The 56124-nt window shown below is 60.4% G+C and carries 53 protein-coding genes and 2 riboswitches (2 of these 55 running past the window's edge); of the genes, 24 read left to right on the top strand and 29 right to left on the bottom strand.

The genetic code is table 11. The features are described 5' to 3' along the window. The 4 genes in view from cobM to GE543_RS02630 are tightly spaced (at most 32 nt apart) and all read right to left on the bottom strand, a layout consistent with a single transcriptional unit that may run on beyond the window. Window positions 1-375, bottom strand: partial view of a precorrin-4 C(11)-methyltransferase gene (cobM, locus tag GE543_RS02645; protein WP_371927071.1) — the start only. The gene continues 375 nt to the left of window position 1, outside the view; only the first 375 of its 750 coding nucleotides appear in the window; the start codon lies at window positions 373-375; the stop codon falls past the left edge of the window. A 32-nt stretch (window positions 376-407) separates the two neighbouring features. After that, a complete protein-coding gene (locus GE543_RS02640) occupies window positions 408-857 on the bottom strand; it encodes a cobalamin biosynthesis protein (RefSeq protein WP_003394736.1) in 450 nt (149 codons plus the stop codon). After that, window positions 835-1557: a CbtA family protein gene (locus tag GE543_RS02635; protein ID WP_153220555.1), complete on the bottom strand. Its 723-nt coding sequence runs from the start codon at window positions 1555-1557 to the stop codon at window positions 835-837. Before GE543_RS02635 ends, GE543_RS02640 begins: the two co-directional genes overlap by 23 nt. A gap of 10 nt (window positions 1558-1567) precedes the next feature. Further along, window positions 1568-1750: a CbtB-domain containing protein gene (locus GE543_RS02630; RefSeq protein ID WP_153220553.1), complete on the bottom strand. Its 183-nt coding sequence runs from the start codon at window positions 1748-1750 to the stop codon at window positions 1568-1570. A gap of 98 nt (window positions 1751-1848) precedes the next feature. Beyond that, window positions 1849-2064: riboswitch (cobalamin riboswitch) on the bottom strand. A gap of 58 nt (window positions 2065-2122) precedes the next feature. Then, window positions 2123-2347, top strand: a riboswitch (cobalamin riboswitch). Between the two features lie 118 nt (window positions 2348-2465). On the opposite strand from GE543_RS02630, the gene cobW reads away from it, so the two are divergent. The 4 genes from cobW to GE543_RS02610 are packed head-to-tail and all read left to right on the top strand — an operon-like array spanning window position 2466 to window position 8997. Continuing rightward, on the top strand, window positions 2466-3530 hold the full coding sequence (gene cobW / locus GE543_RS02625) for a cobalamin biosynthesis protein CobW (RefSeq protein WP_046235414.1): 1065 nt from the start codon (window positions 2466-2468) through the stop codon (window positions 3528-3530). 3 nt (window positions 3531-3533) lie between these two features. Then, entirely contained in the window at window positions 3534-7298 is a 3765-nt protein-coding gene (gene cobN / locus GE543_RS02620) for a cobaltochelatase subunit CobN (RefSeq protein ID WP_153220551.1), read from the top strand. Beyond that, window positions 7298-8332 (top strand): ATP-binding protein, encoded by a 1035-nt coding sequence (locus GE543_RS02615; protein WP_153220549.1) that lies wholly within the window; start codon window positions 7298-7300, stop codon window positions 8330-8332. Before cobN ends, GE543_RS02615 begins: the two co-directional genes overlap by 1 nt. A gap of 53 nt (window positions 8333-8385) precedes the next feature. Then, the gene (locus GE543_RS02610) at window positions 8386-8997 is read left to right on the top strand and encodes a VWA domain-containing protein (protein ID WP_153220547.1); all 612 of its coding nucleotides are present in this window, start codon (window positions 8386-8388) and stop codon (window positions 8995-8997) included. Between the two features lie 157 nt (window positions 8998-9154). Here the strand turns inward: GE543_RS02610 and GE543_RS02605 are convergent, their stop codons facing one another. Beyond that, a complete protein-coding gene (locus GE543_RS02605) occupies window positions 9155-9421 on the bottom strand; it encodes a hypothetical protein (RefSeq protein ID WP_003315350.1) in 267 nt (88 codons plus the stop codon). A 328-nt stretch (window positions 9422-9749) separates the two neighbouring features. On the opposite strand from GE543_RS02605, the gene GE543_RS02600 reads away from it, so the two are divergent. After that, a complete protein-coding gene (locus GE543_RS02600) occupies window positions 9750-11075 on the top strand; it encodes a sigma-54 dependent transcriptional regulator (RefSeq protein WP_153220545.1) in 1326 nt (441 codons plus the stop codon). On the opposite strand, the gene GE543_RS02595 is transcribed toward GE543_RS02600, so the two are convergent. Beyond that, window positions 11052-11597, bottom strand: a complete 546-nt coding sequence (locus tag GE543_RS02595; RefSeq protein ID WP_046269438.1) for an AAA family ATPase — start codon at window positions 11595-11597, stop codon at window positions 11052-11054. The genes GE543_RS02600 and GE543_RS02595 overlap by 24 nt on opposite strands. After that, window positions 11594-12157 (bottom strand): nicotinamide riboside transporter PnuC, encoded by a 564-nt coding sequence (pnuC, locus tag GE543_RS02590; protein WP_153220543.1) that lies wholly within the window; start codon window positions 12155-12157, stop codon window positions 11594-11596. Before pnuC ends, GE543_RS02595 begins: the two co-directional genes overlap by 4 nt. A 251-nt stretch (window positions 12158-12408) precedes the next feature. Here pnuC and GE543_RS02585 point away from each other — a divergent pair, with 251 nt between their 5' ends. Together GE543_RS02585 and GE543_RS02580 are read left to right on the top strand one after the other, a co-directional pair. Next, window positions 12409-13239, top strand: a complete 831-nt coding sequence (locus GE543_RS02585) for an undecaprenyl-diphosphate phosphatase (protein WP_003411294.1) — start codon at window positions 12409-12411, stop codon at window positions 13237-13239. After that, the gene (locus GE543_RS02580) at window positions 13236-13670 is read left to right on the top strand and encodes a DUF1294 domain-containing protein (protein WP_153220541.1); all 435 of its coding nucleotides are present in this window, start codon (window positions 13236-13238) and stop codon (window positions 13668-13670) included. Before GE543_RS02585 ends, GE543_RS02580 begins: the two co-directional genes overlap by 4 nt. On the opposite strand, the gene GE543_RS02575 is transcribed toward GE543_RS02580, so the two are convergent. Continuing rightward, complete coding sequence (locus GE543_RS02575) at window positions 13665-14033, bottom strand: MmcQ/YjbR family DNA-binding protein (protein WP_003411291.1); 369 nt, start codon at window positions 14031-14033, stop codon at window positions 13665-13667. The two genes, GE543_RS02580 and GE543_RS02575, sit on opposite strands and share 6 nt — an antisense overlap. A 126-nt stretch (window positions 14034-14159) precedes the next feature. Between GE543_RS02575 and pcaD the strand changes: the two genes are divergently transcribed. The 4 genes from pcaD (at window position 14160) to GE543_RS02555 (ending at window position 18091) form a co-directional block, all read left to right on the top strand. After that, window positions 14160-14951 carry a 3-oxoadipate enol-lactonase gene (gene pcaD, locus GE543_RS02570; protein WP_153220539.1) on the top strand — a complete coding sequence of 264 codons (792 nt, stop codon included), beginning with the start codon at window positions 14160-14162 and terminating at the stop codon, window positions 14949-14951. 80 nt (window positions 14952-15031) lie between these two features. After that, on the top strand, window positions 15032-15991 hold the full coding sequence (locus GE543_RS02565) for a LysR family transcriptional regulator (protein ID WP_003411289.1): 960 nt from the start codon (window positions 15032-15034) through the stop codon (window positions 15989-15991). A gap of 74 nt (window positions 15992-16065) precedes the next feature. Continuing rightward, window positions 16066-16674: an FMN-dependent NADH-azoreductase gene (locus GE543_RS02560; RefSeq protein WP_003411288.1), complete on the top strand. Its 609-nt coding sequence runs from the start codon at window positions 16066-16068 to the stop codon at window positions 16672-16674. A gap of 376 nt (window positions 16675-17050) precedes the next feature. Next, window positions 17051-18091: a dienelactone hydrolase gene (locus GE543_RS02555; RefSeq protein WP_153220537.1), complete on the top strand. Its 1041-nt coding sequence runs from the start codon at window positions 17051-17053 to the stop codon at window positions 18089-18091. A 9-nt stretch (window positions 18092-18100) separates the two neighbouring features. Here GE543_RS02555 and GE543_RS02550 read toward each other — a convergent pair whose 3' ends face one another. The 10 genes from GE543_RS02550 to glgA form a co-directional block, all read right to left on the bottom strand. After that, window positions 18101-18754: a glycosyltransferase family 2 protein gene (locus GE543_RS02550; protein WP_046235294.1), complete on the bottom strand. Its 654-nt coding sequence runs from the start codon at window positions 18752-18754 to the stop codon at window positions 18101-18103. Beyond that, the gene (locus tag GE543_RS02545; protein ID WP_153220535.1) at window positions 18723-19349 is read right to left on the bottom strand and encodes an SAM-dependent methyltransferase; all 627 of its coding nucleotides are present in this window, start codon (window positions 19347-19349) and stop codon (window positions 18723-18725) included. The genes GE543_RS02550 and GE543_RS02545 overlap by 32 nt, the downstream gene beginning before the upstream one ends. After that, window positions 19346-20119, bottom strand: a complete 774-nt coding sequence (locus tag GE543_RS02540) for a PIG-L deacetylase family protein (protein WP_153220532.1) — start codon at window positions 20117-20119, stop codon at window positions 19346-19348. The genes GE543_RS02545 and GE543_RS02540 overlap by 4 nt, the downstream gene beginning before the upstream one ends. 13 nt (window positions 20120-20132) lie before the next feature. Further along, complete coding sequence (locus tag GE543_RS02535; protein WP_153220530.1) at window positions 20133-21146, bottom strand: acyl-CoA dehydrogenase family protein; 1014 nt, start codon at window positions 21144-21146, stop codon at window positions 20133-20135. Then, window positions 21143-23326, bottom strand: a complete 2184-nt coding sequence (glgX, locus tag GE543_RS02530) for a glycogen debranching protein GlgX (protein ID WP_153220528.1) — start codon at window positions 23324-23326, stop codon at window positions 21143-21145. Before glgX ends, GE543_RS02535 begins: the two co-directional genes overlap by 4 nt. Window positions 23327-23482: 156 nt before the next feature. Continuing rightward, window positions 23483-23869, bottom strand: a complete 387-nt coding sequence (locus tag GE543_RS02525) for a DUF2934 domain-containing protein (protein ID WP_153220526.1) — start codon at window positions 23867-23869, stop codon at window positions 23483-23485. Between the two features lie 17 nt (window positions 23870-23886). After that, the gene (locus GE543_RS02520) at window positions 23887-26670 is read right to left on the bottom strand and encodes a malto-oligosyltrehalose synthase (protein WP_153220524.1); all 2784 of its coding nucleotides are present in this window, start codon (window positions 26668-26670) and stop codon (window positions 23887-23889) included. Then, window positions 26667-28745 (bottom strand): 4-alpha-glucanotransferase, encoded by a 2079-nt coding sequence (malQ, locus tag GE543_RS02515; protein WP_153220522.1) that lies wholly within the window; start codon window positions 28743-28745, stop codon window positions 26667-26669. The genes GE543_RS02520 and malQ overlap by 4 nt, the downstream gene beginning before the upstream one ends. Next, a complete protein-coding gene (treZ, locus tag GE543_RS02510) occupies window positions 28735-30549 on the bottom strand; it encodes a malto-oligosyltrehalose trehalohydrolase (protein ID WP_153220520.1) in 1815 nt (604 codons plus the stop codon). The genes malQ and treZ overlap by 11 nt, the downstream gene beginning before the upstream one ends. Window positions 30550-30565: 16 nt before the next feature. Next, window positions 30566-32164 (bottom strand): glycogen synthase GlgA, encoded by a 1599-nt coding sequence (glgA, locus tag GE543_RS02505; RefSeq protein ID WP_153220518.1) that lies wholly within the window; start codon window positions 32162-32164, stop codon window positions 30566-30568. 616 nt (window positions 32165-32780) lie between these two features. Between glgA and GE543_RS02500 the strand changes: the two genes are divergently transcribed. Further along, on the top strand, window positions 32781-33272 hold the full coding sequence (locus tag GE543_RS02500; RefSeq protein WP_032703004.1) for a GNAT family N-acetyltransferase: 492 nt from the start codon (window positions 32781-32783) through the stop codon (window positions 33270-33272). Between the two features lie 161 nt (window positions 33273-33433). Here the strand turns inward: GE543_RS02500 and GE543_RS02495 are convergent, their stop codons facing one another. Further along, window positions 33434-33607: a DUF6026 family protein gene (locus GE543_RS02495; protein WP_032698693.1), complete on the bottom strand. Its 174-nt coding sequence runs from the start codon at window positions 33605-33607 to the stop codon at window positions 33434-33436. A 263-nt stretch (window positions 33608-33870) separates the two neighbouring features. On the opposite strand from GE543_RS02495, the gene gnd reads away from it, so the two are divergent. Genes gnd through GE543_RS02475 form a run of 4 tightly spaced genes read left to right on the top strand, consistent with a single transcriptional unit; the run spans window position 33871 to window position 39099 of the window. Beyond that, window positions 33871-34896: a phosphogluconate dehydrogenase (NAD(+)-dependent, decarboxylating) gene (gnd, locus tag GE543_RS02490; protein ID WP_323178387.1), complete on the top strand. Its 1026-nt coding sequence runs from the start codon at window positions 33871-33873 to the stop codon at window positions 34894-34896. Further along, on the top strand, window positions 34896-36428 hold the full coding sequence (gene zwf / locus GE543_RS02485) for a glucose-6-phosphate dehydrogenase (protein ID WP_046269701.1): 1533 nt from the start codon (window positions 34896-34898) through the stop codon (window positions 36426-36428). The genes gnd and zwf overlap by 1 nt, the downstream gene beginning before the upstream one ends. After that, complete coding sequence (locus tag GE543_RS02480; protein ID WP_103695641.1) at window positions 36421-37230, top strand: HAD family hydrolase; 810 nt, start codon at window positions 36421-36423, stop codon at window positions 37228-37230. The genes zwf and GE543_RS02480 overlap by 8 nt, the downstream gene beginning before the upstream one ends. A gap of 51 nt (window positions 37231-37281) precedes the next feature. Then, window positions 37282-39099, top strand: coding sequence for a glycoside hydrolase family 15 protein (locus tag GE543_RS02475; RefSeq protein ID WP_153220516.1), 1818 nt, complete (start codon window positions 37282-37284; stop codon window positions 39097-39099). Here the strand turns inward: GE543_RS02475 and alkB are convergent, their stop codons facing one another. From alkB to GE543_RS02460, 3 genes are read right to left on the bottom strand one after another with little or no spacing between them, the layout of a single operon-like run. Further along, window positions 39100-39786, bottom strand: a complete 687-nt coding sequence (gene alkB, locus GE543_RS02470) for a DNA oxidative demethylase AlkB (RefSeq protein ID WP_153220514.1) — start codon at window positions 39784-39786, stop codon at window positions 39100-39102. Window positions 39787-39810: 24 nt separating this feature from the next. Further along, window positions 39811-39993 (bottom strand): hypothetical protein, encoded by a 183-nt coding sequence (locus GE543_RS02465; RefSeq protein ID WP_003364465.1) that lies wholly within the window; start codon window positions 39991-39993, stop codon window positions 39811-39813. A 14-nt stretch (window positions 39994-40007) separates the two neighbouring features. Continuing rightward, window positions 40008-40313 carry a DUF1883 domain-containing protein gene (locus GE543_RS02460; protein ID WP_003315318.1) on the bottom strand — a complete coding sequence of 102 codons (306 nt, stop codon included), beginning with the start codon at window positions 40311-40313 and terminating at the stop codon, window positions 40008-40010. A 167-nt stretch (window positions 40314-40480) separates the two neighbouring features. Between GE543_RS02460 and GE543_RS02455 the strand changes: the two genes are divergently transcribed. Beyond that, a complete protein-coding gene (locus tag GE543_RS02455; protein WP_003411257.1) occupies window positions 40481-40834 on the top strand; it encodes a hypothetical protein in 354 nt (117 codons plus the stop codon). A 55-nt stretch (window positions 40835-40889) separates the two neighbouring features. Here the strand turns inward: GE543_RS02455 and GE543_RS02450 are convergent, their stop codons facing one another. Next, a complete protein-coding gene (locus GE543_RS02450; protein WP_003400694.1) occupies window positions 40890-41171 on the bottom strand; it encodes a hypothetical protein in 282 nt (93 codons plus the stop codon). A gap of 372 nt (window positions 41172-41543) precedes the next feature. On the opposite strand from GE543_RS02450, the gene galU reads away from it, so the two are divergent. The 3 genes from galU (at window position 41544) to GE543_RS02435 (ending at window position 45211) form a co-directional block, all read left to right on the top strand. Next, complete coding sequence (gene galU, locus GE543_RS02445; RefSeq protein WP_046235283.1) at window positions 41544-42383, top strand: UTP--glucose-1-phosphate uridylyltransferase GalU; 840 nt, start codon at window positions 41544-41546, stop codon at window positions 42381-42383. A 102-nt stretch (window positions 42384-42485) separates the two neighbouring features. Continuing rightward, window positions 42486-43844 carry a glutathione-disulfide reductase gene (gene gorA / locus GE543_RS02440; RefSeq protein ID WP_153220512.1) on the top strand — a complete coding sequence of 453 codons (1359 nt, stop codon included), beginning with the start codon at window positions 42486-42488 and terminating at the stop codon, window positions 43842-43844. Window positions 43845-43936: 92 nt separating this feature from the next. Continuing rightward, window positions 43937-45211, top strand: a complete 1275-nt coding sequence (locus GE543_RS02435; RefSeq protein WP_153220764.1) for a PAS domain-containing sensor histidine kinase — start codon at window positions 43937-43939, stop codon at window positions 45209-45211. Between the two features lie 9 nt (window positions 45212-45220). On the opposite strand, the gene GE543_RS02430 is transcribed toward GE543_RS02435, so the two are convergent. Continuing rightward, the gene (locus GE543_RS02430; RefSeq protein ID WP_153220510.1) at window positions 45221-46231 is read right to left on the bottom strand and encodes a DNA-binding protein; all 1011 of its coding nucleotides are present in this window, start codon (window positions 46229-46231) and stop codon (window positions 45221-45223) included. A gap of 178 nt (window positions 46232-46409) precedes the next feature. On the opposite strand from GE543_RS02430, the gene GE543_RS02425 reads away from it, so the two are divergent. From GE543_RS02425 to ahpF, 3 genes are all read left to right on the top strand, one after another. Beyond that, window positions 46410-47372: a site-specific integrase gene (locus GE543_RS02425; RefSeq protein WP_153220508.1), complete on the top strand. Its 963-nt coding sequence runs from the start codon at window positions 46410-46412 to the stop codon at window positions 47370-47372. A gap of 110 nt (window positions 47373-47482) precedes the next feature. Then, window positions 47483-48046 (top strand): alkyl hydroperoxide reductase subunit C, encoded by a 564-nt coding sequence (ahpC, locus tag GE543_RS02420; protein WP_002553298.1) that lies wholly within the window; start codon window positions 47483-47485, stop codon window positions 48044-48046. A 124-nt stretch (window positions 48047-48170) separates the two neighbouring features. Further along, complete coding sequence (gene ahpF / locus GE543_RS02415; protein WP_003315309.1) at window positions 48171-49733, top strand: alkyl hydroperoxide reductase subunit F; 1563 nt, start codon at window positions 48171-48173, stop codon at window positions 49731-49733. 92 nt (window positions 49734-49825) lie between these two features. On the opposite strand, the gene gloA is transcribed toward ahpF, so the two are convergent. Then, window positions 49826-50347 (bottom strand): lactoylglutathione lyase, encoded by a 522-nt coding sequence (gloA, locus tag GE543_RS02410; protein WP_003411239.1) that lies wholly within the window; start codon window positions 50345-50347, stop codon window positions 49826-49828. Between the two features lie 100 nt (window positions 50348-50447). Here gloA and GE543_RS02405 point away from each other — a divergent pair, with 100 nt between their 5' ends. Continuing rightward, window positions 50448-51056, top strand: a complete 609-nt coding sequence (locus tag GE543_RS02405; protein ID WP_003411236.1) for a DUF4946 domain-containing protein — start codon at window positions 50448-50450, stop codon at window positions 51054-51056. A gap of 473 nt (window positions 51057-51529) precedes the next feature. On the opposite strand, the gene GE543_RS02400 is transcribed toward GE543_RS02405, so the two are convergent. The 4 genes from GE543_RS02400 to GE543_RS02385 all read right to left on the bottom strand — a co-directional run. Continuing rightward, window positions 51530-51892, bottom strand: coding sequence for a histone-like nucleoid-structuring protein, MvaT/MvaU family (locus tag GE543_RS02400; RefSeq protein WP_002553302.1), 363 nt, complete (start codon window positions 51890-51892; stop codon window positions 51530-51532). Window positions 51893-52377: 485 nt separating this feature from the next. Beyond that, the gene (locus GE543_RS02395; RefSeq protein WP_103688636.1) at window positions 52378-53472 is read right to left on the bottom strand and encodes a tetratricopeptide repeat protein; all 1095 of its coding nucleotides are present in this window, start codon (window positions 53470-53472) and stop codon (window positions 52378-52380) included. 142 nt (window positions 53473-53614) lie between these two features. Further along, window positions 53615-55012: an efflux transporter outer membrane subunit gene (locus tag GE543_RS02390; RefSeq protein ID WP_103688635.1), complete on the bottom strand. Its 1398-nt coding sequence runs from the start codon at window positions 55010-55012 to the stop codon at window positions 53615-53617. Beyond that, window positions 55012-56124, bottom strand: the end of a protein-coding gene (locus tag GE543_RS02385; protein WP_024665043.1) for an efflux RND transporter permease subunit. It continues 2079 nt past the right edge of the window; only the last 1113 of its 3192 coding nucleotides appear in the window; its start codon lies beyond the right edge, outside the window — the gene reads right to left on this strand; it ends in the stop codon at window positions 55012-55014. The genes GE543_RS02390 and GE543_RS02385 overlap by 1 nt, the downstream gene beginning before the upstream one ends.

Raw genomic sequence — 56124 nt, 5'->3', positions numbered from 1 at the left:
CAGGGTCAGCTCGACGCCCAGAAGCGCGGCGCAGGCAGCTGTCGCGGTCACCCCCGGAATGATTTCGAACGGAATGTCGAGTTCGCGCAGGTGGCGGATCTGCTCGCCGATAGCGCCATACAGGCTCGGGTCTCCGGAATGCACGCGCGCCACATCCTGGCCTTGTACGTGTGCATGCTTGATCAGCTCGATGATCTGCTCCAGGTGCAGCTCGGCGCTGTTGGTCACCTGCACGGCCTGATGACCTTCCAGCACGGCGAGGGGCACCAGCGAGCCTGCGTAGATAATGACCGGGCAGCTGCGAATCAGGCGTTGGCCCTTGACGGTGATCAGCTCCGGATCGCCAGGGCCTGCACCGATGAAATAGACAGTCACTGAATTCTCCGGGGTGAGTGAGCGCGGGGAGATTATCCGCTGTGCGCAGGGCTGATTGCCAAGGCAAATGTAGCCTGCGCGCTTTTCTGCCGTTCAATCAGCAGGGTGGCCGTACCGTCTCCCAGTTGTGCCGCCAGTGCCAGGGCCGAGCCCTCGGCGACGCCATGACAGCCCGTATTCTGGAACACCTGCGCAGAACGGTGCGTGAGGTGCAGTTCCCACGCCACCAGTTGCGCGGCATTGAAACACACAAGTGGCACTGCCAGTTGCCCAGCCAGCTCAAGCAGGCCGGGCTCGGTTTCTTTCAGGTCGATGGACGCCAGCGCGGTCACCCGACCAATGTCCAGCTCAAGTGCCTGCAGGCTCTGCTCGAGCAGATCGCGCAACAGCGCAGCCGAGCAGCCGCGCCGACAGCCCAGCCCGGCAACCAGAGGTGCGCCGGGTTGAAGGGTCGCTGGATCAGGCCTGATGCAGGTCGACATTGTCGGTGTGCACGTCGTTTCTGCGGAACAGCCAGGTACTGATCAACCCCAGCGCGACCCAGAACAGCGCGTTGGTCAGCAGCGAGGCAATCATGAACTGCGATTCCAGAGCCTCGGGAGCCAGGCTTTCATGGACCAGCGGCTGTGGCGCGCCAAGCACATGCGGGACCAGCAGAATCGCCACACCCAGTGCTTTGAGCAGCCAGTTCTGACCGAACACCAGCAAGGCCAGCCCGGCGGCAGTCGACGCGGCAGCGCCGAGCCACCACAGTTGCCGCTGACTCAGCTCGGCGGCGGCTGTGCCTGGCAGTTCGGGTGGCAGCCCAAGGGTCGGGGCCAGCACGAACACGGCAAAACCGGCCAGCCCCCACCATGCGCCTTGCACGGTGCGCCCCGGTGCCCGCAGGGTGTAAAGCCCGGCAAGCATCAAGGCGAAGCCCACCGCGACCACCAGGTTACCGCCGGTGGTGGACAGCACACGCTGCCAGCCGTTTTCGGGCTCCCAGGCCGCTTCTTCATGGGCATGGCTGTGTTCAGCCATCGCGCCGTCCGCGTGCTGATGGAGTTGCTCGGCAGGTGCGTTTTCGTAGGTCTCGGCCTGCTGGATCAGCGGCACCACCCACAGGCTTTGCAGCAGGGTCAGCAGCAGGGCGGCGAGCAAGCCGGTGAAACCTGCGGTGTAGGCGATTCGCTTGAACATTGTGTGGCCCTCAATGGCAAGGAAAGGCAGCGCTGTGACGGGTATCGTGTGCCGCGTTGTGCACGGCCGCGATGTGCGAGAAACCGGCGAGGTACACCAGGCAGGCGCCGAGAAGCGCAGCGCTGATGGCGGCTGTCAGGCGTTGAGTGCGTGTGGAGCTGGGCGCGGCGGCGTGGCTGCTGATGGTCGACATGGCGTTCCCTCTTGTTGGTAATCGGCAAGTGGGCCACGCGCAAAAGAACCTGCCGGCAGACGCCGGAGGTTTCAACTGCGCCCGCCCACCGCGGGTTTGTCATTGCAAGCATATCGGGCCGGTCTCCGGGCTGGCGAGGGGCCAGGACGTCAGTGCGTCAAAGCCTGCAAGGTCACCTTCCCATGCCAGCGGCACAGTGGATCAGACCTACTCTCGCTTACCGTTGCGGGGGCAGCACCGGACTTGCTCGACAACGCGAGCGCACCGGTTTCCCGTTTCACCCCGTGAGGGGCACCCGAAACAAGGCGCACAGGAGACCATGGGCGGCGGGGCAGCGTCAATCTGAACGATTGACCTCTCTGCAGTCACTGCGTAGCCTTGCTGATTCGAGGTTCTCCCTGGGTAAAACATCACCCAGTGGAGCTAAGACGGGAATGCGGTACATGCCGCAGCTGCCCCCGCAACTGTAAACGGTCATGTTCATTGCACAGCCACTGCTGCGGCGGGAAGGCGCGATGAATGCGTGTCGGCACATTATTCATTGTCTGCCGCACGCCGCCGTGAGCCAGGAGACCTGCCTCGAACGGGCCACACATGCTGCGGCTCTGGAGAATTCTCACTACAACCGGGCGGGGTGATCCGGTGGCGATCCGATCTGCGTGTCCTGCATGCGGTTCTCGTCCTGTTTGCCCGCCGCACTGCCAAAGGGCACCTGATGAAAACACTTGCCAAGCTTCCCGTCACCATCGTCACCGGCTTCCTCGGCTCGGGCAAGACCACCCTGTTGCGGCACATGCTCGACAACGCTGAAGGGCGGCGCATTGCGGTCATCGTCAATGAATTCGGCGAGCTGGGCATCGACGGAGAAATCCTCAAGCAGTGCACGATCGGCTGCACCGAAGAAGAAGCCAACGGCCGGGTGTACGAACTGGCCAACGGTTGCCTGTGCTGCACCGTGCAGGAAGAGTTCTTCCCGGTCATGCGCGAACTGGTCGCGCGCCGTGGTGATCTGGACCATATACTGATCGAAACCTCGGGCCTGGCGCTGCCCAAGCCGCTGGTCCAGGCTTTTCAGTGGCCGGAAATTCGCAACGCCTGCACGGTCGATGCGGTGATCACAGTGGTCGACAGCCCGGCGGTACTGGCCGGCACCTTTGCTGCCTTCCCTGATCAGGTCGATGCGCAGCGCAAACTCGATCCCAACCTGGACCACGAGTCGCCCCTGCACGAACTGTTTGCCGATCAACTGGCCAGCGCCGATCTGGTGATCCTCAACAAGGCCGACATGATCGACGCCGAAGGGCTGGCGACGGTGCGTGCCGAAGTTGCCGAGGAGCTGCCGCCTGCGGTCAAGGTGATCGAAGCCAGCAGTGGTCGCCTGCCGATCAGCGTGCTGCTGGGTGTCGGTGCCGAGTCCGAACTGCATATCGACGCTCGCAAGACCCACCATGATCACCACGACGATGACGATCATGATGACCACGATCACGACGCGTTCGATTCGATTTCCCTGACACTGCCGCAAGCCGATGAGAAAGTCCTGCTCGATGCACTGAATCAACTGGTGGTGCAGCACGGCATTCTGCGTGTGAAGGGCTTCGCGGCCATTCCCGGCAAGCCGATGCGCCTGCTGATTCAAGGTGTCGGCACGCGTTTCGACAAGCACTTCGACCGCGCCTGGCGTACCGATGAAGAGCGTGCCACGCACCTGGTGCTGATTGGTCAGGAGCTGGATGCCGCAGCCCTGCAAGCGCAACTCAATGCTGCGATTGTCGGCTGACCCATGCATTTACTGAGAACCCAGCCCGGCGGTTTCGTACCTGACGACAATATTGCCGATCTGGGCCAGACCCCGGCCGAGCTGGTGATTCTCTGCAGCGGCGACTCCAGCCTGGCGCTGCTGGCCGAAGCCGCCCGGCAGCTCCCCGACGACTACCCCAGCCTGCGTCTGGCCAATCCGATGCAGGTCCAGAATCACGCCTCTGTCGACCTGTACGTCGATGAAGTGCTGCGTCACGCAAAGGTCATTCTGATTTCTTTGCACGGCGGTATCGGCTACTGGCGCTACGGCGTCGAGCGGCTGATGGAGCTCGCGGCACGCGGCGTTCAGGTCATTCTGGTGCCCGGTGATGACCGTCCTGATCCGGAACTGAGTGATCTGAGCACCGTGCCTGCCGTAGAACGCGACCGACTCTGGCAGTTTCTGCGTCAGGGTGGCCTGCAGAACGCGCTGCAGTTGTACAACTGCATGGCCAGTCGCTGGTTGGACCGCGATTATTCCTGGGCCGAGCCCGCGCCGCTGCCGCGCACAGCCATCTACCATCCTCGCCTGGCAAGCGCGCAGCTTGCCGATTGGCAGGCAGACTGGCTTGCCGAGCAGCCAGTGGTGGCGCTGCTGTTCTATCGCTCGCACCTGCAGGCCGCCAATACCGGTTTCATCGACGAGTTCTGTGTGCGCTTGCAGGCGCAAGGCATCAACCCGCTGCCCATTGCCGTGGCCAGCCTCAAGGAACCCGGCTGTTTCACTCAGGTGGAGGACTGGCTGGATGAGGCTGAAACCGAGCTGCTTCTCAATACCACCGGTTTCGCTCAGTCGAGTCCGGAAGCGCCGCATCTGCGTCCGTTCCGGCGCAACGTACCGGTCATTCAGGCCATCTGTGCGCAGGACAACGAGCCTGCCTGGCAGGCCAGCGAACAGGGCCTTGGCGCTCGAGATCTGGCGATGCACATTGCCTTGCCGGAGCTGGACGGACGCATCATCAGTCGGCCGATCAGCTTCAAGGACCTGGCCTGGCGCAGTGAGCGCAGCCAGTCAGACGTGGTCTGCTACCGCGCCCAGCCGGACCGGATGGATTTCGTCGCGCAACTGGCGCGGCGCTGGATCGAGCTTGCGCGCCTGCCCAATGGCGAAAAGCGCGTGGCGCTGATCCTCGCCAACTACCCGACTCGCGACGGTAGGATCGGCAATGGTGTGGGGCTCGATACGCCTGCTGCGGCGCTGAATATCCTGCGCGCCATGCAGGCCGAGGGCTATCCGCTGGCGCCGTTGCCGGACACTGGCACCGAACTGATCCAGCAACTGCTGGGCGGCGTGACCAATGATCTGGACAGTATCGACCAACGCCCGTGTCAGCAGAGCATGGCGCTGGAGGAATACCTGGCAGCGTTCAACGAACTGCCGCAGGAAAATCGCGATGCGGTGAACGCCCGTTGGGGCACGCCGGACACCGATCCGATGTTTCGCAGTGGCCGGATGATGATCGCCGGACTGCGCTTTGGCCTCACGTTCATCGGCATTCAACCGGCGCGGGGTTATCAGGTTGACCCGAGCGCGGTGTATCACGACCCGGATCTGGTTCCACCCCATGGCTATCTGGCGTTCTACTTCTGGCTGCGCAAAGCCTACGGCGCGCATGCGGTGGTGCATGTCGGCAAGCACGGCAACCTCGAGTGGCTGCCCGGCAAGGGCGTGGGGCTGTCGCGAACCTGCTGGCCGGACGCGGTGCTGGGCGCCATGCCGAACATCTATCCGTTCATCGTCAACGATCCGGGCGAGGGCGCACAGGCCAAGCGGCGCACTCAGGCGGTCATCATCGATCACCTGATGCCGCCGCTGACCCGCGCGGAGACCTACGGCCCGTTGCGTAATCTGGAACTGCTCGCCGACGAATTCTACGAAGCGCAAATGCTCGATCCGCGCCGCGCGCGCGAGCTGCAGCGTGACATTCTCGAACTGGTCCGTGAAACCCATATCGACCGCGAACTGGCGCTGGGCGAGAACCTCGACAGCGATGCCGACGCGGCGCTCTGGCTGCCACGGCTGGACACTTACCTGTGTGACCTGAAGGAATCGCAGATTCGCGATGGCCTGCATATCTTCGGTCAATCGCCGCAAGGTCGCCTGCGCATCGACACCTTGCTGGCCCTGCTGCGTATTCCGCGCGGTGACGGGCGTGGCGCGCAGTCCAGTCTGTTGCGCGCGTTGAGCAAGGCTTTCGAGCTGGACTTCGATCCGCTTAACTGCGAGCTGGCCGAACCCTGGACCGGCCCGCGGCCCGCTGCATTGCAGGCCCTGAGCGGCGATCCCTGGCGCAGTGCCGGCGATGCGCGCGAGCGGCTGGAGCTTTACGCCGCCAGCCTTATCGAACGCGTCACGCAGGGCGAAGCGTTGACCGACTTGCCGGCGCACGATGATCTGGCCCAGATTCTCGACAGCCTGCGTGACGTCGTCGCGCCGCGTCTGGATGCCTGCGGCCCCGGCGAAATGCAGGGCATGCTTGACGCGCTGAGTGGTCGTTTCGTGCCGGCAGGCCCCAGCGGCGCGCCGAGCCGTGGGCGCCTGGATGTGCTGCCCACTGGCCGCAACTTTTTTACCGTGGACGTGCGCAACCTGCCGACCACCACGGCCTGGCGAATCGGCTTCCAGTCCGCCAATCTGCTGCTGGAACGACACCTGCAGGACCATGGCGATCACCTGCGCCAGCTGGGCCTGTCGGTATGGGGCACGGCGACCATGCGTACCGGCGGTGACGACATCGCCCAGGCCATGGCGCTGATGGGCGTGCGTCCGGTGTGGGCGACGGGCAGTCAGCGGGTCGATGACTTCGAGATTCTGCCGATCAGCCTGCTCGACCGCCCGCGAGTGGACGTGACACTACGGGTCTCCGGTTTCTTCCGCGATGCTTTCGCCAACCTCATCAAGCTGTTCGACGCTGCGGTGCAGGCCGTCGCGGCGCTTGACGAGCCCGACGACATGAACCCGCTGGCGGCCAGGGTCCGTGAAGAACGGCAAGGCTTCATAGCAGAAGGCCTGAATGAAGACGAGGCGGCGCGTCAGGCCGGCTGGCGGATATTCGGTGCCAAACCCGGTGCCTATGGCGCTGGCGTACAAGGCGCGATCGATGGCCGCCTGTGGCAGAGCCGCGACGACCTTGCCGAGGTTTACCTCAATTGGGGCGGTTACGCCTATGGCGCTGCCGATGAAGGTACGCCCGCGCGCCAGCGCTTTGCCCAACGGCTTTCTCAGGTGCAGGCGGTGCTACAGAATCAGGACAATCGCGAGCACGACCTGCTCGACTCAAATGACTACTACCAGTTTCAGGGCGGCATGCTCGCCGCTTCTGAAACCCTCAGCGGGCAGAAGACCGCCAGTTACCATGGCGATCATAGCCAGCCCGACCTGCCGAAAATCCGCACCCTCAAGGAAGAGCTGAACCGGGTGATACGCTCGCGCGCAGCGAATCCGAAATGGATCGAAGGGGCCAAGCGCCATGGTTACAAAGGTGCTTTCGAAATGGCCGCGACCGTGGATTTCCTGTTCGCGTTCGATGCAACCACCGAGCTGATCGATGATCACCAGTACGCGCTGCTCGCCGACGCCTATCTGCTGGACCCGGCGACTCGCGATTTCATCGCCCAGCACAATCCTGATGCGCTGCGCGACATGACCGAGCGCATGCTCGAAGCCCAGCAGCGCGGCCTCTGGCAGGAGCCTGGCGAGTATCAGCAGGCGCTGGAAGACCTGCTCCTGGACATAGAAGAGAATTGATGACCGTGTCTGATTCAACGATGAGCGAAACTCCGCATTTTCCACTGGCCGCTGTGGTGGGTGCCGATGACCTGAAACTGGCGTTATGCCTGACTGCCATTGATCCGCGCATCGGCGGCGTGTTGATCGAAGGGCCGAGAGGCATGGCTAAATCGACGCTGGCCCGAGGTTTGGCCGATGTGCTGGCCAGCGGTCAGTTCGTCACCTTGCCGCTGGGCGCTACCGAAGAGCGTCTGGTCGGCACGCTGGATCTCGACGCCGCGCTGAGCGAAGGCCGCGCGCGCTTCTCTCCAGGTGTGCTGGCCAAGGCCGACGGTGGCGTGCTGTATGTCGATGAGGTCAACCTGCTTGCCGACCATCTGGTCGACCTGCTGCTGGACGTCGCGGCCAGCGGCGTCAACCTGGTCGAGCGCGACGGTATCTCCCACCGTCATGCTGCGCGTTTCGTGCTGATCGGCACCATGAACCCCGAAGAGGGCGAATTGCGCCCGCAGTTGCTGGATCGCTTTGGCCTCAATGTGGCCCTGAGCGGCCATACGCTGCCTGCCGAGCGCAGTCAGATCATCCGTCGCCGTCTGGATTTCGACAGCGATCCTCAGGGCTTCTGCCAGCACTGGCAAACGCAGCAGGATGCTTTGAAGCGGCGTTGTGAGCAGGCACGTCAGTTGTTGGCGGGCATCGAACTGGATGACCAGTCCCTGGCAATGATCACCGAGCGCTGCTTTGCCGCAGGTGTCGACGGCATGCGCGCCGATCTGGTCTGGCTGCGGGCTGCGCGCGCGCATGCGGCGTGGCGCGGTGCCGGGCACATTGAAGAGCAGGACATCGAAGCGGTTGCCGAATTTGCCTTGCGTCACCGGCGCCGCGAGCCCTCTCCGCCGCCGCAGAATTCCGAGGCGCCGCCACCGCCACCAGGCTCGTCCAGCAAACAGGCCGAGCCTGAAACCGGGCAGGGCAGTTGGGGTGAGTTGCCCGCCCAGGCAGTTACGACCGGGTCACGCCGCGAAGTGCCGAGCTGGCCAAAAAAGCCCTAGGCATCCGTCCCCGCACTATACAGGGGGCGGATGCCATTCCCCGTCCCGGTCGACTGGCCAGCGGCAGGCAGGGCGCTGTACGTGTCGGAGCTGATGGCCCGGTGCAATGGTTGCCGACCTTTTTGCGCTGTCAGCCGAAGAGCCACAAGGACCTGGTCCGTCAACCGCGTAGCAGCCGGCCCAGCGAGTTATTGCTGGTGATTGTCGATGCTTCGGCGTCTACCCGCCGCCATCAGGCGTTGAGTCAGGCCAAGGGCCTGCTGTCGCAGATGTTCGACGATGCCTATCGACGCCGGGCTCGGCTGGCCTTGCTGACCGCCAGCGGCACTGCGCCACGCTGGCAACATCAGGGGCTGAAAGCCTCATCGGCGTTGACACCCTGGCTGGATGCATTGGGGGCTGGTGGTGGTACGCCGTTACCGGAAGCGCTGCAACAGGCGGCTGAATGGCTGGCGCAACGGCAAAAACGCTATCCGGCCGAACAGCAGCGGGTTTTGGTGCTGACCGATGGTCGGATCAAGTCGTTACCGGCACTGCCTGCGTTCGACTGCGCCAGTTTGCTGATCGATATCGAGAAAGGCCCGATCCGCCTGGGAAGGGCGCGGGAACTGGCATCGAGTCTGGGGGCTGAGTACCGGCACATCGATGAGTTGAAGCGGGTCTGAGGGTAGGGAATCCGTCAGGCCCTGCTCTCTTGCCGATGCTCTGCGGGATTGGCGCGCGCAGAGCATGGCGCTGAGAACACATTCCTGTGGGCGCGGCGAGTGCGGCGATCCCACAGGTTTTCCATTACGCAAAGCGGGGAGTCCGCTCAGTCAGCCATCAAGCCGGCATGGTCCACGGCTCAAGGTCGTAGCCTTCGTTGCTGATTTCTGCACGGGCCTGTTCCAGAGCGCTGGCCAGCTGGCGCTTGTCGGAATAGGTGCTGCTCGGGATCTGCTTGCGACCGATACGGTTGCTGGTGCGGTCGATCACCGTCAGGCTCAGTTCGCCGTTACCGTCCTGTGGTGCCCAGGCAACACACTGGAAGGGTTCAAAAGCGTGTCCAGCGATCAGAAGTGCATCGTTGAAGCGCAGTGGGGCGTTCATGGTCGTTTCCTCAAGTGCCCATATCAATTCAGTCACGGCGGCGGGCTAACCGTCCGGCTGGTTACTTGTGTTGATGAACGACAAGGGGTCATGAGTCACACTGTTCACTGAAATAGTTGCGAATTATTTTCGACGGGCGCGCGCATGGATGTCCCGGGCAACAAGGGTCGGGCAGGCGGCGCGTTAATGACTTCAGGTTATGAGCGTTAGACCCAAACGGTACAACGCTGCGTCAAATATTTGCTAGGGTGATGATTGGGCTCGCCAACAGACTGTTTATAAAAAGCTTTTAAAAATCCCTCCATACGCCGGGCGCCAAGGAATCTTCATGCATGGATCGGCCCCAACACGACGTCTGTTAATGCTCGACGGCGGTGACGACTGTCATCCATTGATCCCTGTTCTGATCGAAGCCGGCTGGACGGTGCAGGAAAGCCCATCGGGTTCGGCAATCATTTCTGATTGTGATGTAGGCCTGATTCACCTGACGTCCGATCATTTTGAACACTTGCCCAGGCTCCAGGCGCTGTTCGTTAACAGCCCGGTGCGCTGGATTGCGGTGCTGTCAGCCAGTGATTTGCGCCGCGAGAAAATCGGCGATTTTGTCTGCCGCTGGTTTTTCGACTTTCATACGCTGCCTTTCGATGCCGGTCGGCTGTATGCCTCGCTCGATAGAGCGTTTATTGCCGGACGCCCGCCAGTGCAGGGCTCGCCATCGCCGTTCAGCGCGGAACCCGAGTTGCTCGGCGACAGTCGGCCTGTCCGTGAATTGCGCAGGCTGCTGAGCAAACTGGCGCCCACCGATTCGCCGGTACTGATCAGGGGCGAGCGGGGCACGGGCAAGGAACTGATCGCCCGCAGCCTGCATGCTCAGTCCTTGCGACGCGACAAACCCTTTATCGTGGTTGATTGCGCAGCGCCTGACGGGCAGTCGATCCACACCGTCCTGTTCGGTCATGAGGACGGCGCGTTTGACGAGGCTCAGGAGCGTAGGGTCGGATTGCTTGAAGCCGCAGACGGCGGCACGCTGTTGCTCGACGAGGTCGGTGAGCTCCCGCTGGATACCCAGGCGAGCCTGCTGCGCTTTCTCGAAGACCGGCAGATCGAGCGCGCGGACGGCGGCGAACCGATTGCAGTGGATGTGCGGGTGCTGGCCGCCACTCGCGAGGATCTTGAAACGGCGGTACGCAAAAAGCGCTTTCGCGAGGATCTGTATTACCAGCTCAATGTGCTGCAGGTCGGCGTAGCGCCGCTGCGCGAGCGCCATGGCGATCTGGCCTTGCTGGCTAACCATTTCGCCCATGTGTACAGTCAGGAAACCGGTAGGCGGGCGCGCAGTTTCAGTCAGGATGCGCTGGTGGCGCTGGGCAAGCACGATTGGCCGGGCAATGTGCGCGAGCTGGCCGGTCGCGTTCGGCGCGGGCTGGTGCTGGCCGAAGGCAGGCAGATAGAAGCGGCAAATCTGGGACTGCTGGGCGAAGAGGACAGTATCGGCAACATGGGCACGCTGGAGGATTACAAGTCCCGGGCCGAGCGCCAGGCGTTGTGCGATGTGTTGACGCGCCACAGTGACAATCTGAGTGTGGCGGCCAGAGTGCTGGGTATTTCGCGACCGACGTTTTATCGGCTGTTACACAAGCACCAGATCCGCTGAGTCGCCCAGCAACTGCGAGACAGCGCTCAGCGCCTGTTCGCGGCGCTGCTCCCAGTTACCGCCCACTACCCGGTAAGCCTGCCGGTGGTGGTCCAGCCATTCCCGGCTGGCGTCGAAAAAGGCCTGGCGTTCACCCAGCTGCGGCTGGCAGCGCTGGCCGTCGCTGATCCAGTCAACGCCCTCGGGCGAAAGCAACAGGTGCAGGTCATAGGTGCGGCTCAGCAGTTGCTGTTCGATCCACGCAGGGCAGTCGCCGAACAGCGTGCGGCTCCAGAGCATGTTGCTCAACAGGTGCGTGTCGAGTATCAGCAGGTGCGGCTCGGCGGCGCGCGCGGCGTCCTCCCAGGCCAGTTGGCCCTGGGCGATGGCCGGAATATCGGCGTAATCGGTATCGCGGCCCTGCTGATCGATGAAATACCGCACATATTCGCCGACCAGCAGGCCGCCGAACCTGTGCTGTATCTCCGCCGACAGCCAGCTCTTGCCACTGGACTCGGGGCCGGTGAGGACCAGAACTTTCATCGCGCCAGCGCCAGATCATTGCGCCACTCACGCCAGCCCTGTACCGCCAGCAGGGTAAACAAGCCATACAGCGCAGCCGTCAGATACAACTCTTTGTAAATGAACAGGCCGACGAAAATCACATCGAGCAGGATCCACAGCGGCCAGCACTGAACGCGTTTTTGCGCCATCCAGACCTGCGCCACCAGACTGAACCCGGTCAGCGCGGCGTCCAGCCAGGGTTGTGCCGCATCGGTGAAATGCGCCATGCCGGCACCCAGTGCGACGCTGATGAGTGCGCCGACCGCCAGCCCCTTGAGCACCGAACCGTTCTGCAACGTAGTTACGGCTTTGACCGGCAGGCCGTCACCGTGCCGCGTCCATTGTAGCCAGCCATACACCTGCAGGCCGGCGTAGATGACTTGCAGGAGCATGTCCGAATACAGCTTTACGTCGAAGAATATCCAGATGTAGATCACCACCATGACCAGGCCAATTGGCCAGCACCAGGGATTCTGCTTCACTGTCAGCCAGACTGCGATAACACCGATGGCGGCAGCGAAGAGTTCAAGCCCGGACATGGCGGCTCCTTGGTGAGGGTAGTGAGGGGCGGGGCCGGCGATTGTATGCGCTTCTGCGCGCGGCGTGCAGCTTGTGTTGCGCCAGCGCTTACGTCAGCAGGCTTTGTGCCTGCAGGTCTGCTAGCATTCCGCGCCTTGCATTTGCGCGAGTTTCTTCAAGCTTCGTTCAGGCATGTGGCGGCATAGTGGCAAGCATTTTTTACACGACAACATTAAACAGCGAGCCTGCGGCATCGCTTCATGGGGGAATGATGGATCTTTGGACCGCTGCTCAGGCGTTGATATTGGGTGTTGTAGAAGGGCTGACGGAGTTCCTGCCGATCTCCAGTACCGGGCATCAGATCATCGTCGCCGACCTGATCGATTTTGGCGGCGAGCGTGCCATGGCCTTCAACATCATCATTCAGTTGGGGGCGATTCTGGCGGTGGTCTGGGAGTTTCGGCGCAAGATCCTCGACGTGGTCGTGGGTTTGCCCAAACAGCAACAAGCGCAACGTTTCACCCTCAACCTGCTGATCGCCTTCATGCCGGCCGTGGTGCTGGGCGTTATTTTCGCCGATACCATCCACCATTACCTGTTCAATGCCATTACCGTGGCCACGGCGCTGGTCATCGGTGGGGTGATCATGCTCTGGGCCGAGCGCCGCGAGCACACCGTGCGCACCGAAACCGTCGATGACATGAGCTGGAGCGATGCGCTCAAAGTAGGCTTGGTACAGTGCCTGGCGATGATCCCCGGCACCTCGCGTTCGGGTTCGACGATCATTGGCGGCCTGCTGTTCGGCCTGTCCCGCAAGGCGGCGACCGAATTCTCGTTCTTCCTGGCCATGCCGACCATGGTCGGTGCCGCGGTGTATTCGGGCTACAAGTACCGTGACATGTTTCGCCCGGACGACTTCGCGGTGTTTGCCATCGGCTTCATCACCTCGTTCATCTTCGCGATGATCGCAGTGCGCGGTTTGCTCAAGTTCATCGCCACTCACAGTTATGCGGTGTTCGCCTGGTATCGCATCGCCTTCGGCCTGCTGATTCTGGCGACCTGGCAGTTTGGCTGGATCGACTGGGCATCGGCCAAGGCATGACAGCGAACCGCGAGTCGTCACGGCCAGCCAGCCGTGGCAGGACGCCGGTCCGGCAACTACGCTTGAAGGTACTGGTACTGTTGCTGCTGTGTGCGTTACCGGTCTACGGCACGGCGTCGCTGTGGCTGAGGCAAGTCACGCCGATTCCGGCGCTGGTCCTGATCGTCATGAGTCTGCTGGCGTTCTTGCTTTACCGGCATGACAAGCGACAGGCCGGCAACGCGGGCCAGCGCACGCCGGAGAACGTCCTGCATGGCGTCGAGCTGCTCGGTGGCTGGCCCGGCGCGCTGCTGGCGCAGCAGGTGTTCCGGCACAAGACCCGCAAGGTGTCTTTTCAGGTCGTGTTCTGGCTGATCGTGCTGGTGCATCAGGCGCTGTGGATTGACTGGCTGTTTTTGGGCAAGCGGCTTGTGCAACTGTTGCCGTTATAGTTTCAGGCCGATCTGCTGCCGTTTCGGCAGCTTGCCGACCACCAACTGGTGCGAGCGGGTCAGCAAATCGCGCACCTCATCGGCGCTCAGCGTCTGCAGGTCGGCCACGCTGATCCAGTGCGCACGCGCAAGGTAGGGCGCAGGTCGTATGCCGGGTCGATCCACATAACCCAGAAACAATTCCGGGTGGACCTTGAACGCAAGGTCCTCGCCGACCAGATCCATGACCGCGAACATTTTCTTTTCGGCGACGGAAAAAACCCGTATGCCGCCCCACTTGTAGTCTTCACGCGCGCCCGGCAGGTCGAGACAGAATCTGGCGATGTCTTCCTTGTGCAGGGTCTTTTGCGGGCTCTTTGGCATGGATGCTCCCTGGGTTCTGACGGCGCACGGTAAGCTGTTCGATAGCCGCACGGATATTCGATCCGCCGATTGTATGCTGCTGCGACACTGATTAGTGTGCAGCTTTGCCTTTCTCCGGAGTCTCGAATGTCTGCCGTGCAACTCGCTGATGGTCAACTGAACTACCTGCTCGAAGGTCCGGCGGGCGCGCCGGTGCTGGTGTTGTCCAATTCCCTGGGCACGGATCTGCACATGTGGGACAACCAGGTACCTGCCTTCAGCCGTCACTTTCAGGTATTGCGTTACGACACGCGCGGTCATGGCAAATCGCTGGTCACTGAGGGCAGTTACAGCATCGAGCAAAACGCTCGCGATGTGTTGGCGCTGCTCGACGTGCTGGACATCGACAAGGCTTTTTTCTGCGGCCTGTCCATGGGCGGGCTGATCGGCCAATGGCTGGCAATCAATGCGCCGCAGCGCCTGCACAAGGTCGTGCTGTGCAATACGGCCGCCAAAATCGGCAACCCCGACGTCTGGAATCCTCGCATCGAAACCGTTCTGCGTGACGGTCAGTCGGCCATGGTCGCGTTGCGCGATGCCTCGATCGCACGCTGGTTCACGCCTTCCTTCGCGGACGCCGAGCCCGCTGCGGTCGACACGGTTGTCGGCATGCTGGCACACACCTCGCCACAGGGTTACGCGGCCAATTGCGCGGCTGTGCGCGATGCGGATTTCCGTGAGCAGATCGCGTCCATCGAGCTGCCGGTGCTGGTGGTCTGTGGCACGCAGGATGCTGTAACGACCCCGGCAGACGGGCGTTTCATGGTCGAGCGGATTCAGGGTTCGCAGATCATCGAGCTGCACGCGGCGCACCTGTCCAGCGTCGAGGCGGGTGCGGCATTTACCGGCCCGGTGCTGGCATTTCTGACTGCCGAATGACCCGACGCGATCCTCATTCGCGGCCTTGAGACACGGGGCACGGCGCTGCATACTCCCGGCTCTGAAAACGAGGTGGCCGGGTGTTTGATCTCAACGATCTGTTTTATTTCGTCCAGGTGGTCGAGTGCCTCGGCTTTGCGCCGGCAAGCCGCAAGCTGGGGATCCCCAAGTCCAAGCTCAGCCGGCGCATTGCCGGGCTCGAGGAGCGCCTGGGTGTGCGCCTGATTCACCGCTCGACCCGTACCTTCGCGGTGACCGAAAGCGGGCGTGACTATTACGCGCATTGCGTGGCGATGCTGGTCGAGGCCGAGGCTGCCGAAGAGGCCATCCTGCGTTCCAAATCCGAACCGCAGGGCAGGGTGGTGATCAGTTGTCCTCCTGCGTTGGCAGCGATGGGCTTCAACGAGACCATCGCCCGTTTCGCGGCCGAGCACCCCAAGGTTCAGATTCAGGTCGAAAGTACCAACCGACGCGTCGACCCGCTGACCGAGAACATCGACATTGCGCTGCGTGTGCGCTTTCCCCCGCTGGAGGACGACGGGCTGGTGGTCAAGAAGCTCGGGCACAGTGCCCAGCGTCTGGTGGCGCGCGCGGACCTGGCGGCCAGGCTGTCTGCGACGCCTTCTCTCGACGCGCTGTCAACACTGCCCAGCCTCGACATGCCGTCCTCGAATCACGAGCACCGCTGGTTGCTGGAGACGCAGCCCGGCCAGTATGCCGAAATACGCCACACGCCCCGGCTCATCAGTTCGGACCTGGACATGATGCTGCAGGCTGCCTTGCAGGGTGTAGGCGTAGCGCAGCTTCCCGAGCTGATTGTCAGGGAAGCCCTGCAGGACGGACGCCTGGTAGAGCTGTTCAGTGAGCACCGGCCCAAGTGCGGCATCGTGCACGCTGTGTTCGCCTCGCGCCGAGGGCTGCTTCCAGCGGTCAGGGGCCTGCTGGATGTGTTCGAAACCTCATTCAAGGAACTGAGCCTGAGTCCTGATTCGCTTTATTGTTCTCTTAATAGAACGAACAGTCGCATTCAAGACCACTAATCATCTATTGCGATCAAGGATAGGATGCTCGCCACTTCATCGCCCCGTGGCGATTTTCTTATGGGAGCTACGTTATGAATCTATTGCACCTCGACTCCAGCATCCTCGGCGATCACTCTGCTTCGCGTCAGCTGACCCATGAGGTTGTCCAGGCCTACCTGAATGCTCACGCCGACAGCCAGGTCACCTACCGCGATCTGGCCAGCGATGCGCTTGGGCATTTCTCTGCCGCCAGCCTCGCCGCAGCGGGCACGCCGGTAGACGTCCGTGATGCCGCCCAGCAGCAGGAAGTGGCAGGCAACGAAGCCACTTTGCAGCAGTTTCTCGATTCGGACGTGCTGGTCATCGGCGCACCCATGTACAACTTCACCATTCCGACCCAGCTGAAAGCCTGGTTTGACCGGATTCTGATCGCGGGTCGCACCTTCCGTTATTCCGAAGCAGGCCCTGAAGGCCTGTGTGGCGGCAAGAAAGTCATTATCGTCTCTACCTCGGGCGGCCTGCACGCCGGGCAACCTAGTGGCAGCGGTCACGAAGAGCTGCTCAAGACGCTGTTCGCCTTCATCGGTATCACCGACCTGCAATTCGTCCGTGCCCACGGCCTGGCGTATGGCGAAGAGCCGCGTGCCAGCGCCATGAGCGCTGCTCAGCAATACATCCAGAACGAGCTGTTCGCGGCCTGATCAAAAGCCGTCTTCACGAAACTCTACAACCTGCGCGGGGTTTTCCTGCCGGGTTGTGGAGTTTTTTTGTTTCTGATGCAGGGCGATGGGCTGCGCTGAACGGCGCGCTGACGGGAGACAACCTTGACAGCTTTCTTACAGGTAGCGGGGTTCTTACAGGACTAGACTAGCCTTTTCGAGCACTGCCTTGTCAGGCTGGCGGAAATATCTGCCCTCGCGAAAAAACAACGGGCAGTTTATGGCCCGGCTTGTGCACTATTTCTGTTTTCAACACTCATATCTGGGTGGGAACGGCGCGCTGGAGCATGAAGCTCGACACAAGCGCTTGATGGATTGTCCGGACGAGTTTCCGGATTTGCAAAGGTTGGGCCTTGCCATGGTACGTCTTTGTGCAGTGATGCTGGTTTTCCTGCTCGATAGCCTTGTTTCGGTGCACGCTCAGGCGGATGAGTCCTGGAGCGCGGGCTATCACCCGTTGAGTTTCCCTGATCCGCTGGATTCCCAGCCGGTCGAGGCCATCGCCTTTTACCCGTCGACCGGCGCCGAGCAAGTGAGCACTCTGCATGGCTATCGCGTCGAGGCTGGCGAAGAGGCGCCTATCGCAATGGGCCGTTTCCCCTTGCTGTTGCTGTCGCACGGCAATACCGGCACCCCGCTGGCGCTGCATGACCTGGCCACTTCGCTGGCGCGTCAGGGGTTTGTGGTAGTTGCCGTGGTCCATCCTGGCGACAATGATCGCGATCACAGCCGTCTCGGCAGCCTGAGCAACCTGTATGGCCGCCCGCTGCAGATTTCCGAAGCGATCAGCACGGCCTTGCTCGACCCCTTGCTGGCTCCCTATCTCAATGCCCGGCAAGTGGGCGTGATCGGCTATTCGGCCGGTGGCGAAACCGCGCTGATTCTCGCCGGCGCGCAACCTGATCTGCAGCGGTTGCGTCAGTACTGCGTCGAACGCCCGACAGACCGCGACGCCTGCAAGACGCAGGGCGAACTGGTCGCAGACCGTGATGACCTTCACGCTCAGGCTGATCCGAGGGTCGGCGCATTGATGTTGATGGCCCCGTTGAGCCTGATGTTCGGCCGTCACACACTGGGTGATGTGCACGTGCCGGTTTTGATGTACGCGGGTGATGACGATCAGTTGCTGGCGATCGACAGAAACGCAGAAGCACTGGCGCGCAAGCTGCCGCAGCCGCCCGACTACAAGTTACTGGCCGGGGCAGGGCATTTCGTGTTCATGGCACCGTGCAGTGATGAACAACGCGCGAGTGCGCCGTTGCTGTGTAACGACCCTGACGGAGTCGACCGCGAGGATATTCACCGTAACCTGAGTGCCGAAGCGGTGCGCTTCTTCAGTGCGGCGCTCAATTCCGCCGACGATGACCGTTCAGGCATGCAGACGGCACATCATCAGTAAGCTCGCCGTTCAGGCGTTCAGCGAACTCAGAAAATCACCAAACCCGCCCCTGGCTTTCGAGTCGAGGCGGGTACTGGTCGTGACCCTAGGGCGGCAGCTCCAGGCGATCCGCGCACCGATCAATTCCAGTTGTCGGACCAAGTGCACGTCCTCGTGACAGGTCAGGGCCGGAAATCCACCGGCGCTGATATACGCAATCGAGCTGACGCCCAGGTTGGCACCATGAATATGTCGGTGACCGTCACGGTGCTGGTAATGCTGCAGGTAAGCGGCCTGCGCGGCGGCCGAAATGTCCTTGCTCCAGTCGCCGGGCGTGACCGTGCCGCACACCGCGTCGGCATCCAGCGCCAGCTGTTCGGCGAGCCAGTCGTTGGCCACGGTACTGTCGCCATCGGTACACGCCAGCCAGCGTGCACCCCGGTCGAGAAGAAACTCCGCGCCCTGTGCTCGAGCCTGCCCCACGTTGCGCGCACACACTTCGAGAATCATCACGCCATGGGCACGCGCGATCTCCGCCGAGCGATCAGTGCAGCTGTCGAGAACCACCAGCACTTCCACGCATTCGCCCTTGAGGTCGGGGTGTGCAGCCGCCTGCTTTATCGTTTCGAGACACAAGTCGAGTAACTGCTCTTCATTGTGCACCGGGATCAGTATGCCGATCATCGGAGAATTCCTGTTCTGCTACGGAGGTTCCATCACGACTCCACAGGTCCAGCAGGAAATCCTGTTCGTGATGACTGAAAAGTCGGTGCATGGACAAGCGTGCAGCAAGTATGTCGTGAACCGCCTGGGCGTTCAGCGGGCAGCCTTCGATATCAGGCCGCCAGTGACAGGCGAGCAACTGGCCATCCGGTGCGAGGGCCGCCAGTGCGCGGTCGATCAGGCCGTGCAGGTCGTCGGCGTCCAGGTAATAACCCATCTCGCTGAAGACGATCAGGTCAAATTCGCCCTGCGGCCATTGCTGCGGCAAACGCGCCTGCAACACTTTGGCATGGGGCACGCTGGCCAGACGCTTGCGTGCCAGGTCCGCAGCCAGGTTCGAGGTGTCGCAGCACACCAGCGAATCGCAGCGCCCGGCAAGATCGGCACTGAGTTCACCGTTGGCACAGCCAGGCTCGAATATCGAGCGGTAGCGTTCGCGGGGCAGGACGGCCAAGGTCAGGGCGCGCTTGCGCCGTTCGTACCAGCGTTGCTTGAATGCCCACGGGTCATCGTTGTTGAGAAACAGCTCATTGAAATAACTGTCCTCGACGCTCATGTAAACACCACTTCAAAGGGCTGCAGCAGCCTTTCCAGCACTGCGTCCGGCAAAACCGGGGACAGACCGATTGCCGGATCACCCTGCAACTGGCTGGTGAACGCCTGAGCAGCGTTGCGTTTATGGGCCAGCGTGACCGGGTCGAGCAGCAGCTTGCGCGCTCTGTCCCACGGCAGACGTTGGTCTTCGGGATCAGCCCAGTGCCAGGCCCAGACCGGCACCTCGTGGAACTGTGCTCCGGTGGTCGTGCAGGCCTTGGCACTGGCTCTGCCGACCGCTTCATGGTCGCCGTGGCCATCTTCTGCCCAAGTGGCGAATACCACGTCGGCAGGCCCCAGATGCTGTTCAAGAAAGGCCACCAGTTGATCTTCCGCGTCGGCCACGGCGCCGTCCTGAAGGCCGCAACGCAACCACTCAAGGCGCTCTGCAGGTATACCGAGGCGATTCAGGGCTTCGGCACTTTCCTCAGGTCGGGCTTTGCACAGACGATCGACGGGCCAGAGCGTGGAGCCGGGATGGCTGGCTGTACCATCGGTGACCGAGATCAGTAACAGGCTGCGCTCCAGTTGCGCCAGTTGGCTCATCAGACCGCCACAGGCCAGTATTTCATCATCCGGGTGCGGGGCGATGATCACGGCTCGGCAATTGGTCGGCACCAGCAAGTCAGCGGTAATCACAGGCAGGCCGTGCAGCTTGGTCGAAGCGTTCCAGGCGGCGAGGGAAGTGCCCTGGCCGGACTCGTCATCACTCACTACGAACCCTTCACTCATGCTCTATACGCTCTCATAGTGACCACGTGCGTGCAGCGGGCAACGCCTTGCCGGACAACTGGCCCAATGCCGCAAGGTCCTGTTCGGCGTGGCTCTGACGCAGGAAAACCGGCAGGTCGGTGATCAGCCGGGCGAAGTGCGGGTCCTTGCAATAAGGGCCGGCCCCGACGGCACGGCCCACATGCTGAATCACCAGGTCGGCGGCTTGTTCGACATAAGCACGGCAACGTCTGGCAAGCATCTCGGCATTGTCGGCTGGCGCCTGATCGAGGTGCCCGGCAGCGGCGCGCAACACATCGATTGCGGCATGCAGTGCGACGTCCACAGCGCCAAGGTGCGCAAGGGCGTGCGGCTCTTCGCGCTTGCCGACATGGGCCAGCAGGCGCTGCGCGATGGCGCGTGATGCGCCGTACCAGCAGGCAGCAATGCCGATGCCGCCCTGCCAGAAGCCAGGCCTGTCGAGATAGCCACCCGGCGCTCCGATCGCTTGACCGATGGCGTTGTCGAACACCACGTCGATGCTGCCGGTCGCACCCATGCCCACTGCGCGCCAACCGTCGCCGGTCATGTGTACGCCGGGCTGGTCAAGGCGTACCGCGACCAGCTGCTGCCGATGTTCAGCGTCCCATGCCGTGATCAATGCATGGCTCAACGCCGAAGCGCCTGAGCACCATGCTTTGCGGCCGTGCAGGCGAACTGCATCGCCTGCGCCGCTGATATTCACCCGTGCCTGCGGCGGCTCTGCCGCCCACATGCCCCAGGTGCTGAATTGTTCGGGGGGCGGGGCACCCAGTTCCGCCATGATCGCCAAGGCGTCTGTGTGCCCCTCGTACAACTTGCACAACCCCAGGTCGTGGCCTGCAACGCAGGCCAGCGCCCGCCAGCGCTCAAGTGTCTGACCGCGGGCAGGCAGGGGAAGCTGATCCAGACCTTCGTTGACCAATGCCTGCAAGCACTCGCCCAGCGCACGCGTATCGGCATAACCGTGCTTGCGCCAGTCGAGAAACTCACTCAAGGCATCAATCATTGCTGGTCTTCACGCTTCAGTTCGAACAGCAGCAGCGAACGCGGCGTTACGGTGTATTGCGAACCGAACGCGAAGTGCTCCTTGCTGCGTGCATCATCCTGATTGGTGTCGATCAGGCACTCGTAATGGGTACCTTCAGGCACTTCCGGCAGGGTGAAGTTGACGCCGTCATGATGCGCGTTGACCACCAGCAGCAGCGTGGCGTCGGCACCCGCGCGGCGGATACCGGTTTCCTGTGCGCGACCGTCCATCAGCATGCCCAGGCAACGGCCATTGGCATCGTGCCACTGCTCGACGCTCATCTCGTTGCCATCCGGAGCAAGCCAGGTCACGTCCTTGACGCCGATCTCTTCGTTGTAATCGCCTACCAGGAAGCGGCTGCGACGCAGGATCGGGTAGGTCTGACGCAGCTTGATCACGCGGGTGACGAACTTGAGCAGCGCTTCGCCATCTTCGTCCAGATCCCAGTTGATCCAGCCAATCTCGCTGTCCTGGCAGTAGGCATTGTTGTTGCCGTGCTGAGTACGCGCGAACTCATCGCCCGCCACAATCATCGGCGTGCCTTGTGCCAGCAGCAGGGTGGCGAACAAGTTGCGCATCTGACGCAGACGCAGGCTGTTGATTTCCGGATCTTCGGTCGGACCTTCAACGCCGTGGTTCCAGGACAGGTTGTTGTTGCTGCCGTCCTGGTTGTTTTCGTCGTTGGCTTCGTTGTGCTTGTCGTTGTACGACACCAGGTCATGCAGCGTGAAACCATCGTGCGCGGTGATGAAGTTCACGGACGCCTGCGGACGACGGCCGCGCTGGTTGAACATGTTGCCGGACGCGGTCATGCGCGCAGCGAAGTCAGCCAGTTGAGCTTCGTCGCCTTTCCAGAAGGCACGAACCGTGTCGCGGAACTTGTCGTTCCATTCCATCCAGCCTGGTGGGAAACCGCCCACCTGGTAGCCGCCCGGACCGCAGTCCCATGGCTCGGCGACCAGTTTGACCTGACGCAGCACCGGGTCCTGACGGCAGGCGACCAGGAAGCTGTGGCGCTCGTCGAAACCGTCGTGGTAGCGGCCCAGAATGGTCGCCAGGTCGAAGCGGAAGCCGTCGACGTGCATTTCCGAAGCCCAGTAACGCAGGGAGTCGGTGACCATTTGCAATACGCAAGGGTGGCTCAAGTCGAGGGTGTTGCCAGTGCCCGAGTCGTTGATGTAGTAGCGCTTGTCGTCCGGCATCAGTCGGTAGTACGAAGCGTTGTCGATACCGCGCATCGACAGGGTAGGGCCCAGCTCGTTGCCTTCGGCGGTGTGGTTGTAGACCACATCGAGGATGACCTCGAGACCGGCGTGGTGCAGGTGCGCAACCATTTCCTTGAATTCGGCAATCTTGCCGCTCGCCAGGTAACGCGGGTCCGGGGCGAAGAACGCGATGCTGTTGTAGCCCCAATAGTTGGTCATGCCCTTTTGCAGCAAATGCTGGTCGTTGACGAAGGCATGAATCGGCAGCAGCTCGACGGAGGTCACACCCAGCTTGCGAATGTGCTCGACGACCGGCGCTAATCCGAGACCGGCGAACGTGCCGCGCAGCTCTTCGGCCACCTCAGGGTGACGCATGGTGATGCCGCGTACGTGGGTTTCGTAGAAAATCGTCTTGTCCCAAGGCGTACCGACGCGCTGATCACGACCCCAGGTATAGGCCTCGTCGATCACTTTGCTTTTCGGTACGAAAGGGGCGCTGTCGCGTTCGTCGAAGCTAAGGTCGCCATCAGGATGGCCGATGGTGTAACCGAACAGCGCTTCCGACCACTTCAGCTCGCCAACCAGTTGCTTGGCGTACGGGTCGATCAGCAGCTTGTTGTGGTTGAAGCGATGACCATTCTTCGGGTCGTAAGGACCGTACACACGATAGCCATAGATCTGGCCCGGGTGCGCGTCCGGCAGGTAGCCGTGGTAAATCTCGTCGGTGTATTCCGGAAGTTCGATGCGTTCCAGTTCGATTTCGCCAGTGGAGTCGAACAGGCACAGCTCTACCTTGGTGGCGTTGGCCGAGAACAGGGCGAAGTTGACGCCCAGGCCATCCCAGCTTGCACCGAGAGGAAAGGGAAGTCCTTCACGAATGCGAGACGGGGTACTGCCAGGGTTGTCTAGCGGGGCTGAATTATCTTCTGCCGGTGTAGTGGACTTCGTATTCATGATGACTTCCTGACGTCGAATGATTTTCTGAGCGGCCAAGGCCGCTATCGAAGCCGCAGGCTCCGATACTGACGATAATGTAAGGGGGTGTAGCAGGCCTCATCTCTGGTCAGAGCGAGACCTGCAATAACTGACCGGTGCGCGGCCAGAAGAGTTTCAAGAATTCGACGGCTTGCGTGGCTTCTTCGGAGCAGGTTTGGCAGGGGCAGCGGTTGCAGCGGCTGCAGCGGGCTTGGCCTTGGGTGCAGGTTTGGGAGCCGCCTTGGGAGCAGGCTTGGGCTTGGCTTCGCCAGCAGGCTTTGGCGCAGGCGCCGATTTTGCGGCCGGCTTGGCTGCGCCCTTGGCAGGCGCCTTGGCGCTGTCTACCTCAGGCAGCTTGGGCTTGGTTGATTTGCGCACACTGGACTTGTTCGGCGCCAGCGCTTCGGCCTCGGCCAGCTTGCGCGCCATTTCCCAGTGACGCTCGTCGTGACCGGAAGGTTTACCCTCCGATTCCCAGATTTGGTAAGCAAAGTCGCGAATTCTTTTTTCGTCGGCACTCATCTTGAGACTCCCAGCTATTACATAGTTTGAATAAGCAGATTGACGGAAAATCTTTCAAGCGCTGCACTGAGCGGTACTTCCCGATCACTCGTCACGACAACGTCAGAAAAGAGTCCCTTCCAGTCAGAACCGGAGTCGGCAAACGGCAACATGATCCGTGTGTCGCCCCAATTGGCAGCATTAATCAATGGAGTTTGCGCAGTACCCAATAGTTCACTGCATGTGCGTGGTACTACGATGATAGCGCGCACTCCTTGCGTCTCCCGGGCAAAGGCCATCACCTGCTCGGCGTGGCTGCCCTTTATGTCCAGAGGTTGATAACTGCCCTCGCTGAACAGTCCCGGATGTTCGGCCCGCAGGTTTAAGACCTTCGCGATCAGCGCCTGCTTGATGCGCCCGTCCTTCCAGTCAGTCAGCAGCTCGGTAACGCTTGCGTCTTCGGCCAGGGCCTGTTTCCGTGCAGCGTAGTCAACCGGGCGGCGGTTGTCCGGGTCCACCAGGCTGAAATCCCAGAACTCGGTGCCCTGATACAAATCGGGAACACCGGGTACGCTCAAGCGTAGCAAGGTTTGCGCCAGACTGTTGAGCGCGCCGGCGGTGGCAATACGGTTGGCTGTCGCACTGAGGGATTGACGCAGCGCCAGGGCTTCCGGTGCCAGCAGCAAACGCTCGAGAAATTCGCGGCAAGCGGTTTCGTAGGGCTGATTCGGTGCACTCCAGCTGCTTTGCAGCTTGGCTTCGCGCAGGGCTTTCTCCTGCCATTGGACCATGCGCTTCGCGTATTCCTGGTGAGCTTCTTCGCCCTCCAGGCTCAACGGCCAGCTGCCCAGCAAGGCCTGATAAAGCATCAGCTCGTCGCCGGCACTGATCGTCGGCTCGTCACCCTTGAGCGGCATTGCCAGCTGTCTCCAGCGCTCCACCTGTTCGGCGTACCACGGGGCGCATTCACTCAGCACTGCAAGACGTGTACGCGTATCTTCGCCACGCTTGTGATCGTGCGTTGCGGTGGTCAGCAAATTGTCTGGAAACTTCTCCAGACGCTGCAGGCAGACCTGATGGAAGTCTTCTACCGGCGCACTGAAGTGCTGCGGATGGAAACCCACATCGTTGCGCGAGAGCAGCACGGCAGAGCGGTAGAACGAAGTGTCTTCGACCGACTTGGCGGCAACCGGGGAGGTCAGTTGCTGGAAGCGTACGCAGGCATTCTTGTAGAGCTTGCGCAGCGGCCCGCGGGACAGTTTTCGCCACGGTTCGCCACCCAGCCAGCGTGCCAGGTAATCCAGCACCGGCCAGTCGCCTTCGTTAAGCGTCGCACGCGCGCCTTCCATGGCCTGCTGGAAATACCTGTCGTCTTGCGCCGAGCGGCCGCACACCGAGATATAGGTGCGATAGATCGGGAAGTTGACGATCAGCGCGAGCAGGGCACGGCGAATCGCACCCAAGGTCAGGTCGCGGCTCATCAGGTCGCTGCGTGCAACCTGCAGCAACGATTGAGCGACGTTCTCGAAATCGCCCGCCAGGGTGCCGTGCAGGACCAGATCCCGGGCCACCAGTACTTCCTGATCGAAGTCAGCGGTACGTTCTGTCAGGCGGCTCCACAGCTCACCCAGAGGCTCTTCGCCCTTGGGGTCGTGTTGCAGCAGTGACACCTGGTTCATGAACTCGTAACCGGTCGTGCCGTCAACGCTCCAGTCTTCACGCAGCGGCTCGTCGGGGCCGAGAATTTTCTCGACGAAGATCGGCAGATGATCGATCTGCGCGTGCTCGGGGCGCAGTTTGAGCAGACTTTTGACCCGACGATGCAGCTTGCGACCGTAGCCGCGCGGATCAGCCAGCCCATCGATGTGGTCGATACGCAGCCCGTCGACCAGACCATCGGCGATCAGCTGGAATATCTTGCCGTGGGTGGCTTCGAACACCTGTGGCCGCTCGACACGCAGGCCGCCCAGCTCGTTGATGTCGAAGAAACGCCGCCAGTTGATGTCATCGCCAGCGGTGCGCCAGCTGGCCAGACGATAGTGCTGGCGTTCCAGCAACAGGTGCAGGCGCTGGAAACCTTGCGGTTTGCTGGAATCGAAATGCGCGAGGATCTGCTCGATACCCTTGAGCACCTGCGGGTCCTTGGCCAGTTCGGCCAGCTCGGCCTTGGCCTGGCGTGCGCGCTCATAGGCCTGCGGGAACTGTGCCAGTGCGCTGAAACGCTGGGCCATGTCCTTCAGTTGCGGCTGATCCACGGCCGCCAACAGCGAGTCGTAAGTCAGTGGGCAGATCGGAAAGTGATGCTGATAGTGCTCGATGTAAAACGAGCCATGCTCGGCATCGAAGCGCAGCGGGATTTCGCCGGCTTGCAATACCGTGCCGTAATCGCTGCTCAGGAATGGCAGCAACAGCTGGCCTTCCAGCAGTGGGTCAGGCGAATTCCACTGAATGTCGAAGAACTCTGCATACGGGCTGCGACGGCCCCATTCCAGCAGGTCCAGCCACCACGGGTTGTCGGCACCGCCGACCGCCATGTGGTTGGACACGATATCGAGAATCAGGCCCATGCCGTGCTCGCGCAAGGTCTCGACCAGACGCAGCAGGGCAGGTTCGCCGCCCAGTTCCGGGTTGATGACCGTCGGGTCGACCACGTCATAGCCGTGCATCGAGCCGGCACGCGCCTTGAGCAGCGGTGACGCGTAGACGTGACTGATACCCAGGCTGGCGAAGTAGGGCACCAGTGGCACGGCGTCGTCGAGGGTGAAGTCCTTGTGGAATTGCAGGCGCTGGGTGGCGCGCAAAGGCTGTAATGGACGGGTCATTGATCACGCTCCGTAGCCTGCAGCCGGGATCGGGAAAGCAATTCCAGTCGTCGAGCAGCATTCGGGTTATCAAGCAGAGAGGCCGCATCGCCGGGAAGACGTCTGCGCCAGTTGGGGTGACTGTCAATGGTGCCGGGCAGGTTAGCCTGCTCCTCGACACCCAAGGCGTCTTCTATCGGCAGCAAGACCAGTGGCGCACGTGTATGGCCCAGGTAGCTGATACTCGCGTCGATGATCTGCGCCGGGTCTTCAGTACCGGAGGGCATACTGTCGATGTTCTGACTCAAGGCACGCCGCAGGCTTTCATATTCCCGCGTGCGCTCTTCGCGCCACTGCGATTCGTGCTGATCGTCAATGTGACCGAGGCGCGCGTTCCACTCGATATCCAGTTCGCTGAGCCAGCCTGCGAGGGTAGGCAGGTCGTGGGTACTGGTGGTCGCCAATGCTTGATCGGACCAGTCGAGAATCGGCTTGAACTGACCATTGTTCTGTTCGAACAGCAGTACGCGCATGCCAAGAATCGCCCTGGCACTGAGTTTTTCGCTCAGGCCTTCAGGCACCGTACCAAGGTCTTCACCCAGCACGATCGCCTTATGCCGCCAGGATTCCAGGCTCAGCAGGCGAAGCATGTCGTCCAGCGGGAAATTCAGATACGCGCCTTCGCTGGGAGGCGCCCCTTGCGGGATGACCCATAGGCGCTGCAAGCCCATGACATGGTCGATACGCAACCCGCCAGCATGGGCGAAGTTGGCCCGCAGCATCTCGATGAACGCGCGAAAGCCATTACGTTTGAGGCCGTCCGGTGAAAAGGCGGAAATCCCCCAGCTCTGGCCGGCACGATTGAGAATGTCCGGGGGCGCGCCGACGGTCAGGGCCGACAGCAACTCGTCCTGGCGACTCCAGGCCTGGCTTCCGGCGCCATCGGCACCCACTGCCAGGTCAGCGATCAGGCCGACGCGCATGCCGCTGCTGCGTGCTGCAACCTGTGCACGCTCCAGACCACGGGTTATCAACCATTGTGCGAATGCATGGAAGCTGATTTGCTCGCTATGGCTTTTGGCAAATTCTGCGACGGCGTCGCCGCGAGGGTCTTTGAACTGCTCAGGCCATTCATGCCAATTGCTGCCGATGTTCAGCGTTTCTGACTCGGCACACAGCGCTTCGAAGCGGCAGTGATTTTCCAGCGCTTCGCCACCGCTGTGGCGGAAGCTGTTGAAGTCTTCGTGCAGCGGGTGATCACCCGCACTGAAGCCTTCATAAAGCGCGTGCAGCGCTTTCCATTTGGCGTTGGCCGCGGCTGGCCAGTCGATCAGCGTCTGTGTTTCAAGGCGCTTCATCTCGTCGCCGACGCGCGCGTCTTCGATGGCCTGACGCCACGCACTTTCACCGAGAATCGCACCCGGCGACGCGTACAGGCTGTTGAGAAACAGCCTGCTGGACGGTGAATAAGGACTGTAACGGTGAGGGTCGTTGGCGAACATGGCGTGGATCGGGCTGATGCCCAACGCGTCGGCACCTCGCTCGCCAGCCGAGCGCAAGACCTTCTCCAGTGCCTCGGTGTCACCAAAACCGCCATCACCTTCGCGGCGCAAGCTGTACAGCTGAGCGGTCAGGCCCCAGCCGTGCGGCTTCGAGGTCTCGGTGGCCATTGCCATGCTGAAGCAGGTTTTCGGCGCGACCGCGATGGTCAGGTGCTGGCCGGCAATTTCCAGCTGCTGGTAGCCCGGCGGGGCCAGCGCCGGAAGCTCTGCGTTCGAGGTCAGCCTGGCATCCAGTGAAGAGCCGTCTTCGAGGTGTAGCGTGAACGGCGTTTGTGGCGCGAACCACTGCGACAGGTCCAGATTGCTTTCCACATCGACCGTCAGCAGTGGCGGGGCAGTGGCGCCGTGACTGGCCTTTTGCAGGCGCAGCAGGCTGGCATCGATAGCCTCGCCGTTTTCAGCCGGATAGCCCAGCGCCTCCAATACCTTGCGCAGCACATCAGGGCTGACGGTCTGTGGTCGAGCGTTGGCATCAACCCAGTGCACCGACAAGCCTGCCTCGGTCGCAAGCCTCTCCAATTGCTCATTGTTCATCCTGTTCCTCCAGAACATCACTTGCTGTCAGGCTGACAATGGCCGTGTAAGCATTGAGGATGCCGCGTGGGGAAAGTTCGGACGATTTCTCGGCGCTGGAGAATATCTCGCGGGCGCCCGTTTGTGGCGGTGCGTCAACCGCGTGCTCGCTGAGATTGAGATCAATACGCAGCTCGCTACCATCACCCAGTGTCCAGCGTGCACTGACCGCCTTGTCGCCGAGAATATCGGTCTTCAGGAAGCGTGCGCCTTGCAGGCGCGGCATGATTTCCTGGTGCCGCAAGGCCAGCAACTGCGTGTAGAACTCCAGCCAGCTGCGATGATCCAGGCCTATGTCGGTATCGAGATCGACCGCTGAAAACGCCGGGCGTGACGCTTCGAATGTCTTGATGTCGTTTGGATCAGGAATGTGCTCGCGCTTTTCCGGATCGGCGAATGCGGCGAAATCAGCAAACTCCTTGCGACGTCCTTCACGTACCGCATCGGCCAGCTCGCCGTGGTGGCTGGTGAAGAACAGAAACGGTTCGCTGGCCGCCCATTCATCGCCCATGAACATCAGCGGGATCATCGGTGAAAGCAGCAGCAGGGCAGTGGCGGCTTTCAATGCCGCAGGTGCGCAGAGTTGCGGCAGGCGTTCACCGAGGGCGCGGTTGCCGATCTGATCGTGGTTCTGCAGAAACAACACAAAAGCCGACGGCGACAGGTGCGCGCTGGGCTCGCCTCGCGTGTGCCCGTGACGCGTCGGTTCGCCTTGATAGACAAACCCTTCGCTGAGCAGGCGCGCAAGCTTTTGCGTGGGCTCTTTGGCGAAGTCGGAATAGTAGGCGTCGGTTTCACCGGTCAACAGCACGTGGAGGGTGTTGTGCCCGTCGTCGTCCCATTGAGCATCGAAGCCCTTTTCCAGAAGACCGGCCTGGTTGAACTCGTTCTCAAGGTTCAGCCACACGTGGCGGCCTGGTTCAATGCGGCCACGAACCCGCTCTGCGAACTCGGGCAGGAAGGTCTCGTCGCGAATGGCATGAACAGCGTCCATGCGCAGGCCGTCGAAGCGGTACTCGAGCAGCCACATCAGGGCATTATCGACAAAAAAGTCGCGCACCTGCGGGCGTCTGAAGTCGATCGCATCGCCCCATGGGGTGTGCAGGTCGCTGCGGAAAAACTCCTTGGCGTAACTGCCCAGGTAGTTGCCGTCCGGACCGAAGTGGTTGTACACCACGTCCAGAATCACCATCAGGCCAAGACCGTGGGCAGTGTCGATCAGGTGCTTGAGCTGTTCCGGCGTGCCGTAGGAGGATTGCGGAGCGTAATGCAGAACGCCATCGTAGCCCCAGTTGCGATCACCGGGGAACTGCGCGAGCGGCATCAGTTCGATTGCGGTAACGCCCAGTTTGGCGAGTCGCGGCAGGTGCTTTTCCACGCCAGCGTAGCCACCCATGGCGCCCACGTGCAGTTCGTAGATAACCGCTTCATGCCAGGGACGCCCGTTCCATGCAGTGTTTTGCCATGAATAGGCGTCAGGGTCGACGACGAGGCTTTCAGAATGAACGTCATCGACTTGCGCGCGGGAAGCGGGGTCAGGAACGTCCAGCTCGTGGTCGATCCTGAAGCGGTAGCGAGTACCCGCCTTGCAGCGGGCCTCGAGGACGAACCAGCCGTCGGACTGAGGCAGCATGGCCAGTGACTGGCCATCCTGCAGTTCGACATTTACGAAGGAGGCATCCGGTGCCCAGAGGGCAAACCGGGTGTGTTCAGGGTCCAACAAAACGGCGCCGTGGCGCCAGTTATCGTCTGTACGCAGGGGCATCCATTAAATCCTTAACCTAGTAGTTGCTGGAAATACTCACGTTTTTCTTCAACAGATCGCGATAGAGATCTGCGTAGGGCTCTACCGCCTGATGCCAGTTGAAGGGAGCCGCCATTGCGCGGCAGCGCATGGCGTTGAGCAGCTCCGGATGGGCGAAGACCTGGAAGGTGCGATTCAGGGCCTCGGTGTAGCTTTCGACTGTCGACTCGTTGAACAGGAAGCCGGTAACGCCGTCTTCGATCGTATCTGCCAGGCCACCGGTATTGCGGGCGACAGGCAGCGAGCCGAAGCGTTGCGCGTACATCTGGCTCAGCCCGCAAGGTTCATAGCGGGACGGCATCAACAGAAAATCGCTGCCGGCGAACATGCGTCGTGCATCTGTTTCGTTGAAGCCGATGCGCACGCCGATGCGGCCTGGGAAACGTTCCGCCAACTCGCGCATGGCCTGTTCTTCCTCGGGCTCGCCGCGGCCGATGATTGCGATCTGTCCGCCATTGTTGACGATGTGTTCGGCAACGCCGATCGTCAGGTCCAGGCCTTTCTGATACACAAGGCGCGACACCACCGCGAACAGCGGCCCGGTGGAAGCATCCAGCTCGAACAGTTCACGCACGTAGTCAGCGTTGATTTCCTTGCGCGTCCACTCGTTGGGCGCAAAGTGGCAAATCAAGTGTTCGTCAGTGGCCGCATCCCAGCTTTCGTCAATGCCGTTGGGGATGCCGCTGAGCTGGCCCTTGTTGGCCTTGCTTTGCAGAAAGCCCTCAAGGCCGCAGCCGAACTCCGGCGTGGTGATTTCCCGAGCGTAGGTGGCGCTGACGGTGGTGATGTGGCTGGCGAAGGCCATGCCTGCCTTGATGAACGACAGCTGACCGTAGAACTCCATGCCTTCAGGGGTAATGGCGGAGTCCGGGATGCCCAGCTCACGGCTTGAGGCAGTGCTGACCGTGCCCTGATAGGCGAGGTTGTGAACAGTGAAGATGCTTGGCGTGGACTGCCCGCGCCAGCGCATGTATGCAGGCGCCAGCCCGGCTGGCCAGTCATGGGCATGAACCAGCTCGGGGCACCACTGGCTCTTGACTTCGCCAGCGGCGAACTCGGCGGCTGCCAGGCCCAGACGGGCGAAGCGAATATGGTTATCGGACCAGTCGCGGCCATTACTGTCGGCGTAAGGGGTGCCTTCGCGCTCGTAAAGTTCCGGGCAGATCAGTACGTAGATCACCAGACCGTCTTTCATGTCCATGCGACCCACCTTGCAAGGCGGCAGCGCTGCATGCCCGCCCAGCTGGCTGATGATATGGATCGGATTACCGCTGTTGATGACCTGCGGATAACCTGGAATCAGTACGCGAACGTCGTGCAGGTGGCGCATGGCTCGCGGCAGTGCGGCAGACACATCGCCCAGCCCGCCGGTTTTCACCAGATCGGCCAGTTCGGAGGTCACGAACAACACTTTGCGTCTATTGACCTGAGACATGGTCGGCTGAGGCTGAACAGTCGACGTTGGCATTTGCAGCACAGGAACGCTCTTGTTAGAGAACATCGGCAGATGAGTCAGCTCGCCGACAGGCTGGTTAAAACTCTCTCCCTTCTGGGTTTTCACAGCGGCGCTAATCATCAATTTTTCCCCTTAAAACAGTCTTGGTGCATCACTTGATTTTTATTGGCCATTTCCTATGGCCGGGTACACATACGTGCACTACGCAAGATCGATACCCGTTTGGACCATGCATAGTGACAAAGCGGTGTGATGTCGCCATTACCGGATGTCAGCCAATAGCATAGATGCTCTAATCAGCTGACCCGGCGGTTTTGGAGAAGTTTCGACTTTTTTATTTGCGGATGTCTGGCATGGGCTTCGACGCGCCACATGATGACAGGCTGCAGGTGGCAGCCCGGTTGTCGCTGCGCTTTTTCAAGGCTTTTTTCTGCGTCCGCAGGGAGCATTACCGGCCGTCGGATCGTTGGACAATCCAGTCCAGGCGCTTGGTTTTCATCACTAAATCCCGTTGGTACCAGATCGTGACGAGCCGTAACGGTGCATAACGCCTTTTCCGGAGGCGTGCAGCGGTCAATCTGCGGGCGCTACGAGAAAATCCTTACATCTGCGTTGGAACATTTTGGCGCAGGGCAGGATAGAATCGGGCCACAAGCCCCGGCCTTGATACTGGCCTGAGGCATTACCCTTTGACTGATTTCACTGAATCACTCTGATTGAATTGACGAGGATGGAAATGGAAGCCCCCGAGGTACTGGTACTGCAAGCGAGTTACACCAATCCTGTGCATGCAGACGCGATAGGGTTTGTTTTGAATGAGTATTCGATGGATGCCATGGGGACAGGGCGGCCTCTGTCGAGCGATACCCGTCAGCAGTTGGCAATCGAACTCGCAAAGCGTCCGTATGCGTTCAGCGTGCTGGCATTCATCTCGGGAGAGCCGGTAGGACTGGTCAATTGCTTCGAGGGGTTTTCAACCTTTGCCTGTCGTCCGTTGGTCAATATTCATGACGTCGCAGTGCTCTCGCAACACCGTGGCCTCGGTATCAGCCAGAAAATGCTGCTCAAGGTCGAAGAGATTGCGCGCCAGCGTGGCTGCTGCAAGCTGACGCTTGAGGTTCTGGAGGGCAACGAGGTTGCACAAGGGGCCTACAGAAAGCTCGGTTTTGACAATTATCAGTTGAGCCCTGAAATGGGGCGTGCCATGTTCTGGCAGAAGCCGCTGTAGAGGACCTGTTCGCCAAACGTCTTTTTTGATCGTTCAGGTGCAAGCCGGGCTGAGCGGACGACGGAACAGATGGCGGGATCAGCAGAGGGGGGGCAGGTCAGGTGGGCAAGCCGGATTATCGGTCTTGCCCTGAGGCGTTTTGAAGAATGATACAGTTGCGGTCAGGCCTGAAGCATCTTACCGGGGGCGGATAACTGCGATTGCTGCAGTATCGAGCTCAAATGAGCCACTTTTTTCTGCAACTGCTCGCGCTCTTCTTTTAATGTGCGCAGTTCGTCACGACGGATAGTGACATACAGGGTTTGTGGTGCAAGTGCTGGTAGTACAGTGCCCATTGCTCACCTCGCAAATGGCGGATTCAACCTCAGAGAGGTCCGTGGCAATGACTTTCAATCCCTGACCGCCGCTGCTTACCCTCTCTATCGGCACCGATTCTGATTTCTTTTGCATGATTTTGGAACTTTTTTATTTTTAATTGTCGCGAATGTCTCTTAATCGCGACAAAATGCACCACAGGAGGGCGCTCGCGTCTTCATCTTCTCGCAAGGGAACCGACGTTCCGCCTCGCTTGACTAAACAGCATGCTCGCAAACCGTCGATGCGCTGGACGGCAATCGAGGCACCTTTTTACGATTTAAGGAGCACCTTCATGCAACTTGGGATTATTGGACTGGGCCGCATGGGCGGCAACATCGCACGCCGTCTGATGCTGAATGGTCATACGACTGTGGTGTACGACCGTGATGAAGCATCGCGCAACGCCCTGGCCAATGACGGTTCGACTGCGGTCGCAGATCTGAAGGAACTGGTCAGCACGCTCGCCAAGCCCCGTGCTGTCTGGGTAATGCTCCCGGCCGGTGCGCCGACCGAAGACACCATCCAGACCCTCAGTGAGTTGCTTGACGCCGATGACGTGATCATCGACGGCGGTAATACGTTCTACAAGGACGATATCCGTCGCGCCCAGGAACTGACCGCGAAGGGCCTGCATTATGTCGATGTCGGCACGTCAGGCGGCGTCTGGGGCCTCGAGCGCGGCTACTGCATGATGATCGGAGGCGAGGCCGCCGTTGTCGAGCGCCTCGATCCGCTGTTCGCGACACTGGCTCCGGGTCTTGGCTCGATCGAGCGCACCCGTGACCGCACCTCGACCGACGATCGCGCCGAACGTGGCTATATCCACTCCGGCCCTGCGGGCTCCGGGCATTTCGTGAAGATGATCCATAACGGCATCGAATACGGAATGATGCAGGCCTTCGCCGAGGGCTTCGATCTTCTCAAGCAGAAAAACTCCGAACTCCTGCCGCCTGAACAGCGTTTCGACCTGAACACGGCGGATATTGCCGAAGTCTGGCGTCGTGGCAGTGTGGTGTCGTCCTGGCTGCTGGACCTGACCGCCGACGCCCTGGCCACCGACCCGCACCTGGATGCGTTCTCCGGTTCGGTTGCCGACAGCGGCGAAGGTCGCTGGACCATCGAAGCGGCCATCGAGCAGGCGGTACCGGTTCCTGTGCTGTCCAGCGCCCTCTTTGCGCGTTTCCGTTCCCGCCAGACAAGCTCGTATGCAGACAAGATGCTGTCCGCCATGCGCTTTGGATTTGGTGGCCACAAGGAACCCAAGTAATGGGCCTGTCGCGTGGCAGTGCCGAGCAAAAAACCGAGGTAGCCCCATCCACGACCCTGTTTCTGTTCGGTGCCCATGGAGACCTGGTCAAGCGCCTGTTGATGCCGGCGCTTTACAACCTGTCACGCGACGGTCTGGTGGATGAAGGGCTGCATATCGTCGGCGTCGATCACAATGCGATCAGCGATGCCGACTTTGCGAAAAAGCTCGAGAACTTCATTCGTGATGAAGCCGCCGGCAAGGTTGCCGGCGGCGGCAAGGATCCGCTCGATCCTGCGCTGTGGAGCAAGCTGGCCGAGCGCATCAGTTATGTGCAGGGCGACTTCCTCGACGATTCCACCTATCAGGACATCGCCAGCAAGATCGAGAGCACCGGTACCGCAAACGCGGTGTTCTATCTGGCCACCGCGCCGCGATTTTTCAGTGAGGTCGCCCAGCGGCTGGGCTCGTCAGGTTTGTTGCAGGAAACCGAAGACGGCTTCCGTCGTGTCGTGATCGAGAAGCCGTTCGGCTCCGATCTGGCCAGTGCGGTGGAGCTCAATGGCTGTCTGCTGAAAGTCATGAGCGAGAAGCAGATTTACCGGATCGACCATTACCTGGGCAAGGAGACGGTGCAGAACATCCTGGTCAGCCGTTTCTCCAATGGCCTGTTCGAGTCGTTCTGGAACAATCACTACATCGATCACGTACAGATCACGGCGGCGGAAACCGTAGGCGTGGAAACCCGTGGCAGCTTTTACGAGCATACCGGTGCCTTGCGCGACATGGTCCCCAACCACCTGTTCCAGCTGCTGGCGATGGTGGCGATGGAGCCGCCTGCCGCTTTCGGTGCTGATGCCGTTCGCGGTGAGAAAGCCAAGGTGGTCGGCGCGATCCGGCCCTGGAGCCAGGAGGAAGCCCTGGCCAATTCGGTGCGTGGCCAGTATGCGAAGGGCGTGATGGGCGACAAGGAGGTCGTCGGTTATCGCCAGGAAGATCGCGTGGAGCCGGACAGCAGCACCGAGACCTACGTTGCGCTGAAGGTCATGGTCGACAACTGGCGCTGGGTGGGGGTGCCTTTCTACTTGCGCACCGGTAAGCGCATGAGCGCTCGCAGCACAGAAATCGCCATCTGCTTCAAGCCTGCTCCTTACGCACAGTTTCGCGATACCGAAGTCGACCGGCTCAAGCCCAACTACCTGCGGATCCAGATCCAGCCCAACGAAGGCATGTGGTTCGACCTGTTTGCCAAGCGTCCGGGCCCGAAACTGGAAATGGAAGATATCGCGTTGGGCTTCGCCTACAAGGACTTCTTCGAGATGCAGCCCTCCACCGGGTACGAAACCCTCATTTATGACTGCCTGACCGGTGATCAGACGCTCTTCCAGCGGGCCGACAACATCGAGAACGGCTGGCGTGCCGTGCAGCCGTTCCTCGACGCCTGGGCCGCACAGCCGGAAGTTCAGCTTTACGAGGCTGGCAAGGATGGCCCGCAAGCGGGTGAAGAGCTGCTGAGTCGTGACGGTCGGGAATGGAGAGAATTGAATGTCTGAACTGCCTGTACAGTTCCTGTTGTCCGACATCGACGGCACGTTACTGCGCCGTGATCACAGCCTTAGCCAAGCCAATATCGACGCCATCAAGCGCCTGCGTACTGCCGGCGTCCACTTCACGCTGGCCAGCAGTCGCCCGCCCAGGGCCATGCGCCAGGTGATCGAGGCGCTGGATGTCGACCTGCCCACCGTGGCATTCAATGGCGGCACCATCACTCATCCCGATGGCAGCCTGCTGGTGGCTCATCGCATTGACCCGCGCGCCGTTCGTATCTGTCTGGAGCTGTTTGCCGGGCAGAACGTTGCCATCTGGGTGTTTGCCGATGATCAGTGGTTGCTGATCGATCCCGACGCCGATTACGTCGATCATGAGCTCGATGCACTGGGCTATGACTATGTTCAGGTCGAGAGTTTCGAGCCGTATCTGGATCGCGTCGACAAGATCGTCGCGGCCAGCGGTGATTTCGAGTTGCTCAAGACCCTTGAGGCGCAGCTCAATCCGCAGATCGAAGGGCTCGCGCTGGCGGCCCGTTCGCAAAAGTACTATCTGGATGTGACTGCGCTGGAGGCCAACAAGGGTTCCGCTCTGGTCGCGCTGGCGGACTATCTGGGCGTCGACCTGTCGCGTACGGCGGCCATAGGCGACGGCGGTAACGACGTGGCAATGTTCCACAAGGCCGGCTTGTCCATCGCCATGGGGCAGGGCGAGCAGACAGTCAAGGGACAGGCTGACCATGTTACTGATAGCAATGAGCAGGACGGAGTGGCCAACGCCATCGAGCGTTACATCCTGAATGCCTGATCGAGCTGCATACCCACGTTAACGAATCATCATCACGACGGGCATTTCTGAATGGCTGCACTGATCGAAGACTACGCATTGCTGGGCAACTGCGAGACGGCGGCGCTGGTCGCCCGTGATGGTTCGCTGGACTGGCTGTGTTTCCCTCGCTTCGACTCGACGGCCTGTTTCGCCGCGCTGCTGGGCGGTGATGAGCACGGCCGCTGGAAGATCGCGCCAACTGCCGAGGTTATCGCGGTCGAGCGCCGCTATCGCGACGGCACCCTGATTCTCGAAACGGTTTTCGAAACCCGTGACGGTCGCGCCATGCTGGTCGATTTCATGCCCATGAAGACCTCCGGCCACGTGGTGCGCATGGTGGTCGGGCTGTCCGGTCAGGTCGAATTCGCTGTGGACCTCGCCATCCGTTTCGATTACGGCAGCAGTGTGCCTTGGGTCGAGCGAAAGGATGCTCATACGCTGACGGCAGTGGCCGGGCCGGAAATGCTGGTTTTGCGCAGCCCTGTGGCGCTGCACCCACAGGATCATCACACCGCCAGCCGTTTTCACGTCGATGAAGGCGAGCGCAAGGTCTTCACGCTGGCCTATCAGGCATCCTTTGCACCCTTGCTCGACCAGATCGATGCCGATCGGGCCTTGGAGACCACCGCAGCCTATTGGCGCGAATTTTCTGATCGCTGCCCTGACGTCGGGCCGTGGACGGCGCAGGTAAAGCGCTCGCTGATTACGCTCAAAGCCATGACCTACGCGCCCACCGGCGGCATCGTCGCCGCCGTGACCACCTCATTGCCCGAGCAGTTGGGCGGCGAGCGCAATTGGGATTACCGCTATTGCTGGCTGCGCGACGCCACCATGACCCTTCTGGCATTCATGAATCTGGGCTATTTCGAGGAAGCCCAGGCCTGGCGGGACTGGCTGTTGCGCTCGGTTGCCGGTAACCCGGAACAGATCCAGATCATGTACGGCGTTGGCGGCGAGCGGCGTTTGCAGGAGTACGAGCTGCCCTGGCTGAGTGGCTACGAGAACTCGCTTCCGGTGCGTGTCGGCAATGGTGCGGCGACGCAGGTTCAGCTGGACGTCTACGGCGAAGTGGCCGATGCGCTGATCCAGGCGCTGCGCGGCGGTATGGCTCAGCATCCGCGCAGCGTGGCGATTTCCAAGGTGGTCATGCCTTATCTGGAGAGGATCTGGCACCTGCCGGATGCGGGCATCTGGGAGATACGCTCCGAGCCGCGCCACTTTACGCATTCGAAAGTCATGGCCTGGGTGGCCTTTGACCGTAACGCCACGCAGATTGCCCAGGCTGCCGAGAGCGATGAGGATCGTGCGCTGGCAGTGCACTATCGGAAAGTGGCGGACGAAATCCATGCCGATGTCTGTCGCCACGGTTTTGATGCCGAGCTTGGCAGCTTCGTGCAGACTTATGGCTCGACAGAGGTGGACGCCAGCCTGCTGCAGATTGTGCTGACCGGTTTTCTTGCGCCGGAAGACCCGCGAGTTATCGGTACCGTAGCGCAGATCGAGCGCACGCTGATGCAGGATGGTCTGCTGCTGCGCTACGACAACGAGCGCAGTGTTGATGGCGTTGCCGGTCGTGAAGGGACGTTTCTGGTCTGTTCGTTCTGGCTGGCCGATGCCTATGTCTTGCTGGGCCGGGCCGATGATGCCGCGCGGCTGTTCGAACGGTTGGTGGGGCTGTGCAATGACGTTGGCCTGCTGGCCGAGCAGTACGATCCGAAGGGCGGGCGCATGCTGGGCAATTTCCCGCAGGCATTCAGCCACATCGGCATCATCAATACGGCGCTCAACCTGCACCGGGCGGTATGTCCGGCGCTGGCCAGGACTTCCGGCGCGCTTGAAGAGGCCTGATCAGCTGTCGCGGCCAGCCTTGCGAAAGGTCAGGTTGATCCGTTGCTCACCCAGTTTCGGATGCTCGGCTTGCTTGATGGGCAAAATGCCGTGGAAGCGCAACCTGTCCTCGCCACCCCAGACCACCACGTCGCCATGAAACAGGGAGATGCGCTGGGTCTTGTCGCTGCGTAGCAGGCCGCCGAACTGAAAGATCGCCGGTATGCCCAGTGATACCGACACCACTGGCCAGCGATGGTCGTGTTCGTTTCGGTCCTGATGCAGGGACATCTTGGCGCCCGGGATATAGCGGTTGATCAGACAGGCGTCAGGCACGAACCCGACATAGCCGGCTGCGAGTGCGGCGTCCTGCGCCAGTTGCATGAAGGCATCCGGCATCGCCGGCCAGGCCTGTCCTGTTTGTGGGTCGGTTGCGCTGTACCGGTAACCGTGACGATCGGTTATCCAGCCCAGTTGTCCGCAACTGCTCAGCGCTGCAGACATGCTCAGCCCGCTGGGCGTCTGCATGTGCCGGAACGGGGAAAGGCCCAGTGTTTGTTCAAGGGCGGACAGCAGCTGCGCCATGGTGCTCAGCGCAAAGCCTCTGAACAGCCATGACCCAGGCCCGATCCGCTCATCGCTTCGAGGCTGGGCCGTCTGGTCTGCGAACAGGTCCAGCGTGGCGGGAGTGTCACCTTTGCGTTGCATGATCGGATCGAGCTCCGGTGAGTATCAGAGAGCCTTGCTGACCTTGACGTCGGTGATAAGGTCGTCGCTCTCGCCGTGCATTTTCTTCAAGGCGGCCTCGGCTTCCTCGGTGGATGCCGATTGCAATTGGGCGAATTCGAAGCGGCGTTCGCCATTGAGCTTGTAGCTGACAGCAAATTTGGTCGTGCGCGGGGCTGGATTGTTCACGGTGACTCCTTGCATCATCCCAGGCGAGTGGTCGAGCGCCGGACGATCTTGATCTTGTGAGTGAAAGGCAGTTTGCGTCCGGCGTTGGTATCTGCCTTGCGGCCTGCGGTATCGATGGTGATGTTCCAGAAACCGGTGCTTGGTGCGGCGATCTTGGCCGGAAATCTGTCAAACGCGCCGCCATGATAGGTGTGCCGACCACCATTTTTGAAGCTGCGAAAATTCGCATCGTTCATCAGGCGAATATTGCAGGTCTGAGAGCACTCGATGACGACAAGGTCGTCCTCGTTGAGATGCTCACGCTGGTGTACGAATTTCATGACGGGCTCCGAAATGGGGGTTTTTCTGAAAAATCAAAACGATAGCATGCGACGCCCGCAATTTGACGTCGGTGAACATTAATTTGCCGTGTTTCCGGGAAAAAATGCCTCAGTCGGGATTTAATTGCGCTGGGGCTTGTCGTAGGACCTTTATTTGGAGGCTTTGTATGAAACTGGCTGCTGTAGTAGTCCTGGCTCTGGCAATGACTGGCTGTGCCACAGTGAACGACATTGAGCATACACCCCCCACCATGAACGTGATGTCGGGCAAGAATCCTCAGGAATACGCCGATTGCTTCGCTGGCAAGATCAGCAGCAGTCGCAAGCCGCCTCTGATCGAGCCTCGCCATGACGGCCTGCGGGTCATCGTCGCGCAGAAACTCAGCAAGTCACCTGCGGCAGTGGTCGATATCGAGAGCCGTTCGGGCGGTAGTACGATCAAGGTCTACGAACGACTTTCCAATGTGCCTATTCGTTTCAGGGATGTGCAGAACGCTGCCGAAGCGTGCATTTCAGGCTGATAGGTCAGGCTCGGTCAGCTGGCCCTGCCCGTGGCGGGCAGGGCGGCAGGCCTGATTATTTGCAGACCACCAGCACGCTGCGACTTTTGTAGTTGCCAACGTCCACGCCCAGCGTCTTGTCGCTTTCGGCAGGCTGTGGGGTGCCATCTGTACCGACAATTTCATAGCCTGTGCCTGCACAGGACGCATCCGCTTTTTCGTAGCAGCTTGCCCAGGACATCGCCTCGCCGGAGCAGTCGATGCTCAAGCCCTGTTTGCCGTTTTTCAGGTAGGTATTGGAGGCGGTTGCGCAGCCGGTAAGGCCCAGCACAGCAATAATGGACAAAATTCTGATCATGTTTTTCGCTTCGAGATAAGGCCAGGGAATTAACAAATGCGAGCGTTGGACTGATAACGGGTGCCATCGTTCCGCCATGTTTTGCATCATAAACTGCCTGCCTCCCGCTTGTCGCTGCCTGCCATTGGCGAAGCGTGGTGTAACTGCCGCCGCCGTCGAGAAACGGCATTGAGGTCCGGCTGCGCTGGTCGTGAGGGTGTTTTGACGGTGTCCTGCGCTGCATTTATATACAGGCAATATCCAGAAAGTGCGGAACTATCTGTACGAGTATTCCTCTATGATGGCATCGGACGGCCAAAGGCAGCATTGTAAGGTGCCTGCCTCATCATTAGACTGCGCCGTTAACACCAACAGCCCTTACCAAGGACTTTTATGATCAAGAAATGCTTGTTCCCAGCAGCCGGTTACGGCACTCGCTTCCTGCCAGCGACCAAGGCCATGCCCAAGGAAATGCTGCCGGTGGTCAACAAGCCACTGATCCAATACGGTGTTGAGGAAGCCCTCGCTGCAGGCCTGACCGAAATTTCCATCGTGACCGGTCGTGGCAAGCGCGCTCTTGAAGACCACTTTGACATCAGCTACGAACTCGAGCACCAGATCAAGGGTACTGACAAGGAAAAGTACCTGGTCGGTATTCGCAAGCTGATCGACGAATGCAGCTTCTCGTACACTCGTCAGACCGAAATGAAGGGTCTGGGCCACGCCATCCTCAGCGGTCGCCCGCTGATCGGCAACGAAGCGTTCGCCGTGGTTCTGGCCGATGACCTGTGCGTCAATCCTGATGGTGATGGCGTGCTGGCGCAGATGGTCAAGCTGCACAAGCATTATGGCTGCTCGATCATCGCCATCCAGGAAGTCGATCCGCAGGAAACCAACAAGTACGGCGTGATCGCTGGCGAAGAGATCAAGCCGGGCCTGTTCCGCGTGACCAACATGGTTGAAAAGCCGAAGCCTGAAGATGCGCCGTCGAACCTGGCGATCATCGGCCGCTACATCCTGACCCCGGACATTTTCGAGAAAATCGAACAGACCGAGCCGGGCAAGGGTGGTGAGATTCAGATCACCGACGCCTTGATGAAGCAGGCTGCAGAAGGCAACGTGCTTGCCTATAAATTCAAGGGCACGCGTTTCGACTGCGGTGGCGCTGAAGGCTATATCGAGGCGACAAACTTCTGCTTCGAGCATTTCTACAAAACCGGCAAAGCGCATTGATCTCTGATTGATGACGTCCGGGACAAAGCCACCTTCGGGTGGCTTTGTCATTTCTGACTGGCCGCCAAGCGGCTATGCTGTGCCTCTGCCAAGGAGATATCGATGGTCTTTGATTTTGATCTGTTTGTAATTGGCGCCGGCTCGGGCGGCGTCAGGGCGGCGCGTTTTGCTGCCGGTTTCGGCGCGAAGGTCGCTGTGGCCGAGAGCCGCTATCTGGGTGGAACCTGCGTCAACGTCGGGTGCGTGCCCAAGAAGCTGTTGGTGTACGGAGCGCATTTTTCCGAGGATTTCGATCACGCCAAAGGATTTGGCTGGTCATTGGGCGAGGCCAGTTTTGACTGGTCCACGCTGATTGCCAACAAGGACAGTGAGATCAGCCGCCTCAACGGCATCTATCGTAAATTGCTGGTCGACAGCGGCGTTACCCTGCTCGAAGGCCACGCAAAGATCGTCGGGCCGCAGCAGGTCGAAATCAACGGCCAGACCTACAGCGTTGAGCGCATTCTGATCGCCACCGGTGGCTGGCCGCAGGTGCCTGATGTGCCAGGACGCGAGCATGCCATTACGTCCAACGAGGCGTTTCATCTCAAGACGCTGCCAAAGCGCGTAGTGGTCGTGGGCGGTGGCTATATTGCCGTGGAGTTCGCTTCGATCTTCAACGGCCTGGGCGCCGACACCACGCTGGTCTACCGCCGCGAACTGTTTCTGCGTGGGTTTGATGGCGGTGTTCGTACCCATCTTCACGAAGAGCTGCTCAAGCGCGACATGACGATTCGCTTCAACAGCGATATCGAGCGCATCGACAAGCAGGCCGATGGCAGTCTGCTGTTGTCCATGAAGGGCGGCGGCACGCTCGAGACCGATTGCGTGTTCTATGCAACAGGGCGTCGGCCGATGCTCGACAACCTCGGTCTGGACAGTGTCGACGTCAAGCTGGACGAGCACGGTTACATCAAGGTCGATGAGCATTACCAGAGCAGCGAGCCTTCCATCCTGGCCATCGGCGACGTCATCGGAGGTGTGCAACTGACCCCGGTCGCGCTGGCTGAAGGCATGGCGGTCGCGCGCCGACTGTTCAAACCCGAGCAGTATCGCCCGGTAGACTACAATCACATCCCGACGGCGGTATTCAGTCTGCCGAACATTGGTACGGTCGGTCTGACCGAAGAAGATGCAATCAAGGCCGGTCACGATGTGCAGATTTTCGAGAGTCGTTTCAGGCCGATGAAGCTGACCCTGACCGATGATCAGGAGCGCACATTGATGAAGTTGGTCGTCGATGTGAAAACTGACCGCGTGCTGGGCTGCCATATGGTCGGGCCGGATGCTGGCGAAATCGTCCAGAGCCTGGCCATTGCCATCAAGGCTGGCGCGACCAAGCAGGTATTTGACGATACTATTGGGGTACACCCGACCGCGGCAGAAGAGTTCGTCACCATGCGTACGCCTGTCAAACGTTAAGTCACGCAGCACCCGGAGTTCAGGAAGAGCTCCGGGGTAAAGGCTTGAAGAGGATGGATCCCGACGTGAATAGAGAACAACCACCGGCCAGAATGCCATTGCATTCGGCTGAGCAGGACCGCGAAGTCGCGCAGTACATTGATGCCTTGCGTGAAAGCGAGCGTCAGTTCAGAACACTGGCTGACAACATGAGCCAATTGGCCTGGACTGCCAGCCCCCGAGGGCAGGTCCACTGGTACAACGAGCGTTGGCATGCGTATACCGGCGCCTCGCTTGAGGCCATGACGGCCTTGGGTTGGCGCTCGGTTCTGCATCCCGAACATCGCGAGCGCGTGATGGCGCGTTTGCAATACTGCTTTTCCACCGGCTCGATCTGGGAAGATACCTTCCCGATACGTGGCAAGGACGGCGCGTTCAACTGGTTCCTGTCGCGCGCGCTACCCCTGCGCGATGCACGGGGCCACATCACCCACTGGCTGGGTACTCACACCGATATCACCGCCCAGGTCAATGCAGAAGAAGCGTTACGCGAACTCAACGAGAGTCTTGAGTTGCGCGTCGTCGAGCGCACGCGCGAGCTGAAAACCACCAATGAGTTGTTGCAGGCCGAAATTGCCGAGCGGGCGATGGCTGAAGAGGTCTTGCGTCACGCGCAAAAAATGGATGCGATCGGTCAGTTGACCGGGGGCATCGCCCATGACTTCAACAATGTACTTTCCGGCGTGATTGGCGCACTGGACATGATCAGGCTGCGTGTGGAAGCCGGGCGGATCGGTGAGGTCGAGCGCTACCTGGATGCCGCAGCAAGCTCGGCAAATCGGGCTGCTGCACTGACCCGCAGGCTGCTGACATTTGCCCGCCGGCAGTCGCTCAACGTCACCGTGGTGGATGTCAATTGCATGGTCCGCTCGATGGAAGAGTTGTTGCGAGGTACGGTCGGCGCCCATGCGCATCTGCACATCGAACTGGAGGAGGGGTTGAGTGCGGTACGCACTGATGAGCATCAGCTGGAAAATGCCTTGTTGAATCTGGTCATCAACGCTCGCGACGCTGTACCTGTCGGAGGGAGGCTGTGCGTGCGCAGCCGCTCGCTAACGCTGGCGACGCAGAAAGACGGTCTGCTGCCTGGCGACTATGTACTGCTGAGTGTCGAAGATAATGGCTGCGGCATTGCTCAGGACGTTATCGATCAGGTATTCGATCCGTTTTTCACCACCAAACCGGTAGGTCAGGGAACAGGGTTGGGTTTGTCGATGGTCTATGGCTTTACCCGGCAGACTGGTGGGCACGTGCGTATAGACAGCACTGAAGGTCAGGGGACGCGGGTTGATCTGCATCTGCCGTGCGGCGAGGCCGCGCTTGCCTGAGGCTTCTGGTCATGGCTTGTCTGATGGCTTCTTCTTGGCGGTTTTGGGTTTGTCCGGCTGATCGAGTCTGATCTGCAGGTTTTCCAGTGCTGCTTCCTTCTTGGTCAGCAACAGTTCCAGCATGCGGCTCTGTTGCTGCGCATTGATCATGCCTTGTTTGAGCGCGGCGTTTTCGTCCTGCGCGCTGCGTAACCTTTCTTCCAGCAGTGCGCATTGGGTGTGGGTCTGCTGCTGTTGGTCTGCGAAGGCGACATTCTGTGTATTGGCTTGCTTCAGCTGGTCGGTCTGGCTATGCAGTTCGCGCAGGGTGGTGCGATTTTCAGCCAGCAGTCTTTCGTTGTCTCGATTGAGCTGTGTGATATTTTCCTGGTGGATGGCCAGGCCTTGCTGTGCCTGTCGCAGTTCCATTTGCAACTGCTGAACCTGGCTTTCGTGGCGTCGTTGCTCCTGCTCGCGTTGTTCTCTGATCGAGTTGCGATAGTGCTCCAGCGCTTCGCGGGCATGCTGATGCTTTTCTTCCAGGGAGTGGATCTGCCCGTCCTTGTCGTGCAGACGAGCCTCCAGGTCCTGATGGGCCTGAAGCAATCGGGCGCGTTCTGTCTGCACATCCTGCAGTGTGCCTTGCGTATGGAGCAGGGCGGCAGCCTGCTTTTCCAGCGCCTCTTCACGCTGCCGTGCGTGTTTTTCCAGTTGGCCGATCTGCTCCTGAGTCGCCGCAAGTTGCCGCTGAAGAATGTCGCGCTCGGCCTGATGCTGATCGTGCGCCTGATCAATACGTTCCTGTGCCTGCTCCTGAAGCCTCTGGGCCAGATGAGCCACCAGATCGCTCAACTCCTCGTTGATATCCGGCGCCGGGGCTTGCGTGGATTCGAGCTCCTTCAGATAGCGGTGAATGGTGGTTTTCGACCCCGTATTACCCATTTCGATACGTACCGCATCGATGCTCGGGTTTTCGCCTCGGGACAGCAGGGACGCCCTTGCTTTCTGCACTAATGCCTTGTTTACACCGCCGCGGGCCATGCTGTCTCCTACGATTTCGTACTGTGGTATGTACTCTGTAATTACATACTATATGTTTTGAAATAATTAGCTATTTTTTGAATTAATTAACACGGGATATTGGCGTATTATCCCGTGTCAGGCGCTGTCAGGTCCCTATGCAGCGCCTTTACCGGTACACCCCGAGCAGGTTTGAGCCATGAACGACGACGTTGATCGCTATATTGAGGCGGCGACCCGCGACAACACGCGCCGCAGCTATCGGGCCGCCATCGAGCATTTCGAGGTGACCTGGGGCGGGTTTCTGCCGGCGACCAGCGAAAGCGTGGCGCGTTATCTGGCCAGCCATGCCGGGACGCTGTCGGTGAATACCTTGAAGCTGCGTTTGTCAGCGCTGGCCCAGTGGCATGTCAGCCAGGGTTTTGTCGATCCCACCAAGGCACCGATGGTGCGCAAGGTCATCAAGGGCATTCGCGCGCTGCACCCGGCGCAGGAAAAGCAGGCCGAGCCTTTGCAGCTGCAGGATCTGGAAAAAGTCATCGCCTGGCTGGAGATCGAAATACGCGAAGCGAGTGCACAACACGATCAGCCGCGTCTGTTGCGCGGCCGACGTGATTCGGCGCTGATCCTGCTGGGGTTCTGGCGCGGGTTTCGCAGCGACGAGCTTTGCCGCCTGCAGGTACAGGACGTCAAGGCCATCGCCAACTCGGGAATCAGCCTTTATCTGCCACGCAGCAAAGGCGATCGCGACAACCTGGGCCGCACCTACCAGACACCGGCCTTGCAGCGGCTGTGCCCGGTGCAGGCCTATATAGAGTGGATCAACTGTGCTGCGCTGATACGCGGTCCGGTCTTTCGGGCAGTGGACCGCTGGGGTAACCTTAAAGAGGAGGGGCTGCACGCCAACAGCGTCATCCCGTTGCTGCGTCAGGCGCTCCAGCGTGCAGGCATCGCCGCCGAGCGCTACACCAGCCACTCGCTGCGTCGCGGTTTTGCAAGCTGGGCGCACAGCAACGGCTGGGACCTCAAGTCACTGATGTCTTATGTAGGCTGGAGGGACATCAAGTCGGCGATGCGCTACATTGATGCCGCTCCGTTCCTGAGCCCATCGGAGGCTGGGAGCGATCCGAAGGTTTCTTCTATCGATAAGCTGCCTTCATAGTGAAAAGCAATCAGTGACATCAGGTTTGCCAATGAGCGATTGTCATCGATCATGCGTAAGCTTCACTTCATCGAATTCACAACCCATCCAACCCATCAGGAGATATACCGATGCCTATCATCAACAGCCAGGTAAAACCGTTCAAGGCTACCGCATTCAAGAACGGCGCTTTCGTTGACGTCTCGGACGCTGACTTCAAAGGCAAGTGGTCTGTCGTATTCTTCTACCCGGCCGACTTCACCTTCGTATGCCCGACCGAGCTGGAAGACCTGGCTGACAACTACGAAGAGTTCAAGAAGCTGGGCGTTGAAATCTACAGCGTTTCTACTGACACCCACTTCGCCCACGCTGCATGGCACAACACCTCGCCAGCGATCGGCAAGATCCAGTACACCATGATCGGTGACCCGACCCTGACCATCTCCCGCAACTTCGACGTGCTGATCGAAGAAGCCGGTCTGGCGGATCGCGGTACTTTCGTGATCAATCCTGAAGGTCAGATCAAAATCGTCGAGCTGAACGACGGCGGTGTTGGCCGTGACGCTTCCGAGCTGCTGCGCAAGATCAAGGCTGCTCAGTACGTTGCCGCTCACCCGGGCGAAGTCTGCCCAGCCAAGTGGAAAGAAGGCGAAGCTACTCTGGCTCCGTCCCTGGACCTGGTTGGCAAGATCTGAGTCGCATGAATCGGCTGGGGGCGTTGAGCTCTTGAGCAAGTAAACCGCATCGCCCCAAAAAACGCCCGGGCGGTAATCGCCTGGGCGTTGTTATTTCTACCCTTTGTAAACAGGAAGCCGCCACATGTTGGACGCCAATCTTAAAGCCCAGTTGAAATCCTATCTGGAGCGGGTTACTCGCCCCATCGAGATCGTCGCGTCCCTTGATGACGGCGCGAAGTCTCAGGAAATGCTCGCACTGCTCAATGATGTGATCAGCGTTTCCAAGGACGTCACCCTGAATGACAGCGGCACCGACGCACGTACTCCGTCGTTCTCGCTGAGCAGCCCTGGCCACGATATCAGCCTGCGTTTTGCCGGTATCCCCATGGGTCACGAATTCACCTCGCTGGTCCTGGCGCTGCTGCAAGTCGGCGGCTACCCACCCAAGGTCAGTGCAGAAACCATCGAACAGGTTCGCGCGCTTGAAGGCGAATTCCATTTCGAAACCTATTTCTCGCAGTCCTGCCAGAACTGCCCGGACGTCGTCCAGGCACTGAACCTGATGGCAGTGCTGAACCCTGGTATCAAGCACGTCGCTATCGACGGTGCGCTGTTCCAGGACGAAGTGACCGATCGCAAGATCATGTCGGTGCCCAGCATCTATCTGAACGGTGAGTTGTTCGGTCAGGGCCGCATGGGGCTGGAAGAGATTCTGGCCAAAATCGACACCGGTGCTGGTGCGCGTCAGGCGGAAAAACTCAACGCCAAGCAGGCTTTCGATGTGCTGGTCGTGGGCGGTGGTCCGGCTGGCTCTGCGGCGGCCGTCTACGCTGCCCGCAAAGGCATCCGCACCGGTGTTGCCGCCGAGCGTTTCGGCGGTCAGGTGCTGGACACCATGGCCATCGAGAACTTCATCTCGGTACAGCATACCGAGGGGCCGAAGCTGGCCGTGGCGCTTGAAGAGCACGTCAAGCAGTACGAAGTCGACATCATGAACCTGCAGCGTGCCGACAAGCTGATCCCTGGCGCAGCCGGCGAGTTGCACGAAGTGAAGTTTGCCAGCGGTGCCAGCCTCAAGGCCAAGACGCTGATCCTTGCCACCGGCGCACGCTGGAGGGAGATGAACGTGCCGGGTGAGCAGCAGTACCGTAACAAAGGTGTGGCTTATTGCCCGCACTGCGACGGTCCGCTGTTCAAAGGCAAGCGCGTCGCTGTCATCGGTGGCGGTAACTCGGGTGTCGAGGCGGCAATCGACCTGGCGGGTATCGTGTCTCACGTGACACTGCTGGAGTTCGACGTGCAATTGCGTGCCGACGCAGTGCTGCAGCGCAAGTTGCACAGTCTGCCGAACGTGACTGTGATCACCAGTGCACAAACCACTGAAGTGACCGGTGATGAGCAGAAGGTCAACGGCCTGCGCTACAAGAACCGCACCACAGGCGAAGAGATCACCGTGCCGCTCGAAGGTATCTTCGTACAGATCGGCCTGCTGCCTAACAGTGAATGGCTCAAAGGCGCCATCGAGCTTTCGCCGCGTGGCGAGATCGTGGTCGATTCCCGTGGTGAAACCTCGGTGCCGGGTATCTTCGCTGCCGGTGACGTAACGGTTGCCCCGTACAAGCAGATCATCATCGCCCTGGGCGAAGGTGCCAAGGCCTCCCTGAGCGCCTTTGACCACCTGATCCGTACCTCCGCACCGGCCTGATCGGACAGCGGTAAACAAAAAGCCCCGTGAGCGATCACGGGGCTTTTTGCTTTCTACGTTGATCGTTCCTTGCCGGAGCGATCAGCGCAGGCTCAGAGCGGCGTTGGCTGGATGATCTCTACCCAGTAGCCGTCCGGGTCCTTGATAAAGGCCAGGCTGTTCATGCGGCCATCGGACAGGCGCTTCTGAAAGTCGACGCCCAGGCTTTCGAATCGCTCGCAGGCGACTTTCACATCCGGTACCGACACGCAGATATGGCCAAAGCCGCGCGGGTCGCTGTTACCGTTGTGGTACGAGGCTGTGGCATCGCTTTCGGTACCGTGGTTATGCGTCAGCTCCAGAATGCCGGGGATCGACTTCATCCATTCGTTGCGGGCAGCGTCGCCTTCCGGGATCTGTGCCTTGTCGACCAGCGCCAGGAAGTACAGGCTGAATTCGGCTTCCGGGAAATCACGCTTCTCGACCAGGCTGAAGCCCAGTACGCGGGTATAGAAATCCAGCGATTTGGTGATGTCCTTGACGCGCAGCATGGTGTGGTTGAACACAAACTGCCGGGTGGCCGCTTCAGGATTGGCTGTGACGCCCGGTAGTGTGTTGAGTTCGTGCAAGCTCATCGATGTGTCTCCAACAGAATGTACAAATAATGCCAAATGATACGGGGCAGGGCGCGCAGTGCCAAACCCGGCGCGGATAACGTCGCGTCGGCCTTGCTCGATGCCGACAACAGGCTCAGAATTTCCGGTCAACCGTTTTGGCGACCCGATCATGATCCTTTCGCACCACCGACGTTCCGTGCCAGGCCTGTGCCTGTTCCTGCTGCTGGGCACTGCACAGGTCCATGCCGCCGATGCAATGATCGTCTGGCCCGCAGGCTGGGAGGTCGAGTCGATACCGACCGAGTCGGGCGAGCCCGTTCAACCGTCCGTGCAGGTCAGACAGCGCGCGGTGAAAAACGATCAAAGTGGAAATCCGCTGATGGTCATGGAGCTCACCCAGACACGTCTTACGCCAGGGCATGAAGTCAATGTCCAGGGCGTTCTGCTGGAAATGCGCAAGTCGGTTCAGGTTAATTTTGCGCGCAGCGGATTGCAGAGCGCCTGCACGCATGTCCGTGAAAGTCGGCTTAGCGTGGTGCCCGCACTCGAAACCACCTGCACCATTACCCAGAATGGCGTGCACGTGCTGACCCAGACGCTGGTCGCGGCCGCCAGCAAGGAGCTGGCCTGGTCGTTGTCCTACGCGGGATCGGCAGACGGCTATGCGAGCAACAAGGATGAGGCACTGCGTATTCGCGAGAGTCTGCGCCTGGACGTTACGCAGTGACATCTGCCTTTTCGCAGACAAAAAGAAGCCCGCCGAGGCGGGCATGGGGCGCTATTCCTTTAGCGGTCTTCATCATCCGAGAGTTCATGTGAAAAAAGTGTGAAGCTCCGCTGTGCTGCGCTGTCGATGCTTTTCAGCGCGCCGACTCATTGAGAAACAAATAATGGTGTATCTCATCACGCAGTGAAACTGAATAATTACTCTACACACTTCAGGAACTGTTCAGGTTTGTAACTGTGTGCTGAATCGCATAATCCGGATTTATTGGCGTCATTATTCTCGCGGCATTTACCCGGTGCATTGAAGTATACGAACCGGTCAGTTCACCTAATCATGTATATGAATTCCCGTTGCGGATCGACAGGCACTGTGTGATGACGCCTGAGCACAGCGCTGCAGTGCGCAGGTGAAGGCCTGCAGCGCCGGAGATAAAAAAGCCCTGCAAGTGCAGGGCTTCAAGTGACAACTTGCAATCAGGCACGCAGCCATGAATCAACAGTGTCTACACCGTATTGCTCTTTCCACGCCTTGAGGCCGCGATGGTTGCCGCCCTTGGTTTCAATCAGCTCGCCTGTGTGCGGGTTCTGGTAAACCTTGACCACGCGTGCACGGCGACGCTTTGGCCCTGCGGGTGCGACCAGCGAGGTAGCACTCGAAGGATCAAGGATTGCGATGATGTCACGCAGGCTTTTGCCGTAGGTGCCCATCAGGTCCTGGAGCTTTTGCTCGAATTCGATCTCCTTCTTCAATCCCGCGTCATTCTTCAACGATTCCAGCTGTGCAAGCTGTTCCTGAAGGGCTTTCTCTGCTGCTCGAAACTCGGCAAGTCTGGACAATTAATATACTCCAACAATGTAATGGCTGTTGTCAGCCCTATAAAGCGATGAGACAAAACTGATAGGTCGATTCGCTCACTCGAGGGTGCCCGATACTGCGGTTTCTATGCTGAAACTTGGCCTTTGCGGCTTGTCGTTGCGCAGATAGAGCGTATTTATAACTCAGTCGCCCGCAAATGATGCACTTTTTTTTCCAGTTAGAAAATAGCCTTTCTCAAATTCGTTAAATGGCGCAGGGAGACGATGTTGGATATAGGGGATGATGTCCGTGTTGTAGGCAGAGGGGCGTTGTAAGTTATTTCCGATATTAGCCACGGATGGAAAACGTGCCATGAGAGAGTGAATGGCTTAGAAAAAGAAATATCCGACAGGCAAAAGGAGTGTCGGGTGAGGAAATGGCGGAAATGTCTGAAGGCCACGTGCTGAAAGGCGCGTAGACCACGCAAAGATGGCCTTTCGCCCGTTTCAGCGTTGCGTTTGTGACCCTACAGTCCCTGTTGCAGCACCGGGTCATCCGGGTTCTGCTGCTCGAGCTCGGCCAGCAGAATCTGCACGTTCTGCAACTGACCGGTCTCTTTCCAGTACTGGATCAGCAGCACCCTGGCCTTGCGATTGGCGGGCTGGTTCTGAACGATCTGGGTCAACTGGCGCTGTGCCGCTTCGAGCTCGCTCAACGAGTGCAGGGTAACCGCCAGGTCATAGCGATAGTCGTTGTTATCGGGTGCCAGTTCCGTGGCCTTGGCCAGGCTGAGCACGGCGAACTCCGCCTGGCCATGGTTCAGCAGCCACATGCCCAGCGCGTGCTGGAGCAGGGACGAGCCCGGGTTGTGTTCCAGCAACTGTGCGAAAAGGCCGCGCGCCTGCTCGGCCTGGCCCTTGCGGTCCAGCAATTCAATGTGCGCCAGCGCTGCTTCGATATTGCCCGGGTCCAGCGCGGTGGCCCGCTGTAGCGCCGCGAGCGCGGGTTCCAGATCGCCGGTCTGCAGATACAGCCTGGCCAATTGCAGCTGGTTTTGTGCGCTTTGCGGCTGGCTCTTGAGTGACTCCTGAAACGCCTCGGCACTTTGCTGCAGAACGGCAAAGTACAGGCCCAGCTCATCGGGTGAGAGACCGAGCAGGGCGCTGGTGGCGCGAAACCTGACGGATTGTTCGGCGTCATCCAGCAACGGGCCGAGCAACAGACTGCGCTGGCTGTTGGAGACCAGCCTGACGCTGACATCGATGGCCGCTTCGCGCACTTGAGCGGACGGGTTACTCAGCGCAGCGTCGAGCAACTTGAGGGCCTGGGGGCTGGGATAGTCGCTCAGTTCGGCGAGCAGGCTGATGCGTTGCGTGTCAGACAGGTCAGTGCGTGCCAGCTGTTGATACAGCACGCGCGCGGCACCCGGTTTGCCGTCTTGTGCCTGCTCCAGCGCCTGGGCATAGGTATGACTCAGCTTGGCCGGAGCGGTCTGGACGGGCATGCGCCACCACCAGAAAACCAGCGAAAGCACCAGCAGCGCTGCAGCCGCTGCGCCGATCAGCCAGCGACGTCGAGAAGTGGGTTGAGGCGATAACCCCGTGGTAGAAAGTCTGGGCATATCGATTTCCAATGCTTGACGGGTTGCAGCTTCGGGGAGTGGCTGGCAGCTGTCAAACGGCAATCATGATGCAGCCGGATTTCAGGCAAAAAAAGCCCCGCGGCCTGATCGGGCGCGGGGCGGATTTACCGGTTTTTCAGGTTCAGGCCTGAGGCTGCCAGCCACCACCCAGTGCCTTGTAGATAGCCACAATGCCATGGTACAGCTCGATTTCTGCCTGCGCCTGAGCGTCCTCGGCCGCCAGACGCTCGCGCTCGGCATCCAGCAGGACCAGGAAGTCCGCCGTGCCTTCGCGATACTGCACCGAGGCCAGTCTGGCCGCCGAGCGACTCGCATCGCTTTGGCGCATCAGCGAGACCAGCCGCTGCTGGCGTTTGTCGTAATCGCTGAACGCGTTCTCCGACTCTTCCAGCGCGAGCAGCACTTGCTGCTCATAGTTGGCCAGTGCGCCCTCGGCATCGGCGTCGGCACTGCGAATCTGCGCCCGGACACTGCCCAGATCGAAGGCCGCCCAGGTGATGCTGGGGCCCAGCGACCAGGCTTTGGCCGCTGACGAACCGATCTGCGATCCGCGTCCGGCGGTAAAGCCCAGAAAACCGCTCAGGCTGACCCTTGGGAACAGATCGGCAGTCGCGACCCCGATACGTGCGGTTGATGCAGCGAGTTGTCGCTCGGCTGCGCGGATGTCGGGACGATTGCGCAACACTTGCGTAGGGTCGCCAATCGGCAAGGCCTTGGCGATGGCCGGCAGTTTGCTAGGGCTCAAGTCGACGCTGAGGTTTTCCGGACGCTCACCCAATAACGTGGCGATACGGTTGCGTTGGCGAGCCTGCTCGGCCTGCAACTGCGGAACGGTCGCTTCGACAGCGGCCAGTCGTGCCTCTGCACGCACCACATCCAGCTCATTGCCCACACCCGCATCGCGCAGTTGCGTGGTCACGTCCTGAGAACTCTGCTGATTTTTCAGGTTGTCGCGGGCAATGGCTTCTCGTAGCTGTGCGCCGCGCAGTTGGCCGTAGGCGTCGACCACCTCGGCAATCAGGGTGACCTGCAGCTGATAGAGGTTGGCCTCTGCAGCTTCCTGATCGGCGTCGCTGGCTTCCAGCTGGCGCTGGATGCGCCCGAACAAGTCCACTTCCCAGGCCATGTCCAGGCCCAGGTCGTAGCGCTCGCTGTTGACTCGGCGCTCGGTGATGCCGGGTTGCTGACCCTTGCCGATGTCACTGCTGGCGCGGCTGGTCACCACTGGCATCACATCGTTGGCGACGTCATCGCGAATGGCTCGCGCCGACTTGAGCCGGGCGAAGGCGACGCGCAGATCGCGGTTGCCGTCCAGTGACCTGGCTACCAGTTTATTGAGGGTCGGGTCCTCGAACTGCTGCCACCAGGCTCTGTCCACTTTGCTGCGGTCATAGCTGCCCTGGGCGGCGGACGCCAGTTTCGCTGGCGCCGTAACCGGTGCCCGGTAGTCGGGGCCCACGGCGCAGGCCGCCAGTGCCATGACCAGCAGGCTCGGGATGAAGACTTTGTACGCGCTCATCAATGCATCTCCGCAGGCAGGTTTTGCTGGCTGTTTACCCTGGCGGCCTTGCGGGCCTCCTGGCGTTCGACGTAATTACGGATAAGCACGTAGAACACCGGCGTCAGCAGCAGGCCGAAGAACGTGACACCCAGCATCCCGGAGAACACTGCGACACCCATCGCATGGCGCATCTCGGCACCCGCACCGCTGGACAGCACCAGAGGCACGACCCCCATGATGAAGGCGAACGAGGTCATCAGGATCGGCCGCAGACGCAGGCGGCATGCCTCCAGTACCGCATCCAGCGGGCTCATCCCTTCAGCCTGTTTGTCCTTGGCGAACTCGACGATCAGAATCGCGTTCTTGCACGCCAGGCCTACCAGTACGATCAGGCCGATCTGAGTGAAGATGTTGTTGTCGCTGCCGGCGATCATCACCCCGGCAATCGCCGAGAGCAGGGTCATCGGTACGATCAGGATCACTGCCAGCGGCAGGCTCCAGCTTTCGTATTGGGCTGCCAGTACCAGAAACGCCAGCAGCACACAGAGCGGGAACACGAACAGCGCGGTATTGCCCGAAAGGATCTGCTGATAGGTCAGGTCGGTCCATTCGTAGATCATGCCGGTCGGCAGTTCCTCGCGAAGCAGTTTCTCGACCGCTGCCTGAGCCTGGCCAGAGCTGTAACCCGGTGCCGCTGCACCGTTGATTTCAGCAGTGATGAAGCCGTTGTAGTGCATGACGCGGTCAGGGCCGGCGGTGTCGCTGACCTTGACGAAGGTTGCCAGCGGGATCATCTCGCCCAGGTTATTGCGTACCTTGAGCTGACCGATCTGGTCGGCATCCTGACGGAACTGCTGCTCAGCCTGGACATTGACTTGATAGGTGCGGCCAAACCGGTTGAAGTCGTTGGCATACAGCGAACCCAGATACACCTGCAGCGTGTCGAAAATATCACTGACTGCAACGCCGTGGGTCTTGGCTTTCTCGCGGTCAATCGCAGCATCGACTTGCGGCACGTTCACCGTGTAGCTGGTAAACAGCCCGGCCAGTTCCGGCACGCTGCGGCTTTTGGCGATGATGTTCTGGGTTTCCTTGTACAGTTCGTCATAGCCGAGGTTGCCACGGTCCTC

Source organism: Pseudomonas sp. SZ57 (assembly GCF_009495975.1).
GTDB classification, from domain to species: domain Bacteria; phylum Pseudomonadota; class Gammaproteobacteria; order Pseudomonadales; family Pseudomonadaceae; genus Aquipseudomonas; species Aquipseudomonas syringae.
The sequence above is the reverse complement of the archived record's forward strand: the minus strand, read 5'-3'. Positions and strand labels throughout refer to the sequence as shown.

Bases quoted from the DNA above. Each gene is read 5' to 3' on its own strand.
- GE543_RS02640 (WP_003394736.1), bottom strand. From the start codon at position 857: ATGTCGACCTGCATCAGGCCTGATCCAGCGACCCTTCAACCCGGCGCA.
- GE543_RS02635 (WP_153220555.1), bottom strand. From the start codon at position 1,557: ATGTTCAAGCGAATCGCCTACACCGCAGGTTTCACCGGCTTGCTCGCC.
- GE543_RS02630 (WP_153220553.1), bottom strand. From the start codon at position 1,750: ATGTCGACCATCAGCAGCCACGCCGCCGCGCCCAGCTCCACACGCACT.
- cobW (WP_046235414.1), top strand. From the start codon at position 2,466: ATGAAAACACTTGCCAAGCTTCCCGTCACCATCGTCACCGGCTTCCTC.
- cobN (WP_153220551.1), top strand. From the start codon at position 3,534: ATGCATTTACTGAGAACCCAGCCCGGCGGTTTCGTACCTGACGACAAT.
- GE543_RS02615 (WP_153220549.1), top strand. From the start codon at position 7,298: ATGACCGTGTCTGATTCAACGATGAGCGAAACTCCGCATTTTCCACTG.
- GE543_RS02605 (WP_003315350.1), bottom strand. From the start codon at position 9,421: ATGAACGCCCCACTGCGCTTCAACGATGCACTTCTGATCGCTGGACAC.
- GE543_RS02600 (WP_153220545.1), top strand. From the start codon at position 9,750: ATGCATGGATCGGCCCCAACACGACGTCTGTTAATGCTCGACGGCGGT.
- GE543_RS02595 (WP_046269438.1), bottom strand. From the start codon at position 11,597: ATGAAAGTTCTGGTCCTCACCGGCCCCGAGTCCAGTGGCAAGAGCTGG.
- pnuC (WP_153220543.1), bottom strand. From the start codon at position 12,157: ATGTCCGGGCTTGAACTCTTCGCTGCCGCCATCGGTGTTATCGCAGTC.
- GE543_RS02585 (WP_003411294.1), top strand. From the start codon at position 12,409: ATGGATCTTTGGACCGCTGCTCAGGCGTTGATATTGGGTGTTGTAGAA.
- GE543_RS02580 (WP_153220541.1), top strand. From the start codon at position 13,236: ATGACAGCGAACCGCGAGTCGTCACGGCCAGCCAGCCGTGGCAGGACG.
- GE543_RS02575 (WP_003411291.1), bottom strand. From the start codon at position 14,033: ATGCCAAAGAGCCCGCAAAAGACCCTGCACAAGGAAGACATCGCCAGA.
- pcaD (WP_153220539.1), top strand. From the start codon at position 14,160: ATGTCTGCCGTGCAACTCGCTGATGGTCAACTGAACTACCTGCTCGAA.
- GE543_RS02560 (WP_003411288.1), top strand. From the start codon at position 16,066: ATGAATCTATTGCACCTCGACTCCAGCATCCTCGGCGATCACTCTGCT.
- GE543_RS02555 (WP_153220537.1), top strand. From the start codon at position 17,051: ATGGTACGTCTTTGTGCAGTGATGCTGGTTTTCCTGCTCGATAGCCTT.
- GE543_RS02550 (WP_046235294.1), bottom strand. From the start codon at position 18,754: ATGATCGGCATACTGATCCCGGTGCACAATGAAGAGCAGTTACTCGAC.
- GE543_RS02545 (WP_153220535.1), bottom strand. From the start codon at position 19,349: ATGAGCGTCGAGGACAGTTATTTCAATGAGCTGTTTCTCAACAACGAT.
- GE543_RS02540 (WP_153220532.1), bottom strand. From the start codon at position 20,119: ATGAGTGAAGGGTTCGTAGTGAGTGATGACGAGTCCGGCCAGGGCACT.
- GE543_RS02535 (WP_153220530.1), bottom strand. From the start codon at position 21,146: ATGATTGATGCCTTGAGTGAGTTTCTCGACTGGCGCAAGCACGGTTAT.
- glgX (WP_153220528.1), bottom strand. From the start codon at position 23,326: ATGAATACGAAGTCCACTACACCGGCAGAAGATAATTCAGCCCCGCTA.
- GE543_RS02525 (WP_153220526.1), bottom strand. From the start codon at position 23,869: ATGAGTGCCGACGAAAAAAGAATTCGCGACTTTGCTTACCAAATCTGG.
- GE543_RS02520 (WP_153220524.1), bottom strand. From the start codon at position 26,670: ATGACCCGTCCATTACAGCCTTTGCGCGCCACCCAGCGCCTGCAATTC.
- malQ (WP_153220522.1), bottom strand. From the start codon at position 28,745: ATGAACAATGAGCAATTGGAGAGGCTTGCGACCGAGGCAGGCTTGTCG.
- treZ (WP_153220520.1), bottom strand. From the start codon at position 30,549: ATGCCCCTGCGTACAGACGATAACTGGCGCCACGGCGCCGTTTTGTTG.
- glgA (WP_153220518.1), bottom strand. From the start codon at position 32,164: ATGATTAGCGCCGCTGTGAAAACCCAGAAGGGAGAGAGTTTTAACCAG.
- GE543_RS02500 (WP_032703004.1), top strand. From the start codon at position 32,781: ATGGAAGCCCCCGAGGTACTGGTACTGCAAGCGAGTTACACCAATCCT.
- GE543_RS02495 (WP_032698693.1), bottom strand. From the start codon at position 33,607: ATGGGCACTGTACTACCAGCACTTGCACCACAAACCCTGTATGTCACT.
- gnd (WP_323178387.1), top strand. From the start codon at position 33,871: ATGCGCTGGACGGCAATCGAGGCACCTTTTTACGATTTAAGGAGCACC.
- zwf (WP_046269701.1), top strand. From the start codon at position 34,896: ATGGGCCTGTCGCGTGGCAGTGCCGAGCAAAAAACCGAGGTAGCCCCA.
- GE543_RS02480 (WP_103695641.1), top strand. From the start codon at position 36,421: ATGTCTGAACTGCCTGTACAGTTCCTGTTGTCCGACATCGACGGCACG.
- GE543_RS02475 (WP_153220516.1), top strand. From the start codon at position 37,282: ATGGCTGCACTGATCGAAGACTACGCATTGCTGGGCAACTGCGAGACG.
- alkB (WP_153220514.1), bottom strand. From the start codon at position 39,786: ATGCAACGCAAAGGTGACACTCCCGCCACGCTGGACCTGTTCGCAGAC.
- GE543_RS02460 (WP_003315318.1), bottom strand. From the start codon at position 40,313: ATGAAATTCGTACACCAGCGTGAGCATCTCAACGAGGACGACCTTGTC.
- GE543_RS02455 (WP_003411257.1), top strand. From the start codon at position 40,481: ATGAAACTGGCTGCTGTAGTAGTCCTGGCTCTGGCAATGACTGGCTGT.
- GE543_RS02450 (WP_003400694.1), bottom strand. From the start codon at position 41,171: ATGATCAGAATTTTGTCCATTATTGCTGTGCTGGGCCTTACCGGCTGC.
- galU (WP_046235283.1), top strand. From the start codon at position 41,544: ATGATCAAGAAATGCTTGTTCCCAGCAGCCGGTTACGGCACTCGCTTC.
- gorA (WP_153220512.1), top strand. From the start codon at position 42,486: ATGGTCTTTGATTTTGATCTGTTTGTAATTGGCGCCGGCTCGGGCGGC.
- GE543_RS02435 (WP_153220764.1), top strand. From the start codon at position 43,937: ATGCCATTGCATTCGGCTGAGCAGGACCGCGAAGTCGCGCAGTACATT.
- GE543_RS02430 (WP_153220510.1), bottom strand. From the start codon at position 46,231: ATGGCCCGCGGCGGTGTAAACAAGGCATTAGTGCAGAAAGCAAGGGCG.
- GE543_RS02425 (WP_153220508.1), top strand. From the start codon at position 46,410: ATGAACGACGACGTTGATCGCTATATTGAGGCGGCGACCCGCGACAAC.
- ahpC (WP_002553298.1), top strand. From the start codon at position 47,483: ATGCCTATCATCAACAGCCAGGTAAAACCGTTCAAGGCTACCGCATTC.
- ahpF (WP_003315309.1), top strand. From the start codon at position 48,171: ATGTTGGACGCCAATCTTAAAGCCCAGTTGAAATCCTATCTGGAGCGG.
- gloA (WP_003411239.1), bottom strand. From the start codon at position 50,347: ATGAGCTTGCACGAACTCAACACACTACCGGGCGTCACAGCCAATCCT.
- GE543_RS02405 (WP_003411236.1), top strand. From the start codon at position 50,448: ATGCCGACAACAGGCTCAGAATTTCCGGTCAACCGTTTTGGCGACCCG.
- GE543_RS02395 (WP_103688636.1), bottom strand. From the start codon at position 53,472: ATGCCCAGACTTTCTACCACGGGGTTATCGCCTCAACCCACTTCTCGA.
- GE543_RS02390 (WP_103688635.1), bottom strand. From the start codon at position 55,012: ATGAGCGCGTACAAAGTCTTCATCCCGAGCCTGCTGGTCATGGCACTG.